General features: G+C 59.6%; 54 protein-coding genes, 1 tRNA gene and 1 pseudogene (1 of these 56 only partly in view). 21 read left to right on the top strand and 35 right to left on the bottom strand.

Features of this window, described 5'->3' with window-relative positions:
- A pseudogene (locus tag P3C29_RS26240) lies at positions 1-103 on the top strand (IS110 family transposase); the annotation flags it as partial.
- A 726-nt stretch (positions 104-829) separates the two neighbouring features.
- Here the strand turns inward: P3C29_RS26240 and nadA are convergent.
- From nadA to P3C29_RS26260, 4 genes are all read right to left on the bottom strand, one after another.
- Positions 830-1,888 (bottom strand): quinolinate synthase NadA, encoded by a 1,059-nt coding sequence (nadA, locus tag P3C29_RS26245; RefSeq protein ID WP_003209852.1) that lies wholly within the window; start codon positions 1,886-1,888, stop codon positions 830-832.
- Between the two features lie 219 nt (positions 1,889-2,107).
- Positions 2,108-3,679, bottom strand: coding sequence for a lactate dehydrogenase (locus tag P3C29_RS26250; RefSeq protein WP_275965826.1), 1,572 nt, complete (start codon positions 3,677-3,679; stop codon positions 2,108-2,110).
- A 128-nt stretch (positions 3,680-3,807) separates the two neighbouring features.
- Positions 3,808-5,094 (bottom strand): outer membrane protein transport protein, encoded by a 1,287-nt coding sequence (locus P3C29_RS26255; RefSeq protein ID WP_010169927.1) that lies wholly within the window; start codon positions 5,092-5,094, stop codon positions 3,808-3,810.
- A 240-nt stretch (positions 5,095-5,334) separates the two neighbouring features.
- A complete protein-coding gene (locus tag P3C29_RS26260; RefSeq protein ID WP_275965827.1) occupies positions 5,335-6,240 on the bottom strand; it encodes a LysR family transcriptional regulator in 906 nt (301 codons plus the stop codon).
- Between the two features lie 107 nt (positions 6,241-6,347).
- Here P3C29_RS26260 and lldD point away from each other — a divergent pair, with 107 nt between their 5' ends.
- The 5 genes from lldD (at position 6,348) to pstB (ending at position 11,386) form a co-directional block, all read left to right on the top strand.
- Positions 6,348-7,490 (top strand): FMN-dependent L-lactate dehydrogenase LldD, encoded by a 1,143-nt coding sequence (lldD, locus tag P3C29_RS26265; RefSeq protein ID WP_010169934.1) that lies wholly within the window; start codon positions 6,348-6,350, stop codon positions 7,488-7,490.
- 168 nt (positions 7,491-7,658) lie between these two features.
- Positions 7,659-8,675, top strand: a complete 1,017-nt coding sequence (gene pstS, locus P3C29_RS26270; RefSeq protein WP_201125184.1) for a phosphate ABC transporter substrate-binding protein PstS — start codon at positions 7,659-7,661, stop codon at positions 8,673-8,675.
- Positions 8,676-8,742: 67 nt separating this feature from the next.
- Positions 8,743-9,738: a phosphate ABC transporter permease subunit PstC gene (gene pstC / locus P3C29_RS26275; protein ID WP_169386120.1), complete on the top strand. Its 996-nt coding sequence runs from the start codon at positions 8,743-8,745 to the stop codon at positions 9,736-9,738.
- Complete coding sequence (gene pstA, locus P3C29_RS26280) at positions 9,735-10,607, top strand: phosphate ABC transporter permease PstA (protein WP_010169939.1); 873 nt, start codon at positions 9,735-9,737, stop codon at positions 10,605-10,607. The genes pstC and pstA overlap by 4 nt, the downstream gene beginning before the upstream one ends.
- Entirely contained in the window at positions 10,607-11,386 is a 780-nt protein-coding gene (gene pstB, locus P3C29_RS26285) for a phosphate ABC transporter ATP-binding protein PstB (RefSeq protein ID WP_010169941.1), read from the top strand. The genes pstA and pstB overlap by 1 nt, the downstream gene beginning before the upstream one ends.
- A gap of 117 nt (positions 11,387-11,503) precedes the next feature.
- On the opposite strand, the gene P3C29_RS26290 is transcribed toward pstB, so the two are convergent.
- The 18 genes from P3C29_RS26290 to P3C29_RS26375 form a co-directional block, all read right to left on the bottom strand.
- Positions 11,504-11,579 (bottom strand) — tRNA-Lys (locus P3C29_RS26290).
- A gap of 63 nt (positions 11,580-11,642) precedes the next feature.
- Positions 11,643-12,320: a 7-cyano-7-deazaguanine synthase QueC gene (gene queC / locus P3C29_RS26295; protein WP_275965828.1), complete on the bottom strand. Its 678-nt coding sequence runs from the start codon at positions 12,318-12,320 to the stop codon at positions 11,643-11,645.
- 1 nt (position 12,321) lies between these two features.
- Entirely contained in the window at positions 12,322-12,969 is a 648-nt protein-coding gene (gene queE / locus P3C29_RS26300) for a 7-carboxy-7-deazaguanine synthase QueE (RefSeq protein ID WP_010169945.1), read from the bottom strand.
- A 164-nt stretch (positions 12,970-13,133) separates the two neighbouring features.
- The gene (gene ybgF, locus P3C29_RS26305; RefSeq protein ID WP_275965829.1) at positions 13,134-13,970 is read right to left on the bottom strand and encodes a tol-pal system protein YbgF; all 837 of its coding nucleotides are present in this window, start codon (positions 13,968-13,970) and stop codon (positions 13,134-13,136) included.
- 6 nt (positions 13,971-13,976) lie between these two features.
- Positions 13,977-14,477: a peptidoglycan-associated lipoprotein Pal gene (gene pal / locus P3C29_RS26310; protein WP_003209827.1), complete on the bottom strand. Its 501-nt coding sequence runs from the start codon at positions 14,475-14,477 to the stop codon at positions 13,977-13,979.
- 55 nt (positions 14,478-14,532) lie between these two features.
- Positions 14,533-15,813 (bottom strand): Tol-Pal system beta propeller repeat protein TolB, encoded by a 1,281-nt coding sequence (gene tolB, locus P3C29_RS26315; RefSeq protein WP_032881902.1) that lies wholly within the window; start codon positions 15,811-15,813, stop codon positions 14,533-14,535.
- Positions 15,814-15,830: 17 nt separating this feature from the next.
- Positions 15,831-16,904, bottom strand: a complete 1,074-nt coding sequence (tolA, locus tag P3C29_RS26320; protein ID WP_010169949.1) for a cell envelope integrity protein TolA — start codon at positions 16,902-16,904, stop codon at positions 15,831-15,833.
- Positions 16,904-17,356 (bottom strand): protein TolR, encoded by a 453-nt coding sequence (tolR, locus tag P3C29_RS26325; protein WP_161635741.1) that lies wholly within the window; start codon positions 17,354-17,356, stop codon positions 16,904-16,906. The genes tolA and tolR overlap by 1 nt, the downstream gene beginning before the upstream one ends.
- A 23-nt stretch (positions 17,357-17,379) precedes the next feature.
- Positions 17,380-18,075, bottom strand: coding sequence for a protein TolQ (tolQ, locus tag P3C29_RS26330; RefSeq protein WP_003209819.1), 696 nt, complete (start codon positions 18,073-18,075; stop codon positions 17,380-17,382).
- 1 nt (position 18,076) lies between these two features.
- Complete coding sequence (ybgC, locus tag P3C29_RS26335) at positions 18,077-18,532, bottom strand: tol-pal system-associated acyl-CoA thioesterase (protein ID WP_010169950.1); 456 nt, start codon at positions 18,530-18,532, stop codon at positions 18,077-18,079.
- Positions 18,533-18,670: 138 nt separating this feature from the next.
- Positions 18,671-19,729 carry a Holliday junction branch migration DNA helicase RuvB gene (gene ruvB, locus P3C29_RS26340; RefSeq protein ID WP_010169951.1) on the bottom strand — a complete coding sequence of 353 codons (1,059 nt, stop codon included), beginning with the start codon at positions 19,727-19,729 and terminating at the stop codon, positions 18,671-18,673.
- Positions 19,730-20,341 (bottom strand): Holliday junction branch migration protein RuvA, encoded by a 612-nt coding sequence (gene ruvA, locus P3C29_RS26345; RefSeq protein ID WP_010169952.1) that lies wholly within the window; start codon positions 20,339-20,341, stop codon positions 19,730-19,732.
- Positions 20,342-20,456: 115 nt separating this feature from the next.
- Positions 20,457-20,981: a crossover junction endodeoxyribonuclease RuvC gene (ruvC, locus tag P3C29_RS26350; protein WP_003209812.1), complete on the bottom strand. Its 525-nt coding sequence runs from the start codon at positions 20,979-20,981 to the stop codon at positions 20,457-20,459.
- A gap of 180 nt (positions 20,982-21,161) precedes the next feature.
- Positions 21,162-21,908: a YebC/PmpR family DNA-binding transcriptional regulator gene (locus P3C29_RS26355; protein WP_010169954.1), complete on the bottom strand. Its 747-nt coding sequence runs from the start codon at positions 21,906-21,908 to the stop codon at positions 21,162-21,164.
- Positions 21,909-22,059: 151 nt separating this feature from the next.
- Positions 22,060-23,835, bottom strand: a complete 1,776-nt coding sequence (gene aspS / locus P3C29_RS26360; protein WP_169386125.1) for an aspartate--tRNA ligase — start codon at positions 23,833-23,835, stop codon at positions 22,060-22,062.
- A 108-nt stretch (positions 23,836-23,943) separates the two neighbouring features.
- A complete protein-coding gene (locus P3C29_RS26365; protein ID WP_003209804.1) occupies positions 23,944-24,165 on the bottom strand; it encodes a zinc ribbon domain-containing protein in 222 nt (73 codons plus the stop codon).
- Positions 24,166-24,383: 218 nt separating this feature from the next.
- Complete coding sequence (locus tag P3C29_RS26370) at positions 24,384-24,737, bottom strand: ribbon-helix-helix domain-containing protein (protein ID WP_201125185.1); 354 nt, start codon at positions 24,735-24,737, stop codon at positions 24,384-24,386.
- A 215-nt stretch (positions 24,738-24,952) separates the two neighbouring features.
- The gene (locus P3C29_RS26375) at positions 24,953-25,426 is read right to left on the bottom strand and encodes a Dps family protein (RefSeq protein ID WP_003209800.1); all 474 of its coding nucleotides are present in this window, start codon (positions 25,424-25,426) and stop codon (positions 24,953-24,955) included.
- A gap of 428 nt (positions 25,427-25,854) precedes the next feature.
- Between P3C29_RS26375 and P3C29_RS26380 the strand changes: the two genes are divergently transcribed.
- Positions 25,855-26,457: a cold-shock protein gene (locus P3C29_RS26380; RefSeq protein WP_010169957.1), complete on the top strand. Its 603-nt coding sequence runs from the start codon at positions 25,855-25,857 to the stop codon at positions 26,455-26,457.
- 80 nt (positions 26,458-26,537) lie between these two features.
- Here the strand turns inward: P3C29_RS26380 and P3C29_RS26385 are convergent, their stop codons facing one another.
- Together P3C29_RS26385 and P3C29_RS26390 are read right to left on the bottom strand one after the other, a co-directional pair.
- On the bottom strand, positions 26,538-26,744 hold the full coding sequence (locus P3C29_RS26385) for a SlyX family protein (protein WP_275965830.1): 207 nt from the start codon (positions 26,742-26,744) through the stop codon (positions 26,538-26,540).
- 3 nt (positions 26,745-26,747) lie between these two features.
- Positions 26,748-27,173 (bottom strand): HIT domain-containing protein, encoded by a 426-nt coding sequence (locus P3C29_RS26390; RefSeq protein ID WP_010169959.1) that lies wholly within the window; start codon positions 27,171-27,173, stop codon positions 26,748-26,750.
- A gap of 883 nt (positions 27,174-28,056) precedes the next feature.
- Between P3C29_RS26390 and P3C29_RS26395 the strand changes: the two genes are divergently transcribed.
- Positions 28,057-29,328 carry an OprD family porin gene (locus P3C29_RS26395; RefSeq protein ID WP_003209790.1) on the top strand — a complete coding sequence of 424 codons (1,272 nt, stop codon included), beginning with the start codon at positions 28,057-28,059 and terminating at the stop codon, positions 29,326-29,328.
- Between the two features lie 191 nt (positions 29,329-29,519).
- Here P3C29_RS26395 and P3C29_RS26400 read toward each other — a convergent pair whose 3' ends face one another.
- Complete coding sequence (locus P3C29_RS26400) at positions 29,520-30,362, bottom strand: mechanosensitive ion channel domain-containing protein (RefSeq protein ID WP_169386131.1); 843 nt, start codon at positions 30,360-30,362, stop codon at positions 29,520-29,522.
- Positions 30,363-30,497: 135 nt separating this feature from the next.
- A complete protein-coding gene (locus P3C29_RS26405) occupies positions 30,498-30,983 on the bottom strand; it encodes a YajQ family cyclic di-GMP-binding protein (protein WP_010169962.1) in 486 nt (161 codons plus the stop codon).
- A 125-nt stretch (positions 30,984-31,108) separates the two neighbouring features.
- Here P3C29_RS26405 and P3C29_RS26410 point away from each other — a divergent pair, with 125 nt between their 5' ends.
- The 3 genes from P3C29_RS26410 to P3C29_RS26420 are packed head-to-tail and all read left to right on the top strand — an operon-like array spanning position 31,109 to position 34,690.
- Complete coding sequence (locus P3C29_RS26410) at positions 31,109-32,026, top strand: putative 2-dehydropantoate 2-reductase (RefSeq protein ID WP_201125186.1); 918 nt, start codon at positions 31,109-31,111, stop codon at positions 32,024-32,026.
- A gap of 46 nt (positions 32,027-32,072) precedes the next feature.
- Positions 32,073-34,109, top strand: a complete 2,037-nt coding sequence (locus tag P3C29_RS26415) for an ATP-binding protein (RefSeq protein ID WP_169386133.1) — start codon at positions 32,073-32,075, stop codon at positions 34,107-34,109.
- 2 nt (positions 34,110-34,111) lie between these two features.
- Positions 34,112-34,690 (top strand): cob(I)yrinic acid a,c-diamide adenosyltransferase, encoded by a 579-nt coding sequence (locus P3C29_RS26420; protein WP_063027599.1) that lies wholly within the window; start codon positions 34,112-34,114, stop codon positions 34,688-34,690.
- Positions 34,691-34,763: 73 nt separating this feature from the next.
- Here the strand turns inward: P3C29_RS26420 and P3C29_RS26425 are convergent, their stop codons facing one another.
- The 3 genes from P3C29_RS26425 to secA all read right to left on the bottom strand — a co-directional run bounded on the left by P3C29_RS26425 (position 34,764) and on the right by secA (position 39,824).
- Positions 34,764-35,708: a Nudix family hydrolase gene (locus P3C29_RS26425; RefSeq protein ID WP_275965831.1), complete on the bottom strand. Its 945-nt coding sequence runs from the start codon at positions 35,706-35,708 to the stop codon at positions 34,764-34,766.
- A gap of 41 nt (positions 35,709-35,749) precedes the next feature.
- Entirely contained in the window at positions 35,750-36,967 is a 1,218-nt protein-coding gene (argJ, locus tag P3C29_RS26430; RefSeq protein WP_010169967.1) for a bifunctional glutamate N-acetyltransferase/amino-acid acetyltransferase ArgJ, read from the bottom strand.
- A 121-nt stretch (positions 36,968-37,088) separates the two neighbouring features.
- Positions 37,089-39,824, bottom strand: a complete 2,736-nt coding sequence (secA, locus tag P3C29_RS26435) for a preprotein translocase subunit SecA (protein ID WP_010169968.1) — start codon at positions 39,822-39,824, stop codon at positions 37,089-37,091.
- A 305-nt stretch (positions 39,825-40,129) separates the two neighbouring features.
- Between secA and P3C29_RS26440 the strand changes: the two genes are divergently transcribed.
- Positions 40,130-40,585 (top strand): DciA family protein, encoded by a 456-nt coding sequence (locus P3C29_RS26440; RefSeq protein ID WP_010169969.1) that lies wholly within the window; start codon positions 40,130-40,132, stop codon positions 40,583-40,585.
- Between the two features lie 20 nt (positions 40,586-40,605).
- Here the strand turns inward: P3C29_RS26440 and P3C29_RS26445 are convergent, their stop codons facing one another.
- Positions 40,606-42,084, bottom strand: a complete 1,479-nt coding sequence (locus P3C29_RS26445) for a helicase HerA-like domain-containing protein (RefSeq protein ID WP_010169970.1) — start codon at positions 42,082-42,084, stop codon at positions 40,606-40,608.
- Positions 42,085-42,281: 197 nt separating this feature from the next.
- Between P3C29_RS26445 and P3C29_RS26450 the strand changes: the two genes are divergently transcribed.
- Complete coding sequence (locus P3C29_RS26450) at positions 42,282-44,171, top strand: methyl-accepting chemotaxis protein (protein ID WP_275965832.1); 1,890 nt, start codon at positions 42,282-42,284, stop codon at positions 44,169-44,171.
- 10 nt (positions 44,172-44,181) lie between these two features.
- On the opposite strand, the gene P3C29_RS26455 is transcribed toward P3C29_RS26450, so the two are convergent.
- Both P3C29_RS26455 and purU read right to left on the bottom strand, forming a co-directional pair.
- Positions 44,182-44,382 carry a hypothetical protein gene (locus P3C29_RS26455; RefSeq protein ID WP_275965833.1) on the bottom strand — a complete coding sequence of 67 codons (201 nt, stop codon included), beginning with the start codon at positions 44,380-44,382 and terminating at the stop codon, positions 44,182-44,184.
- An 86-nt stretch (positions 44,383-44,468) separates the two neighbouring features.
- Entirely contained in the window at positions 44,469-45,317 is an 849-nt protein-coding gene (gene purU, locus P3C29_RS26460) for a formyltetrahydrofolate deformylase (protein ID WP_010169973.1), read from the bottom strand.
- 351 nt (positions 45,318-45,668) lie between these two features.
- On the opposite strand from purU, the gene mvaT reads away from it, so the two are divergent.
- Positions 45,669-46,043, top strand: coding sequence for a histone-like nucleoid-structuring protein MvaT (mvaT, locus tag P3C29_RS26465; protein ID WP_005790963.1), 375 nt, complete (start codon positions 45,669-45,671; stop codon positions 46,041-46,043).
- 75 nt (positions 46,044-46,118) lie between these two features.
- Here mvaT and sbcB read toward each other — a convergent pair whose 3' ends face one another.
- The gene (sbcB, locus tag P3C29_RS26470) at positions 46,119-47,561 is read right to left on the bottom strand and encodes an exodeoxyribonuclease I (protein WP_275965834.1); all 1,443 of its coding nucleotides are present in this window, start codon (positions 47,559-47,561) and stop codon (positions 46,119-46,121) included.
- A gap of 192 nt (positions 47,562-47,753) precedes the next feature.
- Here sbcB and P3C29_RS26475 point away from each other — a divergent pair, with 192 nt between their 5' ends.
- Genes P3C29_RS26475 through P3C29_RS26500 form a run of 6 tightly spaced genes read left to right on the top strand, consistent with a single transcriptional unit; the run spans position 47,754 to position 54,412 of the window.
- A complete protein-coding gene (locus tag P3C29_RS26475) occupies positions 47,754-48,446 on the top strand; it encodes an RDD family protein (RefSeq protein ID WP_275965835.1) in 693 nt (230 codons plus the stop codon).
- Entirely contained in the window at positions 48,443-49,423 is a 981-nt protein-coding gene (locus P3C29_RS26480) for a stage II sporulation protein M (protein WP_275965836.1), read from the top strand. The genes P3C29_RS26475 and P3C29_RS26480 overlap by 4 nt, the downstream gene beginning before the upstream one ends.
- Positions 49,410-50,939, top strand: coding sequence for a DUF4129 domain-containing protein (locus tag P3C29_RS26485; protein ID WP_275965837.1), 1,530 nt, complete (start codon positions 49,410-49,412; stop codon positions 50,937-50,939). The genes P3C29_RS26480 and P3C29_RS26485 overlap by 14 nt, the downstream gene beginning before the upstream one ends.
- Positions 50,936-52,096, top strand: coding sequence for a DUF4350 domain-containing protein (locus P3C29_RS26490; protein WP_275965838.1), 1,161 nt, complete (start codon positions 50,936-50,938; stop codon positions 52,094-52,096). The genes P3C29_RS26485 and P3C29_RS26490 overlap by 4 nt, the downstream gene beginning before the upstream one ends.
- On the top strand, positions 52,093-53,073 hold the full coding sequence (locus tag P3C29_RS26495) for a MoxR family ATPase (RefSeq protein WP_275965839.1): 981 nt from the start codon (positions 52,093-52,095) through the stop codon (positions 53,071-53,073). Before P3C29_RS26490 ends, P3C29_RS26495 begins: the two co-directional genes overlap by 4 nt.
- 7 nt (positions 53,074-53,080) lie before the next feature.
- Complete coding sequence (locus P3C29_RS26500; protein ID WP_275965840.1) at positions 53,081-54,412, top strand: DUF58 domain-containing protein; 1,332 nt, start codon at positions 53,081-53,083, stop codon at positions 54,410-54,412.
- A 40-nt stretch (positions 54,413-54,452) separates the two neighbouring features.
- Here P3C29_RS26500 and P3C29_RS26505 read toward each other — a convergent pair whose 3' ends face one another.
- Both P3C29_RS26505 and P3C29_RS26510 read right to left on the bottom strand, forming a co-directional pair.
- A complete protein-coding gene (locus P3C29_RS26505; protein ID WP_010169981.1) occupies positions 54,453-54,812 on the bottom strand; it encodes a PilZ domain-containing protein in 360 nt (119 codons plus the stop codon).
- A gap of 226 nt (positions 54,813-55,038) precedes the next feature.
- Positions 55,039-55,413 carry a hypothetical protein gene (locus tag P3C29_RS26510; RefSeq protein WP_003214151.1) on the bottom strand — a complete coding sequence of 125 codons (375 nt, stop codon included), beginning with the start codon at positions 55,411-55,413 and terminating at the stop codon, positions 55,039-55,041.
- Between the two features lie 176 nt (positions 55,414-55,589).
- Here P3C29_RS26510 and pyk point away from each other — a divergent pair, with 176 nt between their 5' ends.
- A protein-coding gene (pyk, locus tag P3C29_RS26515; RefSeq protein ID WP_010169982.1) for a pyruvate kinase crosses the window boundary here: on the top strand, positions 55,590-56,481 show its 5' portion. 560 nt of this gene lie beyond the right edge of the window; only the first 892 of its 1,452 coding nucleotides appear in the window; it begins with the start codon at positions 55,590-55,592; its stop codon lies beyond the right edge, outside the window.

Consider the following 56,481-nt stretch of genomic DNA (forward strand, 5'->3'; position numbering starts at 1 on the left):
AGGGAAGACGAAGAAAGTAGCGCTGGTGGCATGCATGAGAAAGTTGCTGACGATCCTGAATGCGATGGTGCGCGATCAAAAGCATTTCGCTGAAATGGCTTGAATTTCGACACGGTTGCTCACTCCGGCTTTGGACCGTGGGCCGCCGCGATGGGCCATCCTTGGCCCAGCGCGGCTAACCCGGCGTCCTGCCGGGTTACCCACGCTCCAAAGCCTGCGTTCGGCCAGCGTGGTTTAACGGGGCGCCTAAGATCAAGATCAAAAGCAGATCAAGGACACAGCGGCCTACAGGCCGGCTTGAGTGGTGTGAAGCAAAGGCAAAATCAAAAGCCAGAGCGGGCACAGTCAAATGTGGGAGCTGGCTTGCCTGCGATGCAGACAACTCGGTACATCAGACACACCGAGGTGATGCCATCGCAGGCAAGCCAGCTCCCACAGAAAAGCAGAGCTGCATAAGTTTCAGATTTGGTTTTCGCTTTGGCTTTCGCTTTTGATCTGGCTTCTACCACTCAAGCAGGCCTGTAGGCCGCTGTGCTCTTGCTTTTGATCTTGATCTGGCTCTGACTGCCCCAATAAGCCCGAGGCCGAACGCAGGGATTGAGGAGCGGGTAAACCGGCAGGACGCCGGTTTAGCCGCGACGGGGCAGGGACGCCCCGTCGCGGCGGCCCGCGGAGCAATGCCGGAGTGAGGGAACGCCGAGCCTAAGCGAGGCGCCGACAGGCGGGGCAGAGCGTTTTGGTTACTTTTGCGCTTTTCAAAAGTGACCCGCTGTAAGAGCGGAACCAATAGCCGCCGTTACCAAAGAAACGGATATGTACACAACCCAGATCAAGCGTTCCCAGCCAATCTCAACCGCGCAGCCTGAGTAAAATCCAGCATCCGCTTAAGCGGCCGAACAGCCTGCGGAATCACCGAAGGCTCAACAAAAATCTCATTACTCCCCTCACGCAAACACTGCAGCGTGCGCTCCAGGGTATTCATCGCCATCCACGGACAATGCGCACAACTACGGCACGCCGCCCCATTCCCAGCCGTCGGCGCCTCGACAAAAACCTTGTCCGGACACAACTGCTGCATCTTGTAGAAGATCCCGCGGTCGGTCGCCACGATAAAGGTCTTGTTCGGCAACCGCTGCGCCGCCGCAATCAACTGACTGGTAGACCCCACCGCATCCGCCAACTCAATCACCGACGTCGGCGACTCCGGGTGCACCAGGATCGCAGCGTCCGGGTACAGGGCCTTCATGTCCTCCAACTGCTTGGACTTGAACTCCTCGTGAACGATGCACGCACCGTCCCACAGCAGCATGTCCGCGCCGGTCTGACGCTGGATATAGGTGCCCAGATGCTTGTCCGGCCCCCAGATAATCGTCTCACCGTTATCCATCAGGCTTTCAACGATCTCCAGCGCACAACTGGAGGTCACCACCCAATCAGCCCGGGCTTTCACCGCCGCCGAGGTGTTGGCATACACCACCACCGTGCGCTCGGGATGCTGATCACAGAACGCCGAAAACTCATCCACCGGGCAACCAAGGTCCAGGGAGCACGTAGCTTCCAGAGTCGGCATCAGGATGCGTTTTTCAGGCGTGAGGATCTTCGCGGTCTCGCCCATGAAACGCACGCCAGCCACCAGCACAGTCTTGGCCGGATGCGCCGCGCCGAAGCGGGCCATTTCCAGGGAGTCGGAGACACAGCCACCGGTTTCTTCGGCCAAAGCCTGAATCACCGGGTCGCAGTAGAAGTGAGCCACCAGCACCGCGTCCTGAGCCTTGAGCTCGGCGGCGATGGCGGCACGGTAGCCCGCCTCTTCTTCGGCGCTCAGCACCTTGGGCTGCTTGGCGTCGAGGTGGGCTTGGACCAGAAGGCGTTCGGAAATTTGCGTCATGTTCGCAAGACCTGCAGGCGCAGTTGCGCGAAAGTCGAGTGTACCACCGGCTCTGGAGCCTTTCGGGCGCCGCCGGACGAAGTGATTGTGTTCATCAAGCACGGTGAAGCTGCGCAAGGCTACAGAATATCGAATGGATTCAAAAGCCTAATCTGGGATTCGGCGAGGCATAAAAAAGGGAAACCCACGCCGGGGTTTCCCTTTTTTACAGCGACCGGTTTAGCGCGGCAACGCGCCAGGATCGTCTTGCAGCAACACGCCCTGATGCATGTTCGCCAGCGCATCCTTCAGGATGGTTTCATCGGCGCCCTGGACTTTCTTGCCCTCTCGCGCCGCATATTCCAGCAATATCAGGTAGTCGCGATGGCTGCTGGCCTGGTTAGGCTCCAGAGTGTCCTTAACCAGATTAGCCATCTCGTAGCGCTGCGTGCGGGTGTTCTGGCTGGCACTTTGATCGACGGAGGCGTTGGTCAGGAAGCCATCCTTGTAGGTGATATTCGCCGCGCTGCTGGCCTTGTCGTCGACCTGCACATAGAGGTAATTCTGCGACTCGCGGTGGGTGTCGAAAGCCGGCGGCTTTCCGCCATTGAGGTCCCGATGGAAACTGGCTTTGAGGCTTGATTGCTGGACCTGATCAATCGTGCGATTCGAGATGTCACTGCCGCCCACGCGGGTTTTCTGGGACACCGTATAGGCAAACGTGTCGGTTTCCCCAAGGCGCGCCGGGTTGGGGGAGCTGGCCGTCTGGCTGATGGAGGCCTTGAAATCTGCCAAGCCCGTCAACAGGCCTTGATCCGCCGCATTCCGGGTCAGCGCCTGTGGCGCTTTGACGCCCTGCGGGTAGTTGCTGTTCATGGCGGTAAACGCATCCTTGAACATCGCCATCAGGTCAGCATCGGCTTTGCCACGCGCCTGGGCCTTGTCGAACTGGGCCAGGTAGCTTTTCAGTGCGATTGCCTGTTGCTTGGCGTTGCCGAGGATGCCGGCGTTTTTCAGGTCTACCGAGAGGTTCACCTCTCCCGCCGGGCTTTTCATGCGAGTGGTACGGCTCTCGCTGTCCGCATGAAACGCGAGGGTGATGTCGTCAACAGCCCCCGCTTTCAATTTGCCGCTGAGGTCTACCGAGGACAACACACTGGAATCAAACTGTGTCAGCTTGCTCAGATCGAGTTTCGGCGGCTGGGCAGCCAGGCCGTCGATGGCGCCCTGGAAGGCTTCGCCCAACTTGGCGATTTCCTTGAGCTCGGCGGCGCTGAGGGTGCCGCCGTCCACCTTGGCCTGCGCGGCCAGGCCACCGGGCTGGCTGGCCAGGCTGAAGGTGACGGTCTTGCCGCTGGCGGTCTTGACGGTAAGGCTGACCCGGTTATCTGCTTCGCTGTGCAGCAGGGCTTGCTGAACCTTGAGTTCGGCCGGGCTTTGGATCTTGGACGACGCGGTGCCGAGCGCCGACTGGGAAATGTCCGTACCGCTCTTGGCGAATTGCGCGATCAGGGTAGCGCCCAAGCCGCTGAACCCGGTGGCTCTGGGCGTTGAGACGATATTCGCGCCAATCGCCCGTGTAACGGCATCCTGGCTGTCATTTTCCCAGACCGTGATCGGTTCATGGACGGCCAATTGGCCGTTTCGGGAATAGGTCTGGGCCTGGACATCAACCGCCACGTTGCCGAGGCTGACCACCGAGGAGGGCCGCACGACCGTGGCGTCCGTTTCTGGCGTCAGCGTTGCTGGCGGCGTAATGGTCGGCCGATTGATAAGGGCAATGGCAGAGCTGATGGGCGAAAGCGTAGTCATGACGATCCCTGTCTTGAGCTGGATTGCTCCTAATTTAACCAAGACAGGGAGGGTTTGATAGCACGATTGATACAATTGCTAGCAAAGAGCCATGCCAGAAAAATGACTCTTTGCCCTCTTTCGGTGCATCAGAAGCGGTAAGTTACCGAACCGCCAAAGCCATTGGCGCTGTTTTCATACTTGGCGTCGTAGGTCAGTGCCAACTGCGGATTATTGTCGCGGACCTTGATCGGCTCTTCCTTCAGGTAGGAATAAGCGACGTCGAAGGTCAGGTTATCGACTGGCGTCCAGCCGGCACCCAGGCTGAATACCGTGCGATCGCCCGTAGGAATACGTACGGAACGGTCGGTGTTGTTGGTAGGCGTCTGATCCACCGAGAAGCCGGTACGCAGTACCAATTGCTTGTTCAACTGGTACGACAGGCCGATGGCGTGAGACCAGGTGTCATGCCAGTGCTGTTCTTCGGTAATGGAGTTCAGGCCGGCCAGCTCGGTGGCGAGGTCTGAGACGCCACTGTTGTTGATCGTGATCTTCTTCAACTGGCTCCAGCGGGTGTAGGTGCTGCCGACGTACAAGGTCCAGTCATCGTTGAGTTTATGGGTAACCGAGAAGTCCACGGACGACGGCGTGGTGACATCCAGCTTGGCGTCATACCGTTGCGGGCCGCCATCCAACAGGTTAGAGAGAACCCCTGATGCATTGGTGTTACCCGACAGGTGATACACAACCTGCGAGTGGTAGGTCACACCGATGCGCGTGCTTTCAATCGGCTGCACCAGGATACCGGCGTTGAAACCAGTGGCGGTGTCGTCGCCCTTGACCTTCACGTTTTCAGTGCCCAGGCCAAATGCCGGGACCTTGGAGTCCAGCTCGCCACTGATCCGGTTGAACGTTGGACCGAAGCCCACCGAAACCTTGTCGTTGAAGGCGTAGCTGACCGTCGGCTGGACCGTGATGACTTGAACCTTGCTTTTGTTACCAAAGCCATTGCCCTGGAAGCTGTGTTCATAGTCGGTCACCAGGCCGAACGGCGCGTAGATCCCCAGGCCGAACGCCCAGTGTTCATCAATCGGCGTCACCAGGTAGCCCATCGGTATGGCGATGCCGGGGACCATGTCGCCTTTGTTGGTGCCGGGGTTGTCCGCGCCACCTTGAGAGGAACTGGCGTCCTTGATGTTCGATTTGGCATCCAGGTAGGTCGCCCCGATGCTCACTTCATTGTGCTTGAGGCGAGACATGCCGGCCGGGTTGCCGAACACCGTACTGGCGTCGTCGGCAGAGGAGGAACGCCCGGCGTAACCGGTGCCCATTGAACTGATGCTTTGTTCATTGAGGGCGAAACCACCGGCAAACAGGGAAGTGGAGGCAAGCGAAACCGACAGCGCCAAAGCGCTCTTGAAGAGTTTTTTATTCATTATTAGAACTCGAGTTATTGGGCAGCACGTGGAAGCTACCAATCTTCGAGCGAGCGAATTATGAAGAGTTTTTCATGCTGAAAATTGTCCTACAATCCTTCTGATTTCAAAGACTTCGGCGGTTTTTACGGTACTTGTTCAGACCTTGAAACCAAAATGTGACTGATGGGTTTTAATGAAGGTGCAGCCTTGGCCGCACCCCGAAAACGGCCTGTCCGCCAACCAATTGCTCACGCTGGTTCACCCCGGCAGCTGGGCCTCGTCCGGCACATTGCCCATCTCCAGGGCCAGGTCCAGCCAGGCCCGTGCTGCCGGTGGCAAGTGCGCCTGTCGTCGCCAGGCCAGGGCGATGTGCCAATCGGTCTCGGGCTCGTCCAACTGAATCAGAGCAATGCCAGCGTGCAGGTGTTTGTAAGCCAGCATGCTCGGCAAAAACGCGACGCCCAGGCCTGCGGCAACCAGATCGACGATAAAGTCGATCTGGGCGCTGCGGGCGGTGATGCGCGGGACTACGCCTCTGCGCTCGCAGGCGGTGAGAATAATCCGGTTAAGCGCAAACCCGGCTTCGAACAGTATGAAGGGTGAGTCTGCGAGGTCGGAAAAGTCGACGCTTTTACACCCGGCCAATGGATGGTCGATCGGCATGACCACCATCAGTGGCTCGACGCGTACATCCTGATATTCAAATTCGCCGGCCACCGGCACCAGCAAGGCCGCCAGGTCCACCTCACCCGCCTCCAGGCATTCGCCCAGCTTCTTGCTGCCGTGCTCGATCAGCTCGATCTCGATCTCTGGATAACGCTGCCGGTACAGGGCGAACATCGCCGCAAACAACACGCCACTGCCTACCGGCGGCAAACCGATGCGCAATACACCGCGCTTGAGCCCCAGCAAGTCATTGATCTCGGCCACCAGGTCACTGCGCTCGGCCAGCAACACCAAGGCGCGACGGTAGGCAATTTCGCCGGCAGCCGTCAGTTCGCTCTTGTGGCCGATGCGATTGAACAGCGGCGTGCCCAATTCATCTTCCAGGGTCTTCACTGCCTTACTGACGGTAGACTGGGTGAGCGAAACAACCTCGGCCGCCTGTGAGAAGCTGCCCTGGCGTACCACTTCGACAAAAGCCAGCAACGTGCGAAGGTTCATGAGTATTCCATTTACGACTTGATTCAAGTTGGAAAAGTTGTTTTTACCATGAAAGGCCTTTGTCTATCCTCACCCCACCGTTTTCTTCACTCGGGGCATCACTGTTCATGATCATTTCGTCCGCATCGGATTACCGCGAAGCCGCCCGCCGCAAACTGCCGCGTTTCCTGTTCGACTACATCGACGGCGGTGCCTACGCCGAACACACCCTGCGCGCCAACAGCTCGGACCTGTCGGATATCAGCCTGCGCCAGCGCATCCTGCGCAACGTCGAAAGCCTGAGCCTTGAGACCACCCTGTTCGACCAGCCGCTGGCGATGCCGGTGGTCCTCAGCCCGGTGGGGCTGACCGGCATGTTTGCCCGGCGCGGTGAAGTCCAGGCGGCAAAGGCGGCAGCGAACAAGGGCATTCCGTTTTGCCTGTCGACCGTTTCTGTGTGCCCGATTGAAGAAGTGGCGTCCCAGAGCCCGCAGTCCATCTGGTTTCAACTGTATGTTTTGAAAGACCGCGGCTTCATGAAAAACGCCCTGGAGCGGGCCCAGGCCGCCGGGGTGAAGAACCTCGTGTTCACCGTCGACATGCCCACCCCCGGCGCGCGTTATCGCGACGCCCATTCGGGAATGTCAGGCGCCTACGGGCCGCAACGCCAAATCCTGCAGGCCATGACCAAACCGGCCTGGGCCTTCGATGTCGGCCTGATGGGCCGCCCCCACGACCTGGGCAACATCTCCAAATACCTGGGCAAGCCCACCCAGTTGAAGGACTACATCGGCTGGCTGGCCAACAACTTCGACCCTTCCATCAGCTGGAAAGACCTGGAGTGGATCCGCGAGTTCTGGAAAGGCCCGATGATCATCAAAGGCATCCTCGACCCGCAGGATGCCAAGGATGCGGTGAGCTTCGGAGCCGACGGCATCGTCGTCTCCAACCATGGCGGCCGGCAACTGGATGGTGTGCTGTCGACGGCCAAGGCGCTGGCACCTATCGCACAAGCCGTGGGCAGCGATCTGACGGTGTTGGTGGACTCCGGCGTACGCTCGGGGCTGGACGTGGTGCGCATGCTTGCCCTTGGGGCCAAAGGCGTGCTGCTGGGCCGTGCGCAGGCTTACGCGCTGGCCGCTGACGGGCAACGCGGGGTGGAGAACCTGCTGGATATCTTCGCCAAGGAAATGCGCGTGGCGATGACGCTGACCGGGGTGACGTCAATCGCGCAGATTGACGAATCGATCCTGGTGCGCAGCCACGGTTGATCAATAGGAGGCCTCAAAATCTCTCTTTTGAGGCCTTCTACAGATATTTCTAAATGTTTCTTCACAAAGCCAAACCGTCATCAAACAGAAACATCCCGGGAATTAAATCGTCACGTCTTAGACAGGTGGACCCTTCCACTTACCCCCTTACTTTGAGGTGTCGTCGTGATGTTGCTGACCAAAAAGAGTCTGTCAGTGTTGTTCACTGCCCTGTGCCTGAGTGGTGTCGCTCACGCCACTGACGTCACGGGCGCAGGCTCCAGTTTCGTCTACCCGGTACTGTCCAAGTGGTCCCAGGAATACAGCAAAAGCGCCAGTGACCGGATCAACTACCAGTCCATCGGTTCCGGCGGCGGTATCGCCCAGATCAAGGCGGCAACCGTAGACTTCGGCGCCTCCGACGCGCCGCTGTCGGCGGATGAACTGAAGGCCGGCGGCCTGGGTCAATTCCCAAGCGTGATCGGCGGCATCGTGCCGGTGATGAACGTCGAAGGCGTTGCGGCTGGCCAGTTGAAACTCGATGGCGATGTCCTGGCGAAAATCTTCCTGGGCGACATCAAGGCCTGGAACGACCCGGCGATTGCCGCACTCAACCCTGGCCTGAAGCTGCCGGGCGCAAACATCACCGTGGTTCACCGCTCGGACGGCTCGGGCACTTCGTACAACTTCACCAACTACCTCGCCAAAGTCAGTGACAGCTGGAAGACCAGGATCGGTTTCGGCACCACCGTGCCGTGGCCAGTCGGTGTGGGCGGCAAAGGCAATGAAGGTGTTTCGGCCTACGTGAAGCAGATCAAGAACTCCATCGGCTTTGTTGAATACGCCTACGCCCTGCAGAACAAAATGACTTACGCCCAGTTGAAGAACGCGTCGGGCAAGTTTGTCGAGCCCAACGCCAAGGCCTTCCAGGCGGCTGCGGATACCGCCGACTGGGCCGACGCCAAAGACTTCAACCTGATCATGACCAACGCCCCGGGCGAGAACGCGTGGCCGATCACGGCGACCACCTGGATCATCATGTACAAGCAGCCGAAAAACGCCGAGCAAAGCCAGGCCGCTTTCAACTTCTTCAAATGGTCGCTGGAAAAAGGTCAGCAGCAGGCTGCGGCATTGGACTACGTAGCGCTGCCTGATTCCCTCGTGACCCGGATCGAAGGTTACTGGAAGTCTGACTTCGCCCACTGATCCGCCCTCCCAAAGTCCCCTTGCCCGAGCCACTACGTGTTTGAGCAAGGGGATGAGCACATCTGATATGAACGAAACTGTCCAACCCCTGGCCATGACGACTCACGCGAGCGATGTATCGGGTGACAGCCGCGCCGCCCGCGATCAACGCAACGACCTGTGGTTCAAACGCTCAATGTTCGGCGCCGCCATGCTCGTCTTGCTGTTGCTGGCCAGCATTGCCGCCTCGACATTGTGGGGCGGTGGCCTGGCCTTCAAGACCTTCGGTTTCGGCTTTATCACCAGCACCGAGTGGGATGCGGTCAACAACCACTTTGGCGCCCTGGTGCCGATTTACGGCACGCTGGTCACCTCCTTCCTCGCGTTGCTGATTGCGGTGCCCGTGAGTTTTGGCATCGCGATTTTCCTGACCGAAGTGGCGCCGCCCTGGCTGAGAATGCCGGTGGCCTCTGCCGTTGAATTGCTCGCGGGCATCCCCTCGATCATCTATGGCATGTGGGGATTGTTTGTTTTCGGGCCCTTTATGGCCGAACACTTGTCGCCATGGATCAACGATTACCTGGGTGCACTGCCGTTTATTGGCTCGCTGTTCCAGGGGCCGCCGCTGGGCATCGGGATGCTGACCGCCGGCATCGTACTGGCGATCATGATTACGCCGTTCATTACCTCGGTAATGCATGAAGTTTTTCGCAGCGTGCCGACTCAGTTGAAAGAGTCGGCCTACGCATTGGGGAGTACGACGTGGGAAGTGGTGTGGGACATCGTCCTGCCCTACACCCGCTCTGCTGTAGTCGGCGGGGTGTTCCTCGGCCTCGGTCGCGCCCTGGGTGAAACCATGGCGGTCACGTTCGTACTGGGTAACGCCCAACAGTTCTCGGCCTCATTGCTGATGCCCAGCAGCTCCATCGCGTCGGTCATCGCCAACGAATTCAGCGAGGCCTATACCGACCTGCACCGTTCGGCGCTGATCGCACTGGGCTTCCTGCTGTTCATCGTGACATTTGTGGTGCTGGCACTGGCGCGGCTGATGCTGATGCGCCTGTCCCGCAAGGAGGGGCTATGAACAGCAACGAACGCCTGTACCGCAAGCGTGCCTTCAAGAACCGCGTGGCCATGCTGCTGAGCTGTGGCGCGACAGCATTTGGCCTGCTTTGGCTCGCCTGGATCCTGCTGACCACCATCATCAACGGCTTTCAGGCGCTCAACCTGCGCCTGTTTACCGAAATGACACCGCCCCCCGGAACAGACGGCGGGCTGGCCAACGCCTTTTATGGCAGCGCGCTGATGTCGGGGATTGCCCTGCTGATCGGCACACCCATCGGGCTGATGGCGGGCATCTGGCTGGCGGAATTCGCACGCCATTCGCGCCTGGGGACTACGGTTCGTTTCATCAACGACATTCTGTTGTCCGCACCTTCCATCGTGCTGGGGTTGTTCATCTACACCGGCGTGATCCTGCCACTGAACCTGCTGACCAATCACCAGGTGGGCTTTTCCGCGATTGCCGGTGCATTGGCATTGGCCCTGCTGGTGATTCCGGTGGTGGTGAGGACGACGGACGAAATGCTTCAGCTGCAACCTTCCACCATGCGCGAGGCCGCCCTGGCCCTGGGCGTACCGCAATGGAAGCTGACGTTGCAGATTGTATTGAGAGCGGCGAAGGCCGGGGTGGTGACCGGCATCCTGCTGGCGCTGGCCCGGATTACCGGGGAAACCGCCCCGCTGCTGTTCACCGCCTTCGGCAACCAGTTCTGGAGCAGCAACCTGCTCAAGCCGATTGCCAGCGTGCCGGTGGTAATTTTCCAGTACGCCATGAGCCCCTTCGATGACTGGCACTCCCTGGCCTGGGCGGGCGCGCTGGTACTGACGATGTTCGTACTGGTGCTGAGCTTGCTGTCTCGCCTGATTCTTTTGCGCAATAGGTCCCACTGATGCAATCGACCCGCCTTGATCCTGAAAAAACCAAAATCCGTGTCCGTGGGTTGGAGTTTTTCTACAACAACCAACGCTCACTGAAATCCATCGACATCGATATTCCGGAAAAACGCATCACCGCGATCATCGGCCCCTCGGGCTGCGGAAAGTCGACCTTGCTGCGTGTGTTCAACCGCATCTATTCGATGTACCCGAAGCAGGAAGCGCGCGGTGAAGTGCTGCTGAACGGCGAAAACATCCTCGCACCGGGCTACTCGATGAACCGCCTGCGCAGCCACGTCGGAATGGTCTTCCAAAAGCCCGTGCCTTTTCCGATGTCGATCTACGACAACATCGCCTATGCCGTACGCCACCATGAAAAACTGACACGCCGGGAAATGGATGACCGTGTCGAGCAGGCCCTGCGCGGTGGCGCCCTGTGGGACGAGGTGAAAGATAAACTCAAGCAAAGCGCCCAGAGCCTGTCAGGCGGGCAGCAACAGCGCCTGTGCATCGCACGCACCATTGCACTGCGGCCGCAGGTATTGCTGCTGGATGAGCCGACCTCGGCACTCGATCCGATTTCCACGGGGCGCATCGAGCAATTGATCACTGAGCTGAAAGAGCACTACACAGTGATCATCGTGACCCACAACATGCAGCAGGCCGCCCGCGTGTCTGACAGCACGGCGTTCATGTTCATGGGCGAACTGATTGAGCATGGCAAGACGGACCAGATCTTTACCACACCGAAAATGAAGCAGACCGAGGACTATATAACCGGGCGCTTTGGCTAGATTTAACAAAAAGGCCGATCACTCTCTGCCCGAGAGTGACCGGCCTTTCGCTGGGCAAAAAAAAACCCGGAAATCCTCACTTGCGTGGGCCTTCCGGATTTTCTAAACCGCCAAAAATGGTGGGTCGTGTGGGATTCGAACCTACGACCAATTGGTTAAAAGCCAACTGCTCTACCAACTGAGCTAACGACCCGCTGTGTGGTGGCGCGTATAATACTGATTTCTAAGGATTATTCAACACCTAATTTGAAATAAATCAGAAATAACGCGTTGGGTCAGCAATTCCGGCCGCCTGGAAGCCTTCAGCACGCAGTCGGCAGCTGTCGCATTTCCCACAAGCGCGGCCGTCATTGTCCGCCTGATAGCAGGAAACAGTCAGCGAGTAATCAACGCCAAGTCCTACGCCAGTCTTCACGATATCGGCCTTGCTGCGGTTCTGCAGCGGCGCCAGGATGCGAAAGCCCTGCCCCTCTACGCCGGCCCTGGTCGCCAGGTTGGCCATGCGCTCGAACGACTCGACGTACTCGGGACGGCAGTCCGGGTAACCGGCATAGTCCAGGGCATTGACGCCGATGAAGATGTCGCGGGCATTGAGCACTTCGGCCCAGCCGAGGGCCAGGGACAGGAACACGGTGTTGCGCGCCGGCACGTACGTCACCGGGATGCCTTCGCTGGGGCCTTGCGGTACATCAATGGAGCTGTCGGTCAACGCCGAGCCGCCAATGCCGTCGAGGTTCAGGCCAATCACCTTGTGCTCCACCACGCCCAGGTCACGGGCGACGCGGGCGGCGGCGTCGAGTTCGGCGCGGTGGCGCTGGCCATAGTCGAAGCTCATGGTGTAGCAGCTGTAGCCTTCGGCACGGGCCATGGCGACCACGGTGGCGGAGTCGAGGCCGCCGGACAGCAGGATGACCGCACGCTTTTGATCCGTCATGTCAGCGCCCCGGCTCGTCGTTCCACAAGTACTTGTGCAGTTGCAGCTGCAGGCGCACCGGCAGATTGTCCGCGACGACCCAGTCGGCCAGGTCGCGGGCGTTCAGGTCATGGTGGCTTGGGGAAAACAGCACCTCGCCGGCGCGTCGGTCCAGGCCATACTGGATCAGCTTGGAGGTCGCCCAGTCGTAGTCTTCACGGGAACAGATGACGAACTTGACCTGATCGTTGGGCGTCAGCAGTTCGATGTTCTCGTAGCGGTTGCGGTGTGCTTCCTTGGAACCCGGGGTCTTCAGGTCGACGACCCGGCTGACGCGAGGGTCGACCGCAGCAATATCCAGGGCGCCGCTGGTTTCCAGGGACACCTCATAACCGGCATCACACAACTGCTTGAGCAAGGGAATGGCGTTAGGTTGCGCCAGTGGCTCGCCACCGGTGACGCAGACATAACGCGGCCGGTAACCGGCTACTTGCTCGAGAATGTCTTCAAGGGTACGCACGGTGCCGCCGCTGAAGGCGTAGGCGCTGTCGCAGTACTGGCAACGCAGCGGGCAACCGGTGAGGCGCACAAATACAGTGGGCAGCCCGGCAGTGCGCGTTTCACCCTGCAACGAGTAAAAAACTTCGGTGATACGTAATGTGTCTTGCATAGTCGCCACGGGCGTAACAGCTAAACAGGCTGTCCGCCTCCGTCAGGCACTTCAAGGAATTCCGCCAACGCGTAAACCCCAAAAAGCGTGTTTCATAAAAGGGCGTGGATTCTAACGAAAAAACCCGCGCAGGGCGCGGGTTTCTTCTAAACGGGTTACAACGCTTACATGCGTTGCAGGTCCCGTTGGGCCAACTGCGCAGCGGAGGTACCCGGATACTGGGCCACTACCTGCTGCAGAATGCCTTTGACCTTGTCGGTATGACCCAGGCGGCGTTCTACGTCAGCGAGTTTGTACAGCGAATCCGGCACCTTGGCGTGCTTGGGGTACAGTTGGCTGACCTTGGCAAAGGCCTGACCTGCACCTTGCAGGTCGCCCTTGGCCAGGTTCACCTCACCCAACCAGTACTGGGCGTTGCCCGCGTACTGGCTGTTCGGGTATTTGCGCAGGAATGCGGTAAAAGCCTGGCTGGCTTTATCGAAATCCTTGGCTTTGATCAGGTCGAAGGCTGCGTCGTAATACAGCTTTTCCTTCGCCGGATCACCCGGTTCGCTGCTCGCGGCAGGGGCTTGGCTGGCAGCCGCGGCCCCTGCTGCTGCACCACCGGCGGCGGCACTGGGCGCGCCACCGGCAGGAGAATTATCAGGAGTGGCGGCAGGTGTAACGCCGGCTCCAATGCGTCGATCAAGATCCTGGTATCGCTCCAGGCCTTCTTGCTTCAGCTGGTTCACTTGATTCTGCAGAACTTCAATCGTGCCTTGTTGCTGCGACAATTGATCCTGCATGCGTTGCAGCTGATTGAACAGCTCGCCCTGTGCCGAAGGCGCGGCCGTAGCCGCGCCCCCGGCATAGGCGCCGTTCGTGCCATAACCCGCTGGCGGATAGCTGCTCCCGCTATTGTTATAGCCAGAGTTGCTATCTTCCACAGGAACCGCAGCCCACACCGCAAGCGGTGCCAGGCTGAGAGCCAATACAGTTAGAGCACGACGGCACGTTCGCATGACGAATTACTTACGCAGTTCGACGCGACGGTTTTGAGCCCAGGACTGCTCGTCGTGGCCAGTAGCAACTGGACGCTCTTTACCGTAGGAAACGAGTTCCAGTTGGCCTGGAGCAACACCTTGCAGTACCAGGTAGCGCTGAACGGCTTTCGCACGACGCTCGCCCAGTGCCATGTTGTACTCACGAGTACCACGTTCGTCGGTGTTACCTTCCAGAACAACGCGAGCGCCGTTAGCTTTCAGGTCCTTCGCGTGAACGTCCAGAGCGCGCATGGCTTCTGGCTTCAGGTCCGAACTGTCGTATTCGAAGTAGAAAGTGGTGATAGCGCGCAGAGCAGCTTCTTCGCTCAGGGAGCCGTCAACTGCACCAGTGTTAGCGCCGTAACCAGCGTTTGGATCAACAGCTGCGCCTTCACCGGCATTGTCGCCGCCTTTAGACGAGCAACCAACGGCTACGGACAGAGCCAGAGCCAGAGCAGCAAACTTACCAAACTTCAGCATTTCCATCGTGAAACTCCTAATGAACCCCAGTGTGTTAAGTACTTCTTTTTGTAGCGCCGCGTCAGTTCAGGTAAGGGGACCAGGACGGTTCTCTGACTTCGCCTTGTGCGGTAGGAAGCGGGAGCCTTACGCGTCCATTAATGGACACGAGCATCAAGACTCCCCGGCCCTGCTGGCGGGTGGCGTAGATTACCATGGTGCCGTTGGGCGCAACAGTGGCTGACTCATCAAGGTTGGTATCTGTAAGGATTTTTACGGTTCCGCGCTGCAAATCCTGGGCCGCAACCCGGAAATTAGTGAAACCATCCTGACGGTGAATCATCACCAACGTCTTTTCATCAGCTGAAAGCTTGGGTGCAGCGTTGTAGTTACCAATAAAGGTCACACGTTCGGCGCCGCCGCCGTTGACGCTGGTTTTGTAGACTTGCGGCTTGCCGCCACGGTCGGAGGTGAAGTAGATGGTCGAACCATCCTTACCCCAGAACGGTTCGGTGTTGATGCCCGGGCCGCTGGTAACACGGCTCAGTTGGCGCGAGGCCATGTTCATCACGTAGATGTCCGGGTTGCCGTCCTTGGACAGCACGAACGCCAGGCGCGAACCATCCGGCGACCAGGCTGGCGCACCGTTCAGGCCTTCAAAGTTGGTGATCTGCTCACGGCGACCGGTATCGATGTGCTGAACGAAGATCCGTGGACGCTTCTGTTCAAAGGACACGTAGGCGATACGCTTGCCATCCGGTGCAAAGCGAGGCGACAGGATCGGCTCACGGGATTGCAGCAGCGTCACTGCGCGAGCGCCGTCATAGTCGGAACGCTGCAAAGTGTAACGAGTGTTGTCTACCGAAAAACGCTCGGCCGTTACATACAGCAGGCGAGTCGAGAAGGCACCCTTGATCCCGGTCAGTTTTTCAAACGACTGGTCGGAGATGTAGTGCGCCATGTCCCGCAGTTGGTCTGTGGTGCCCGACACGCTGCCGGTCAGCACTTGCTGCTCGGTCGCGACGTTGAACAACGCGTACTGGATCTGCAGGCGACCGCCGGCCGGCGTGATGCTGCCCACCATCAGGTACTGGGCGTTCAACGCTTTCCAGTCACGGAAGATGACTTCGCTGGCCTGGGTCGGCTGGCTGATCATGTTGCCTTTGTCGATCGGTGCGTAGTAACCGGAGTTACGCAGGTCATCACTGATGATCTGCGCCATGTCGTCCGGCAGCACGCTGCCGCCCTGCCAGCCAAACGGCACAACGGCGATCGGGGTGGCCCGATCGCTACCGCTGGTGACCAGGATGTTCTTTTCATCCGCCGCCGCTATCCCTGCCATGCAGCAAATAACGACAAGCATTCCTCGAAGAAGGTTTCTCACAAGGCTAGATCCTCAGGTGTGAATGTCATCTTGAATGAACGGTAGGGAGCGAAGTCGCTTGGTTTCATTCCCTGCATCTCGGTCAACCGGCCAATGTTCTTGACCGCTGCTACCGCCGAACTGTCGAACGAGCCGTCGCCACTGGACTTGGCCACGCTGACCGAAGTCACCGTACCGTCCGGCAACATGCCGATCTGCAGCACTACTGTCATGCCTTTGCGTGCCGAAGGAGGACGGGTCCACCCTTCTGCTGCCCGTGAACGAATCAGGTCATCGAAACTGCCCGCGACTTCATCACCACGTTCATCGGCCAAGGCCTGCTGGCGCTGCGGCGTGTCGGAAAGCAAATCGGCCAAGGCCTGGGCCTTTTTGTCTTCGGTCGATTTACGTGCTGCTTCCTGGGCCTTTTTCTTGGAGGCATCGGCGGCAGCTTTCTTCTTCGCATCGTCGGCGACTTTCTTCTTCGCCTCGTCAGCTTCAGCTTTCTTCTTGGCGTCGTCCGCGGCTTTCTTCTTCGCGTCTTCGACAATCTTTTTCTTCGCGTCTTCAGCGGCCTTTTTCTTGGCCTCTTCTTCGGCGGCTTTCTTGGCTTCTTCTTCAGATTTCTTCTTGGCTATATCAGCCAATTGTTTCTCTTCGGCCTTTTTGGCTTCGGCAGCTTTATCGGCTTTCTTGGCTTCATCAGCCTTTTGCGCCTCTTCAGCTTTCTTCGCCTCGTCAGCCTTTTTCGATTCCTCGGCCTTTTGAGCCGCCTCTTCTTTCTTTTGTTCCGCAGCAGCCTTCACCGCTTCCTGCTCGACCTTCTTCTGTTCCATCTGCTCGACTTCAGTCTGGCGCGCAGCCGACTTCTGGGCCTCACCCGCAATCTTCTGATTGGTCTGGGTGGTGGCCTGGCTTTTCGATTTCAGCTGATACAGGGTCGCCTGCACGATCGGCTTGGCTGGCGGCAGGTCCGGGGTCATGGCAAAGCTGACGAACAGCATGCCAAACACCAGGACGTGCAGGGCAATTGCCCAGACGCTAGGCCAGAAGTAGCTTTCCGAGGCGGACGGCTCTCGCTGTTGGTGCATCAGGGCGCCTCGGTAATCAAGCCAACATTACCGACTCCGGCCTTCTGCAGCCCGCCCATGGCGCCCATGACGGAGCCGTAGTCGACGACCTTGTCGCCGCGAATGAACACCTGGGTGTGCTTGCCACCTTCGTTGCCGGCGCGAATGATCTTGGTCACGGCATCAGTCATCTGCGGCAAGGTCATGGCCTTGTCCTGCTGTTTCTGAGTGTCGACTTCGCTGCCAAGGTTCCAGTAATAGGTCTTGTCAGCCTTGATCGAAATGGTCAGGACCTGGGTGTTGTTGTCCTGCGGCAAGGCTTCGCTGGAAACCTTGGGCAGATCAACCTTCACGCCCTGATTGAGCATCGGCGCGGTCACCATGAAGATAACCAGCAGCACCAGCATCACGTCGATGTAAGGCACTACGTTCATCTCGGCGACCGGCTTGCGCTTTTTGCGAGCTCGAGCGATTAAAGCCATTGGGAATTACCTGCTTATTCTTCGCTGGTGTGCACTTTACGGTGCAGGATCGCCTGGAATTCATCGGCGAAGGTGTAGTAACGGCTGATCAAGGTTTCGCCGCGAGCAGCAAAACGGTTGTAGGCGATTACTGCGGGAATAGCTGCGAACAGGCCGATGGCGGTGGCGATCAGCGCTTCGGCGATACCCGGGGCCACGGTGGCCAGGGTCGCTTGCTGGGCCTGGGCCAGGCCGCGGAAGGAGTTCATGATGCCCCAAACGGTACCGAACAGGCCGATGTACGGGCTCACGGAGCCTACGGTGGCGAGGAACGGCAAGCTTTGCTCAAGCTTTTCTTCTTCGCGGGAAATCGCGACGCGCATGGCACGGGCCACGCCTTCCATGACCGCTTCCGGGTCAACGCCTGGCTGCTGGCGCAGACGGGAGAATTCCTTGAAGCCGGCGCGGAAGATTTGTTCTACGCCCGAATCCGGGTCCGGGTTGCTGCCGGCCTGGCGGTACAGTTTGGACAGGTCGATACCCGACCAGAAGCGCTCTTCGAAGCTCTCCAGGGCACGTCGACCGGCACGCAGCAGGTTGCTGCGCTGAAAAATCATGACCCAAGAGGTAACCGATGCGGCTACCAGGACCAGCATCACCAGTTGAACCACAACACTGGCATTGCTGACCAGGCTCCACATGGAGGAATGGTCGACGACGGTAGGTTCCACGCTAAATCTCCTGCTCTGAATGTTTACCCGCGCCGCTCACGCCGGCAAAGGCCGCGCGTAGAGTTTCGGGAATGGCCCGGGGTTTCAAACTATTGGTGCGAACACAGGCCACCAGGAACTGCCCCTCACAGAGCAGCGTTGCATCCGTAGCCCGCCTGACCTGCTGTTTAAAGCGCAGGCTGGCACGGTTCAATTCGGTTATTTCTGCGCTGACCAGCAGTTCGTCGTCCAGTCGCGCCGGCGCGTAGTAACGCGCCTCGCTGGAATGCACGACAAACAACAGGTCCTCCCCTGCCAGCTGGGATTGGGCAAAGCCCAGCTCCCGTAGCCGCTCGGTTCGAGCCCGCTCCATGAACTTTAGGTAATTGACGTAATAAACGATGCCGCCAGCATCGGTGTCCTCGTAATAAACGCGACAGCGATGTGCGAACGACTGATCCCCGTTTTGCGCGCGCATACTCTAGTGCTTACTCCTCAGGTTGCCAATCCGGCCAGGCAACTGTTTTTCATTCTGTGGCACATTTCTAACGAAAGAATGACGACGCCAGCCACTAGGACAGCACAAACGCCGAATAAATCGAATCGCCAAGCCTTTTTAATCGTCTACTGCATCGAGGAATTCGTCTACTACGGGCATCTCGCCCAATCGTGACGGAATGTTTAACCCAAAGTGCAGATAGGCATGCCGGGTGACCACCCGCCCCCTCGGCGTACGCATGATGTAGCCCTGCTGGATCAGGTAAGGCTCCAGTACATCCTCAATCGTGTGCCGCTCTTCGCTGATGGCCGCTGCGAGGCTGTCCACCCCCACCGGCCCACCGTCGAACTTCTCGATCATGGTCAACAGCAGGCGCCGGTCCTGGTGGTCAAAGCCATGCTCGTCCACATCCAGCAGGTTCAGCGCCAGGTCTGCCACCGGCTTGGTGATATGGCCCTTGGCACGCACTTCGGCGAAGTCCCGCACACGGCGCAGCAAACGGTTGGCGATCCGCGGTGTGCCACGGGCGCGGCGGGCGATTTCAAACGCGCCTTCCGGGTCCAGGGGCAAACCGAGGATATTCGCCGAACGGCTGACGATGGTGGCCAGATCCGCCGTGCTATAGAACTCTAGACGTTGAACAATCCCGAAACGGTCTCGCAGCGGGTTGGTCAGCATCCCCGCGCGGGTGGTGGCACCCACCAGCGTAAACGGTGGCAGGTCGAGCTTGATCGAACGCGCCGCCGGCCCCTCGCCGATCATGATGTCCAGCTGGAAGTCTTCCATGGCCGGGTACAGCACTTCCTCGACGATGGGCGAAAGCCGGTGAATCTCGTCGATAAACAGTACGTCGTGGGGTTCCAGGTTGGTCAGCAGCGCCGCCAGGTCGCCCGGGCGCTCCAGCACAGGGCCGGAGGTGGACTTGATCGACACGCCCATTTCCTGGGCGATGATGTTGGCCAGGGTGGTCTTGCCCAGCCCCGGCGGGCCGAAGATCAACGTGTGATCCAGTGATTCGCTACGCCCGCGCGCAGCCTGGATGAACAACTCCATCTGCTCGCGCACGGTGGGCTGGCCGATGTATTCGGCAAGGCTCAGGGGACGAATCGCCCGGTCCTGGATTTCTTCACGATCACGCGGGCCGGTGGCCGCGATCAGACGATCAGCTTCAATCACTTAAATCATTCCCTTCAGGGCGCGGCGGATCATGTCTTCGCTGCTCAGGTTCTTGTCCTTGATGGCCGACACGGCCTTGCTCGCCTCCTGCGGCTTGTAGCCCAGGGAGATCAGCGCGCTGACTGCATCGCTTTCGGCGCTGGCCACCGGTACACCCGGCGCGTCCGGCTGGTTAGGCACCAGGGCGAACATGCTCGGTACGACTTCCCAGGCCTTGAAGCGGTCCTTGAGTTCTACCAGCAAACGCTCGGCGGTTTTCTTGCCGACGCCCGGGACCTTGGTCAACGCCGACGTATCCTGCGCCGACACACACCGTACCAATTCATCGACCTCCAGGCTCGACATCAGCGCCAGCGCCAGCTTCGGCCCCACGCCATTGAGGCGGATCAGTTCGCGGAAGAAATCCCGGTCACGCTTGCCAATGAAACCATAGAGCAATTGTGCGTCTTCGCGCACCACCAGGTGGGTGTGCAGGGTCAGCGGCTCACCGACCGACGGTAGGCGGTAGAGGGTGGTCATGGGCACTTCCAACTCATAGCCCAGCCCGTTTACATCCAGAATCAGGTGGGGCGGCTGTTTCTCAGCCAGGGTGCCGCGCAAGCGTCCAATCACGTTCGAATCCTTAAGAGTCGGCTCAGATCAAGGCCTGACCGGTAATAACGCGGGCATGCCGGCCGACAGCACAGGCCGTTCACGCACCCCACGCAGAATGATTGCGCTGATGCTATCAGAGACGCAGCCGGCCGCCACGACTGCGTGCCGTACCCAAGCCGTGCGGCATCAGGCTGGAACGGGTATGGGCATGGCAAATGGCAATGGCCAGGGCGTCGGAGGCATCGATTTGCGGCTTCGCGGTGAGCTTGAGCATGTGCATGACCATCATCATCACTTGCTCCTTATTGGCCGCACCGGTCCCGACTACGGCTTGCTTGACCTGAGTCGCGGTGTACTCGGCAATCTCCATGCCCTCCTCGGCACCGGCAACGATGGCCGCACCGCGTGCCTGACCGAGCTTCAGGGCCGAGTCGGCGTTTTTTGCCATGAACACCTTTTCAATGCCCATGGTGACCGGGCCGTAGGTCTGGATCACTTCACGCACGCCGCGATAAACGATCTGCAAGCGCTCAGCCAACTCGCCGGCGCCGGTACGGATACAGCCCGACGCCACGTACACGCAGCCTCGCGGGGTCTGTTGCACCACGCCAAAGCCGGTGATTCGCGAACCGGGGTCGATACCTAGGATTAGAGTCATAACGCCTGCGAGATGGGTTTAAAGCGGATGCGCGAGGCACATGGTTTGTGTAACAGCATAGAATCCTGTGGGAGCTGGCTTGCCTGCGATGCAGGCACCTCGGAGCATCAGTCACACCGAGTTGATGCCATCGCAGCCTCGCCGGGGCTCGACAGCTCCCACATTGGATCTTCAGTGCCCTTATGTGAGCTGTTCGGCGACCGATTCCGGGATATCGGCGTTGGAATAGACGTTCTGCACGTCATCCAGGTCTTCAAGCATATCGAGCATCTTGAGCACCTTCTGCGCGCCGTCCAGGTCCAGTTCGGCACTGGTGGTCGGCAGCATCACGATTTCCGCATCGGTACCTTTGAAACCGGCCGCTTCCAGGGCGTTACGCACCGAGTAGAAGCCCGCGAACGAGGTAAACACGTCGATGGAGCCGTCTTCATTGGTCACCACGTCGTCGGCATCGGCCTCCATCGCCGCTTCGATCAGCGCATCTTCATCAACGCCCGGCGCGAAGGAAATCTGCCCCTTGCGCTCAAACAGGTAGGCCACCGAACCATCGGTGCCCAGGTTGCCGCCACATTTGCTGAACGCATGGCGCACGGCCGCCGCGGTACGGTTGCGGTTGTCGGTCATGCACTCGACCATCACCGCCACGCCACCCGGGCCGTAGCCTTCGTAGCTCAATTCGACCATGTCATCGGTATCGGCCGCACCGGCGCCACGGGCCACGGCACGGTCGATGATGTCGCGGCTCATGTTGGCGCCGAGTGCCTTGTCCAGGGCCAGGCGCAGACGCGGGTTGGAGCCCGGGTCACCGCCACCCTGGCGGGCAGCGACGGTCAGCTCGCGAATCCACTTGGTGAAGATCTTGCCTTTCTTGGCATCCTGACGCTCTTTGCGGTGCTTGATGTTCGCCCACTTGGAATGGCCAGCCATAACACAACTCCGAAATTCTGTAGAAACCTGTCGATCCCGCCCCAGGCGGGACTTCCCTCTTAAACGTACAGCCCTTGTAACGCAAAGGCGCATCCGAAGATGCGCCCTTAGCTGACAATGTAAAACCTTATCGCGCTTTCACGCTGCGGCCTTACTCAGCCTTTGGTGTCTCGCGCAGACGGATATGCAGCTCGCGCAGTGCCTTGGCATCCACCACACCCGGTGCCTGCGTCATGACGTCGGCAGCACTTTGGGTTTTCGGGAAGGCAATCACTTCACGGATCGACTGGGCACCGGTCATCAGCATCACCAGACGGTCCAGGCCGAAGGCCAGGCCGCCATGGGGTGGCGCGCCGTACTTCAGGGCGTCAAGCAGGAAGCCGAACTTCTCTTGCTGTTCGTCTTCGTCGATACCCAGCAGGCGGAAGACCGATTGCTGCATCTCCTTGCGGTGGATACGGATCGAACCGCCACCCAGTTCGGTGCCGTTCAGCACCATGTCGTAGGCACGGGACAGAGCGCCAGCCGGGTTGGCTTCCAGCTCTTGCGGCGTGCACTTCGGCGCGGTGAACGGGTGGTGCAGCGCGCTGAAGCTGCCGTCGTCGTTCTCTTCGAACATCGGGAAGTCGACCACCCACATCGGCGCCCACTTGCAGGTCAGCAGGTTCAGGTCGTTGCCGACCTTGATCCGCAGTGCACCCAGCGCTTCACTGACGATCTTGGACTTGTCGGCACCGAAGAACACGATGTCGCCGTCGACCGCGCCAACACGATCCAGGATCACGTTGAGGTTGGCCTCAGGGATGTTCTTGACGATTGGCGACTGCAGGCCTTCAACCCCCTTGGCGCGCTCGTTGACCTTGATGTACGCCAGGCCCTTGGCACCGTAGATGCCGACGAACTTGGTGTAATCGTCGATCTGCTTGCGCGGCATGCTCGCAGCGCCAGGCACACGCAGGGCGGCAATACGGCATTTCGGGTCGTTGGCCGGGCCGCTGAACACCTTGAAGTCGACGTCTTTGAGTTGGTCTTCAACGTCAACCAGTTCCAGCGGGTTACGCAGGTCTGGCTTGTCGGAACCGTAACGGCGCATGGCTTCTTCGAAGGTCATGTGCGGGAATTCGCCGAACTCCAGGTCCAGCACTTCCTTGAACAGGTTGCGGATCATTTGCTCGGTGATGCCCATGATCTCTTTTTCATCGAGGAAGCTGGTCTCGATGTCGATCTGGGTGAATTCCGGCTGGCGGTCGGCCCGCAGGTCTTCGTCACGGAAGCATTTGGCGATCTGGTAGTAACGGTCGAAGCCGGCAACCATCAGCAGCTGCTTGAACAGCTGTGGCGACTGCGGCAAGGCGAAGAAAGAACCGGCGTGGGTACGGCTCGGCACCAGGTAGTCGCGGGCGCCTTCCGGAGTAGCACGGGTCAGGATCGGCGTCTCGACGTCGAGGAAGCCGTTCTCGTCCAGGAAGCGGCGGATGCTGGTGGTCATGCGCGAACGCAGACGCAGCTTCTCGGCCATTTCCGGGCGACGCAGGTCGAGGAAGCGATAACGCAGGCGGGTTTCTTCGCCAACGTCCGAGAACTCGTTCAGCGGGAACGGCGGGGTTTCCGACTCGTTCAGCACTTCAAGCTCGTAGCCCAGCACTTCGATCATGCCCGACGCCATGTTGGCGTTGGTGGCACCGGCCGGACGCAGGCGAACCTTGCCGGTGATCTTCACGACATACTCGCTGCGCACGCGATCGGCGGCGGCGAAGCTCTCGGCGCGGTCCGGATCGAACACCACCTGGGCCAGACCATCACGATCACGGATATCGAGGAAGATCACCCCGCCGTGGTCGCGGCGACGGTGAACCCATCCGCAAAGGGTGATTTCCTGACCTTCCAGGGTCTCGTTCAGTTGGCCGCAATAGTGGCTGCGCATCATGATAGTGGTTTCGCTTCTCGTAATTCGAAATTCGGTGGAGGCCTGCCTCATCACCGTACAGCTAAGTCAGGTGACGGATAATGCAGGAGCCTGCGCGTAGAGTTCAACTCAGTCTGCTTTGTCGCCGCCGGCCAGATTCTTCTTCGAACCGGTCTTGAAGTCGGTCTCGTACCAGCCGTTGCCACTCAGGCGAAAGCCCGGCATGGACAACATCTTTTTAAGCTCCGGTGCCTGGCAGGCAGGGCAATCGACCAGCGGCGCGGCGCTGATCTTTTGAATGGCTTCCAACTGATGACCACAGGAAGCGCATTGATAGTCGTACATGGGCATGGAGATGTCTCGGCGATCAGATCATTACTGCGCCACGCCCTGCCCTGACTGTGTCCCGTGGGAAAGTCCCGGCATGCGCAGCAAAGCCCGGGATTATATCTGGTAAATCGAGGCTGTGCAGCCGTGGCGGCGTGCTGCTCTTTATATAGGTGGCTGCAACAGGCGTGTGCCAGGCGCCCGACCCGGGACAATCCCGGGGCTGGCGGCTGGCACAAGGATCACGCCTGGCCCGGAGGGACACTTGGCGCAGTGATGCGTCCTTTCAATAGATGAACCACGCACACCACCCTGACCAGACCGCTGAAGTTCTTTACACCGCCATAACGCAAGTGCACTTCGCGGTCCACGTAAGACAGCAGCGCACTGACCGAACAGGTATTGATCCTGGCTATCTCCGTGAGGATATTCCAATAGACTTCTTCAAGTCGCAAACACGTCGAAAAACCATTAAGCCGAACGGATCGGGACAATGGCCTGGCCAGGTTCATATCAAACCCCTTGGCAAAGGGATCTACCTTTATCTTGTGCAACCCGCACGTTTCCATCACTCCATTACCTGCTCCGCGTGACATACACTTGACACTCCATTGCCTGACGGCCACCCATCAATCGTTCTTGTTGGCCGTTGGGCCTATAAAACATCAAGAAGACAAGTGCAGCCAGAAGACAGGGAGCCGATCGCCGTAGGACAAGCCAACGCGCGTATCAGGAAGCTCGCAGGATGAAGGGAATCGCCGGGAAGCAGGCATGCGAGGGGCGTCGGTTCAACGCCCACCCGCAACCGGTGTTACTTGTTTTCGAGCAGGGAGCGCAACATCCACGCGGTCTTTTCATGAACTTGCATACGCTGGGTCAGCAAGTCCGCAGTTGGCTCGTCGCTGACTTTATCCAACAACGGGAAGATGCCCCGGGCGGTGCGGGTAACCGCTTCCTGGCCTTCGACCAACTGCTTGATCATGTCTTCAGCGCTCGGCACGCCCTCTTCTTCCTTGATTGAAGAAAGTCGCGCGTACACCGAGTAAGCACCCGGCGCCGGAAAGCCCAGGGCGCGAATCCGCTCGGCAATTGAATCCACCGCCAGCGCCAGCTCGTTGTACTGCTCTTCAAACATCAAGTGCAGTGTGCGAAACATGGGGCCCGTTACGTTCCAATGGAAGTTGTGGGTCTTCAGGTAAAGTACATAGGTATCGGAAAGCAGTCGCGAAAGTCCATCAACGATTGATTTACGATCTTCTTCACTGATACCAATATCGATTGCCATGTTTTTCCCCTTCAATTGATAAAAAATTCATTGATCAGGTGCAGGACCACTCTAGCAAGAGTACCGGCCTTGCGCAGCCCGGCTGACCCTCACGAGGTGCGGCAAATCGCCCCTTGCAGAGCGAATCTGCGCGACAGACGGGGCTTCGAGCCCTGCAAGAAAAATTACCCAACGCCTGCGAAAAAGCCTGCACCTGTCTAGGACAAGTGTTTGCCGCAGAAATGCCGTGCCCCTTGTAACAGCCTGAAATGCTTGATTTGAGTAGGCACAGGCTTTGCTGTTAAATAGGCAGCGTGTCGCCACCGTTATTTTTCGCGGTAGCGACATAGGCTGATACCCGCGCACGTGCCCAACGCCTCCCATTGTTCAGAAGCGAACCGTGCCAGTCAGCTCTTCCTCGTGATCCGTCTTAACGTGAGTTAATCAAAATGTTGAAAATCGTCCACCTGCTAACGGGCGCCGCAGCTTTGCTGCTGTCCTTTATCCCCAGCCTGCGATCAGAAACCCTGCCTTACCTGCAACAACCTGACGCTCTCTACTTGACCTTCTTTGGTCTTCTTAACCTGACACTGGCTCCAGTCATTCCTTACTGGAACAAAGGCCCGCGTCATCAACTGCAAAACCTGGTCAGCGCCCTGCTGGTCCTGGCTGTTGTCGTGCAAACCCTCACCCTGCTGGCGCCTATGCCTGAAGTCGGTGGCCACCCGGCCGTCCTGCTCAGCCTGGCAATAGCACTGGTCGCCATCGTTCTTCATCTGGCCATCAGTTTTTACCGTTCCTCCCCGGCCGCTGCGTCGCAAACCTACGACATGACCAACCGGGATACCGGTACCGTCAAGTGGTTCAACACCTCCAAGGGCTTCGGCTTTATTTCCCGGGATTCGGGCGACGATATCTTCGTCCACTTCCGGGCGATTCGCGGCGAAGGTCATCGCGTCCTGGTGGAAGGCCAGCGCGTGGAGTTCTCCGTGATGAACCGCGACAAGGGCCTGCAAGCTGAAGATGTGATCGCCGCGTTGCCGCGTCGCTGATTCCAGCACCCCGAAAAAAGAAACCGCGATGCAGCCTGGCTGCATCGCGGTTTTTTTATGCCCGGGCATTCGCCCCTGCATTAATAATGAGGCGGCGGCGCCTCTTCCTCGGACGACTCGAACTGGCCGCCCATCTCTTCCTGGCGCTTGAGCAGCGCAGTCATCTGCAACTGCAGGCGTTCGACCGCCCGCTGCTGGGTGACCAGGATGTCATTGAGGGTCTCAATGGTGTCGTCCTGAAAAGCCACGCGGCTTTCCAGGTCGGTCACGCGGTCTTGAAGATCCATGGCTCAAGCCTCCAGGAACGTGAAGTCAGCCGGCAGGATTTCGCGCAGACGCGCACGAATCGCCGCCACTTGCTCGTCGCTGTAAGGCTTCGCCGGATGCTTGCCCCAGACCGGCGCTGGCCACGCGGCGTCATCGCGCCTGCGCACGATCACATGCACGTGCAGTTGGCTGACCACGTTGCCCAGTGCACCAATATTCATCTTGTCAGCGCCAAACCCTTCATTAAGCAACTGCGCCAGCGCCGTGCTTTCCTGCCACACCCGCTGCTGGTCAGCGACATCCAGTTGAAACACTTCGCTGATACCGTCTATGCGCGGCACCAGGATGAACCAGGGGTAATTTGAGTCATTGGACAGCAGCAGCCGGCACAGGGGGAAATCCCCGATGGGCAAGGTGTCTTGTTGAAGACGTGGATCTAAGGCGAACACAGCAGTCACTCCCGTTCGGCGGGTCAGGTTTCAGGCGCCCAGCATACCTGCGAATGCCCGGCGCTTCACGGCGAATGCAGCGGACCAAATACGCGCCCAAACAGGACGCCATGAAAAAAAGCGCACCATTTCGAGACAGGTCAATATTTCGGCTACGCTAAATGACCAATACATCCTCACTTAGTCAAAGACGGGACGCGTGTCAGGCTTCAAGCACCTGATTCAGAGGGCTTTCCAGGCGCGAACAGCAGCCTGGAGCAAAAATACAGCAAGGGCAGCACTGCACCAAAATGACCCATTTGTGCCTCAAAGGGATCCGCCGACTACCCACCGAACGGGGTGAACCGGTAACGTTTTGCTCTGGTGCAGGTTATATGCACCACCGAACAGGAGTACAGCAGGCGCGTCAAGGCCAAACCAAACGGCGTAAAAAGCCCGTGCTTATGCGGTTTTTACAGGGCATTGACAATTTTCACGAAAAAATCACATTCAGTTACTCGTTTGTGCACGCTTGTTGCATTCACCCCCATATGGTCGACAACAGCACCGGCGGGAAGCAGGTGTTTCGCGACAGAAAACAACAGCGGGTCAATGCTTTTCAGGGAAGTGTTAAAACTTTCAAGGGTGACTTTTCCACCCTGAACTCAAGGTTTTAAAACAGTATTGAAGTTGTCAGTTCGGTTACATTCGAACTGTAAATTTGCGACATGGACATAGCAATTTACGACAGGCTCGTAAAGAAGCTGAAAGGATAGATGGGCAAGTATCGCCAATATTGTCAGCGTGATATAAGTTTGCGCCGACACAAAAAAGAAAGAGCCGCCCAGACAAAAATATAGGTGGGACGGCAGTACTCTTCCTAAAACCAAAGGAGCAAATCACGATGCGCGTGATGAAGTGGAGCATGATCGCCCTGGCTGTTTCAGCAGGCACCTCGCAGTTCGCAATGGCGTCCTCTCAGGACGACTCCAAGGGCTTTGTTGAAGACAGTACCTTCAGCATCAACACTCGCCTCCTGAACTTTAGCCGCGACTTCCGTAACAACGACACCGGTAAAAGCCGCGTCGACGAAACCGGCCTGGGCTTCAACGGCCTGTACCAGTCGGGCTTCACCCAAGGCACCATCGGTGTGGGTGTCGACGTGATCGGTCTGTTGGGCGTCAAACTGGACAGCGGCAAGGGTCGTTCCGGCACCGGCCTGTTTCCAACAGGCTCCGACGGTCGCGCTCAAGATGATTACTCCAAAGGCGGCGGCGCAGTTAAGTTCCGTATCTCCGATACGGTCCTGAAAATCGGCGACCAGTACACCACTGCACCTGTATTCGCATCCGATGACAGCCGTCTGCTGCCTGAATTGCCACAAGGTATCTCGCTGACCAGCAACGAGATCAAGGGCCTGAAACTTGAAGGCGGTCACTTCACTTCGAGCGTGGCGCAAGCCCAGACCTACCGCGACAGCCTGGGCCTGACAAAAACTGACTTCATCGGTGGCGTCTACGCCCTGACTCCAGAAGTCAGCGCCAGCCTCTACTACGCGAAGACCGAAGACTACTGGAAGAAAACCTACGCCAACCTGAACTGGACCCATGCGCTTAGCAATGAACAGTCCCTGGCGGTCGACTTCAACATCTACAGCACCAAAAGCGATGGCGCTGGCCTGCAACGGGCTGAGAAGGACGGCACCACCAAACTGGATAACCGTGCCTACAGCTTGCAAGGTGCGTACACCATCCAGGCTCACACCTTTACCCTGGCCTACCAGAAGGTTAGCGGTGACGGTGACTACGGCTACGGCGTAGACGGCGGCGGCACGATCTTCCTTGCCAACTCCATCGCTCGTTCCGACTTCAACGCTGAAGACGAGAAGTCCTTCCAGGCTCGCTACGACCTGAACATGGCGACTTTCGGCGTTCCAGGCCTGAGCTTCATGACTCGCTACGTTAAAGGTACCGGCGCCAACACCGCCGACACTTCGAACGGTAAAGAGTGGGAACGTGACATCGAAGCCAAGTACGTGATCCAGAGCGGCCCAGCCAAAGACCTGAGCCTGCGCGTACGTCAAGCCACTTATCGCTCCAGCGATGGTGTGTACTACGGTTCGGCGTCGATCGACGAACTGCGTCTGATCGCGCAATACCCGCTGAACATCTTGTAATTGGCAGTTTGATTACAACGATGACTTAGGGCCTCGGCCCTAACTAAAAAGCCGCTCACTTGTTTCCAAGTGAGCGGCTTTTTTATTGCAACGTAATCTCAATACCGGGATAACTAGCAAGCTAACTATCTAGTTTAACTACACGCATCAAACCTGACACATCGGACAAGTTTGACACGCAAGTCACACCCTCACTTCGCAGCAGTTTCCTGCATCACGCGAATAACCCGCTGCGGGAACGGAATATCGATCCCCGCACCTTTTAAACGGTCACGCGCCAGTTCATTGAACATGAACATCACGTCCCAGTAATCCGACGTCTTGGTCCAGACTCGCAGGGATACGGTGATTGAACTGTCGCCCAGGGTCGAAACCACGGCTGCCGGTGCAGGATCAGCCAGTACCCGTGGATCCTTGGCCAGTTCCAGCAATACCTCACGCGCTTTCTGCAGGTCGGCTTCATAGTCGACACCCACGTCAAACACCACCTTGCGGGTCGGCTGACGGTTGGTGTTGGTGATGAGGCCGTTGGACAGGCTGCCGTTTGGGATGATCACCGTCTTGTTGTCGCCGGTGCGCAACACGGTGTGAAAGATCTGGATGCTGTCGACGGTACCGGAAGTACCCTGGGCTTCGATCCAGTCACCAATGCGGAACGGACGGAACAACAGAATCAGCACGCCGCCGGCGAAGTTCGCCAGGCTGCCTTGCAATGCCAGACCGATGGCCAGGGTGGCGGCACCGATCGCGGCAACGAACGAGGTGGTTGCCACGCCGATCATCGAGGCCACGTTGACCACCAGCATGACTTTGAGCGCAATGTTCGCAAGGCTGGTAATGAAGTGTTGCAGTGCCAGGTCAGCATTACGCAGGGCCAGCAAACGCCCCACTCGATGGGTCAAGACGTTGATCAGCCACCAACCGATGGCCAGGGTGACCACCGCCAGCAAAAAGCGACTGCCATATTCCATGATCATCGGTAACCACGACTCCGAGGTCTTGATCAGGTGATCCACTTCAGCGTTCAAATCCATCTACATTCTCCTGTTTACCGGATGTGCGGCTTTATTTATGCCCACATAACAAATGAGCCCCGAAGGGCTCAATCGTTTCTGCAGGTTCTGGGCGTGGGACGTCAAAAACGCCCTCAGGTTCCCGACGGGGGGCACTCAGTCGCGGAAGTTATTGAACTGCAGCGGCATGTCGAAAGCCTTGGCACGCAAGGCAGCAATGGCCTCTTGCAAATCGTCACGCTTCTTGCCGGTGATGCGCACCTGCTCGCCCTGGATCGCGGCCTGGACCTTGAGCTTGGCGTCCTTGACGTGAGCGACGATTTTCTTCGCCAGCTCCTTGTCGATGCCCTCTTTGAACACGACTTCCTGCTTCATCAGCTTGCCGGAGGCATATGCGTCCTTGATTTCAAGGCACTGTGCATCGATCTTGCGCTTGACCAGGGACAGCTTGAGGATCTCAATCATCGCTTCAAGCTGGAAATCGGCTTCTGCGGTCAGGTTGACGGTGAGGTCTTTTTCCTTGAACTCGAAGCTGCCCTTGCCCTTCAAGTCATAACGACGATCCAACTCCTTGACGGCGTTCTCGACGGCGTTGGTGAGTTCGTGCTTGTCCAGTTCGGATACCACGTCGAACGACGGCATGTAATTTCTCCAATAAAAAGGGGCGCGGCTCAGTAGAGATGGAGCACGCCCGGGCTAAAATGCCCGGGCATTATAGCGGTTCTTTCGCCTCGTTCACTGCGGGCAGCCTTACGGAGTAAAAACTGATGTCGACCACCTGGCATGTCCTCGGCGCCGGCAGTCTCGGCACGCTGTGGGCCACACGCCTGGCCCGTGCCGGGCTGCCCGTGCGGCTGATCCTGCGGGACCACGCGCGGCTGGCGAGCTATCAGGCGGCCAGCGGCCTGACCCTGGTTGAGCAAGGCGTGGCCCACACCTACCCGGTCGTCGGCGAAACGTCCGACAGTCCGGGGCCAATTCATCGCCTGCTGGTGGCGTGCAAAGCCTACGACGCCCAAGACGCCGTCGCACAGCTTCAACACCGGCTGGCACCCGACGCCGAACTGATCCTGCTGCAAAATGGCCTGGGCAGCCAGGACGCGGTCGCCGCCCAACTTCCCCAAGCCCGCTGTATTTTTGCCTCCAGCACCGAAGGCGCGTTTCGTGAAAGCGACTGGCGGGTGGTGTTTGCCGGCCATGGCTATACCTGGCTGGGGGATGCGAGCCACCCTACCCCGCCGCTCTGGCTGGATGACCTGCAAGCCGCCGGCATTCCCCATGAGTGGAGCACCGACATCCTTACCCGCCTGTGGCGCAAACTGGCCCTGAACTGTGCGATCAACCCGCTGACCGTGCTGTACGAATGCCGCAATGGCGAGCTGCAGGCCCATCAGTGCGAAGTCGCCACCCTGTGCGCCGAACTCGCCGACCTGCTGGAATGCTGCGGACAACCCGCCGCCGCGCAGGATTTGCAGAGTGAAGTGGAACGCGTGATCCAGGCCACCGCGGCCAACTACTCGTCGATGTACCAGGACGTGATCAGTGCCCGGCGCACCGAAATCAGCTACTTGCTCGGCTACGCATGCCAGGCGGCGGCTCGCCATCAACTGACCTTGCCGCACCTGCAACAACTCCAGGTGCGATTGGTACAGCGACTGTCTGCACGCGGATTGCCCAGCGACTGAGGCACGCGCTACCCTGCCTGCTTGTTCCTTTGCAGCGAAAACCTCGATGCCACTGCGCCAGCGTCTCGAAAATCTACCGGTTGGGCAGAAACTGCTGGCGGCCCTGCTGGTTTTGTTGACCACCGTGTTGCTGGTGGCCAACCTGACCTTTATCAGCGCCGCCTACTGGATCTCCCAGGAAAGCATGGCCCCCCAGGCCTTGCAGGCCATCGGCCGGCTGGTGTCCAACCCGTCGCTGGCGGCCGAGGCGCTGGACTCACCGCTCAAGGCGCAAACCCTGCTGGATGAACTGACCAGCTACTCGCCGTTACGGGCCGCCGCCTTATATGACGGCGAAGGCACCCGCCTGGCCCAGTTGCAACACGCCAATCGCCTGCACCTGCCCGACAATTACCGCGAGATTGAAATCTGGCGCGCCACCGAGTTTCGCAGCAATCAAGTGATCACCATTCCCCGTGCCGGCCAACCGTCCGGGCATTTACTGCTGGTGGCCAGCAGCGAACTGCCGGTGGCCTTCTACACCGGGACGTTCACCGCCAGCCTGGGTATCCTGATTTTCAGTGTGCTGCTGTGGCTGGTGATTGCCCGGCAGATCAAGCGCCTGATTACCCGGCCGATCCATGAACTGGAAGAGTTGTCGCGCCAGGTCACCCGGGAAGAGAACTACGCCCTGCGCGCCGGTCGCGGCAACCACGACGAAATCGGCAGCCTCGCCGAAGCCTTCAACACCATGCTTTCGCGCATCGAAGCCCGCGAGCAGCAGCTCAAGCGCGCGCGGGACGATTCCCAGGCCGCCTACGATCAAGCCCAGGGCCTGGCGGAAGAAACCCGCCACACCAACCGCAAGCTGGAGCTGGAAGTCCAGGTGCGCAGCAAGATCGAGAAAAAGCTCACCGGGTTCCAGAATTACCTCAACAGCATCATCGACTCGATGCCCTCGGCGCTGATCGCCCTCGACGAGCAGCTCTACGTCACCCAATGGAACCAGGAGGCCAGCGCACTTTCCGGCACCCGTCTGGATGAGGCGCTGAACCAGCCGATCTTCCTCGCCTTCCAGCCGCTCAAGCCCTTCCTGCCGCAGATCAAGGCCACGGTGGAGCAACACACCGTGGAGCGGATCGAGCGGGTGACCTGGGTCAAGGATGACGAGCCCAAGCACTACGCCCTGACGTTCTACCCGCTGATGGGTGGTGCCGGGCGCGGTGTGGTCATCCGGATCGACGACATCACCCAGCGCCTGTCCCTGGAAGAAATGATGGTGCAGTCGGAGAAGATGCTCTCGGTCGGCGGCCTGGCCGCCGGCATGGCCCACGAAATCAACAACCCGCTCGGGGCGATCCTGCATAACGTGCAGAACATCCGCCGCCGGCTGTCGCCGGAGCTGCCAAAAAACCTCGAGCATGCCGAACAGGTGGGCATCGAGCTGGAAACAGTGAACCGCTACCTGCAAAGCCGCGAAGTGCCGCAGTTGCTCGACGGCATCCAGCAAGCCGGCGCCCGGGCGGCGAAAATCGTCACCCACATGCTCAGCTTCAGCCGCCGCAGCAATCGCCAGATGGCACCCTGCGATCTACCGGCGCTGATTGACCAGGCGGTGGAAATTGCAGGCAACGATTTCGACCTCACCGTCGGCTTCGACTTCAAGGGCCAGGCGATCATCCGCCAGTTCGACCCGCAGTTGGGCCCGGTGCCCGGCACCGCCAACGAACTGGAACAGGTACTGCTCAACCTGCTGAAAAACGCCGCCCAGGCGATTCATCAGCGCGAAGATGACAGCGAGCCCGGGCGTATCATCCTGCGTACCCGGCTGAACCCGCCGTGGGCGGAAATCCAGGTGGAAGACAACGGCATCGGCATGAGCGAGAACGTGCGCAAGCGCACCTTCGAACCGTTTTTCACCACCAAGGAGATCGGCCAGGGCACCGGGCTCGGGTTGTCGGTGTCGTATTTCATCATCACCAACAACCACAAGGGGCAGATGGAAGTCCATTCCACCCTCGGCCAGGGCACCTGCTTCACCTTGCGCCTGCCCCTGGCCGGCAGCCAATTGCCACCTAACGAACTCACTCAACTGGAGCGCTAACCATGGGCTTTCGCCTGTCGAAAATTTACACCCGTACCGGCGACAAGGGCGAAACCGGCCTGGGCGACGGCCGCCGCGTACCCAAGGACCATCCACGGGTGGAGGCGATTGGCGAAGTGGATGCGTTGAACAGCCAGCTTGGTTTGTTGTTGGCAGGCCTGGAGGAACAGAGCGGGCAGCACCCGGCGCTGAAGGATGTGATCGAGGTGCTTACGCCCTGCCAGCATCGACTGTTCGACCTGGGCGGTGAGTTGGCCATGCCGGTGTACAAAGCGCTGAATGCGGCAGAAGTCGACCGTTTGGAAGCCGCGATTGATCGCTGGAATGAAGAGGTCGGGCCGCTGGAAAACTTCATTTTGCCGGGTGGTTCGGCGCTGATTGCCCAGGCTCATGTGTGCCGTAGCCTGGCCCGCAGCGCGGAGCGGCGGTGTCAGCACCTGAATGCGGTGGAACCGTTGGAAGGCGTAGGGTTGGCGTATATCAACCGGCTGTCGGACTTGCTGTTTGTGGCAGCACGAGTGATTGCCAAGCGTCAGGGTGTTGCGGAGATTTTGTGGCAAGCGGCCGCGAAGCCGCACTGATGCTTACTGACTGATTGAGACTTGTGGCGAGGGAGCTTGCTCCCTCGCCACAACAAGCGCCCCGGCCTGGTCCTTAAACCTCAGACCAGAACGCCCGAATCCCTGCCACACCTTGAGCACCGGCTTCCCACGCCTTTTCCAGCTCGGCAGGCCCAACCCCACCGAGCAGGAACACCGGCTTGCTGAAGCCGCTGATCAACTGCTGCGCCTGCTCCCAACCCAACGGCTGGGCATCCGGATGCGTCTGGGTCGGCTGCACCGGCGACAACGTCACGAAATCCACGTCCATCAATTCCGCCAACGCCAATTCCTCAGCATTGTGGCAAGACGCCGCCAACCAGCGGTCCTTGGGCAAAGGTCGCCCCTTGCTGGCGTACTTGCGCAGTTGCGCCGAGGTCATGTGCCAGCCAGCTGCGGGAAAATCCCCCAGCCATTCAAACGGCCCTTTCAGCATCAATTGCGCCTTGCCCGCACACAGGCCTACGGCGTCCACCGCCAGGTCGCGGTACTTGGGGTCGTAACCGTTGGGGGCACGCAACTGAACCAGCTTGATGCCGCCAGCGATGGCTTTTTGAATGCCGCGCAACAGCACGGGGGTTTCCAGCTCACCCGGGGTGATCAGGTAGTGCGCCGGCAAACGCGCCGCCGCAACGATCGGCGCATTGGCCGCCGGAAACTCGTAGTTCGGCAGGTCCCGCGGGGCGACCCATTCAAGCGGCTGCCCTTCGGCACCGTGGGGTTCGCCGGTAAAGGCCGAGACTTCCCAGACATCCAGCAACACCTGTTTGTCCGGGTAATCGTGCTGCACCTGGATCAACGGACGAGCCGTTGTGACCTGGATACCCAGCTCTTCCTGCAACTCACGGGACAGCGCGGTAGCGACCGACTCATCGGCCTCCACCTTGCCACCGGGAAACTCCCAGAGGCCGCCCTGATGCTGGGTATCGGCGCGGCGCGCCAGCAGAATCCTGCCGTCGACACCCCGGATGACCGCTGCTGCTACATGAACTCGTTTCACCGCACTATTTCCTCTGAATCGGTTTGAAGACCAGCCTGGTGTCAGGTGCGGTATTCCGCGTTGATCTTCACGTACTCGTGGGACAGGTCAGTGGTCCAGATGGTTTCGCTGCACTCACCGCGACCCAATTCGATACGGATAGTGATTTCTTCCTGCTGCATCACCGCAGAACCCTGGGCTTCGGTGTACGTCTCGGCACGGGCGCCACGGCTGGCGATGCACACCTCGCCGAGGAACACGTCGATCTTGCTCACGTCCAGGTTCGGCACACCGGCACGGCCAACAGCGGCCAGGATACGGCCCCAGTTCGGGTCGGAGGCAAACAGCGCAGTCTTGATCAATGGCGAGTGAGCCACGGTGTAGCCCACATCCAGGCATTCCTGGTGATTGCCGCCACCGTTGACTTCAACCGTCACAAACTTGGTGGCGCCTTCGCCGTCGCGCACGATGGCCTGGGCCACGTCCATGCACACTTCGAATACGGCCTGCTTCAACGCCGCGAAATACGCGCCGTTGGACGAGGTGATTTCCGGCAGGTCGGCCTTGCCGGTAGCGATCAACATGCAGCAGTCGTTGGTCGACGTGTCGCCGTCGATGGTGATGCGGTTGAACGACTTGTTGGCGCCGTCGAGCATCAGGTTTTGCAGCACGTCACGGGATACTTTGGCGTCAGTGGCGATGTAGCCAAGCATGGTCGCCATGTTCGGGCGAATCATGCCGGCGCCTTTGCTGATGCCGGTCACGGTGATGGTCACGCCTTCGTGCACAAACTGGCGGCTCGCGCCTTTGGGCAGAGTGTCGGTGGTCATGATGCCGGTGGCCGCAGCCGCCCAGTTATCCACCGACAGGTCATCCAGTGCCGCTTGCAGCGCGCCTTCGATTTTCTCTACCGGCAGCGGCTCACCGATCACGCCGGTGGAATACGGCAGCACCTGGCTGGCATCAACGCCAGTCAGTTCGGCCAGCTTGGCGCAGGTGCGGGCAGCGGCGGCCAGCCCAGGCTCGCCGGTGCCGGCGTTGGCATTGCCGGTGTTGGTCAGCAGGTAACGCACCGGGCCTTCAACCCGCTGCTTGGCCAAAATCACCGGTGCCGCGCAAAACGCGTTCAGGGTGAACACACCCGCGACGGTCGAGCCTTCGGCACAGCGCATCACCACCACATCCTTGCGCCCCGGGCGTTTGATGCCGGCCGAAGCAATACCGAGTTCAAAACCGGCAACCGGGTGCAACGTGGGCAAAGGACCAAGACCAACAGCCATGAATGCGCTCCTAAAAATAGTGGATGTGTGACCCGTCGCTATCGACGGTGACAAAATGGCAAAACGCCGCGACGGCTGATGCCGGTCGCGGCGCGGGGTGTTGCAGCGTCAGGCGAAAATCTTAGTTGATTTCGCCGTGGCAGTGTTTGAACTTCTTGCCCGAACCGCACCAGCACAGCTCGTTGCGGCCCAGCTTCTGCTCGTTGCGCACCGGGGCCTGGGCCAGGGCCACATCGACCTCTTCACCCAATACTTCCGGAGCCTCAAGACCAGGCGCTTCGTCATGCTGGAACTGCATGCGCGCAGCCAGTGCCTCGGCTTCCTGACGCAGGCGAGCTTCTTCCTCGATCGGGTCTTCGCGACGCACCTGAACGTGGGACAGCACACGAATCGAATCGCGCTTGATCGAATCCAGCAGCTCGGAGAACAGCGTGAACGACTCGCGCTTGTACTCCTGCTTCGGGTTCTTCTGAGCGTAGCCACGCAGGTGGATGCCGTGACGCAGGTGGTCCATGGTCGACAGGTGGTCTTTCCACAGGTCGTCCAGCACGCGCAGTACGATTTGCTTCTCGAAGGTGCGCAGTGCTTCGGCACTCGCCTGCTCTTCTTTTTCGTTGTAGGCGGCCAGCAGCTCGGTCATGAGCTTCTCGCGCAGGGTTTCTTCGTACAGGTGGTCGTCTTCGTCGAGCCATTGCTGGACCGGCAAGTCGACACCGAAGTCGCTCTTCAACGCCGCTTCCAGACCCGCAACATCCCACTGCTCAGGCAGCGACTGTGGAGGAATGTGTGCGCTGACCGTGGCGTTGAGCACGTCCTGGCGGAAATCGGCAATGGTCTCGCCGATGTTGGTGGCGGCCAACAAACTGTTACGCATGTGATAAATCACTTTACGCTGTTCGTTGTTGACGTCATCGAACTCGAGCAATTGCTTACGAATGTCGAAGTTGCGGCCTTCTACCTTGCGCTGGGCCTTCTCGATGGCGTTGGTCACCATGCGGTGTTCAATCGCTTCACCGGACTGCATGCCCAGGGCTTTCATGAAGTTCTTCACCCGGTCAGAGGCGAAGATGCGCATCAGGCTGTCTTCCAGGGACAGGTAGAAGCGGCTGGAACCGGCGTCACCCTGACGACCGGCACGACCACGCAGCTGGTTGTCGATACGGCGCGATTCGTGACGCTCGGAAGCAATCACCTGCAAGCCACCGGACTCCAGCACTTGCTGGTGACGCTTCTGCCAGTCGGCCTTGATCTGCGCGATCTGCTCAGGCGTCGGGTCTTCCAGGGACGCGACTTCCACTTCCCAGTTACCGCCCAACAGGATGTCGGTACCACGACCGGCCATGTTGGTGGCGATGGTCAGTGCTCCTGGGCGACCGGCCTGGGCGATGATTTCCGCTTCTTTTTCGTGGAACTTGGCGTTGAGAACCTTGTGCTCGATGCCTTCCTTGTTCAGCAAGCCCGACATGTGCTCGGAAGTTTCGATGGTGGCCGTACCCACCAGCACAGGACGGCCCTGGGCCATGCATTCCTTGATGTCGGCGACGATTGCAGCGTATTTCTCGTCGGCGGTCAGGAACACCAGGTCGTTGAAGTCTTTACGCGCCAGCGGTTTGTTCGGCGGGATAACCATCACCGACAGACCGTAGATCTGGTGGAATTCGAACGCTTCGGTGTCGGCTGTACCGGTCATGCCGGACAGTTTGTTGTACAGACGGAAGTAGTTCTGGAAGGTGGTCGAGGCCAGGGTCTGGCTTTCAGCCTGGATGTTCAGGACTTCCTTGGCTTCGATCGCCTGGTGCAGGCCTTCCGACAAACGGCGACCCGGCATGGTACGACCGGTGTGTTCGTCGACCAGTACGACCTGGCCGTCCTGCACGATGTATTCGACGTTGCGATGGAACAGCTTGTGCGCGCGCAGGCCGGCATACACGTGGGTCAACAGGCCCAGGTTGTGCGCCGAGTACAGGCTCTCGCCTTCAGCCAGCAGGCCGATCTGGGTCAGCATGTCTTCGACGAACTGGTGACCGGCTTCGTTGAGCTCGACCTGACGGGTCTTCTCGTCGATGGTGAAGTGACCTTCTTTGGTCACCACGCCTTCCACTTCCTCGATATGTTGCTCGAGGCGCGGGATCAGCTTGTTGATCTCGGTGTACAGGCGCGAGCTGTCCTCCGCCTGACCAGAGATGATCAGCGGGGTACGGGCTTCGTCGATCAGGATGGAGTCGACTTCGTCGATCACGGCAAAATTGAGTTCGCGCTGGAATTTTTCTTCCATGCTGAACGCCATGTTGTCGCGTAGGTAGTCGAAACCGAATTCGTTGTTGGTACCGTAGGTGATGTCGGCAGCGTAGGCGGCGCGCTTCTCTTCCGGCGGCTGGAACGGCGTGACAACGCCGACGGTCAGGCCGAGGAATTCATACAGCGGGCGCATCCAGTTGGCATCCCGGCGAGCCAGGTAGTCGTTCACCGTCACAACGTGCACGCCCTTGCCGGACAGTGCATTGAGGTAAACGCCCAGGGTTGCCACCAGGGTCTTGCCTTCACCGGTACGCATTTCGGCAATCATGCCTTCATGCAAGGTCATGCCGCCGATCAACTGAACGTCGAAGTGGCGCATGCCCATGACACGCTTGCCGGCTTCACGGGCGACCGCAAAGGCTTCGGGAAGCAGCTTGTCGAGGGTTTCACCTTTGGCTATGCGGGCCTTGAACTCTTCGGTCTTGGCGCGCAATTGCTCGTCCGAAAGGGCAACCATCTGCTCTTCGAAGGCATTGACCAGCTGCACCGTCTTGAGCATGCGTTTGACTTCGCGCTCATTCTTGCTTCCAAAAAGTTTCTTTAACAAAGGCGCAAACATATCGGCAGGTTCTTCCACACATAGGGATGGAGGGCGCCCCGTGAGTCGCCCGAGCAGCCCTCACGGCCGCATGCGAACGAGCATTCTACCCGGAAACGTGGGTGAGGAAAGTGGCGTTATTCCACGATGCTGGCACGGCGCTCTTGGAGGGCTTGTTTAAAATAAGGGCTTTTTGCTGAACTTCAACCCATTCGGGTAATAAGTTACTCGTTGATTTAATGGATAAACTGCCGGTAATGCAATGGCCGCGGCGTCGCAGACGCTTTCTGCTACCATGGCCTCTCTGTTACTTAAGGTGTCTAGTCATGGCATTTCGCCCTCTTACGGCCCGTGCTCCCGCCGTGTTGCTTCGCGAAGCCAAGCCTTTAAAAGCCATCTTTGGCCATGCGCAACGCCTTGGTCATTTGCAACGCCTGGTAGAAAGCCAACTGCAACCCGCCGCCCGCGAACACTGCCATGTGGCTTCGTGGCGCGAAGGCAATCTGCTGCTGATCGTCACCGACGGCCATTGGGCGACGCGCCTGCGCTATCAGCAAAAACGCTTGCAGCGCCAATTGATGGCCTTCGACGAATTCGCCAGCCTGACGCGCATCCAGTTCAAGGTGCAGCCGCCGACCGTGCAGCAAGGTGCAGCGGGTCATACCATGGACTTGTCGGAGATTGCGGCCGAAACCATTCAGGCCACGGCAGACGGGATTACCGATCCGAACTTGCGCGCTGCGCTGGAGCGCCTGGCCGCTCACGCCAAACCGAAGGCGTGAGGGCGAGCGACTCCCCTGCTTTACTTACGCTTGCTGCCACCCAACAACGAGCCCAGTAACCCTCGCACCAACTGCCGGCCCATCTGATTGGCCGCCTGCTGCATCGCGGATTTCAGCGCCTTGCCGGCCGTGGTGCCAAGGAACGCACCGGCCTTGTCGGTGAAACTCGGTTCTTCAGCGGCGGGCGCCGCCTCCTCTTGCGGCCCCAAGTCCTTGCGCGCCATCAACACTTCGTACGCCGACTCCCGATCAATCGGTTTGTCATAACGCCCCAACAACGGCGAACTGGCAATCAATGCCGCCCGCTCGGCTTCGCTCAACGGCCCGATCCGCGATTGCGGCGGTGCCACGAGTACGCGCTGGACTACTTCAGGCGTCCCCTTTTCCTGCAAGGTTCCCACCAACGCCTCACCGGTACCCAGCTCGGTCAGCACCGCCAACGCATCAAACGCCGGATTCGGACGGAAACCATCGGCCACTGCCCGCAGGGACTTCTGCTCTTTGGTGGTAAACGCCCGCAACCCGTGCTGGATACGCAAGCCCAGTTGTGCCAGCACGGTGTCCGGCAGGTCACCCGGAGACTGGGTGACGAAATACACGCCGACACCTTTCGAACGAATCAACCGCACCACCTGTTCCAGGCGATCCTGCAGAGCCTTGGGGGTGTCGGCGAACAACAAATGCGCCTCATCGAAAAACAGCGCCAGCAGTGGCTTGTCGGCATCGCCGCGTTCCGGCAGTTGCTCGAACAATTCGGCCAACAGCCAGAGCAGGAAGGTCGCGTACACCTTCGGCGCGTCATGCACCAGGCGGCTGGCGTCCAGCAGATGAATGCGCCCGCGGCCGTCACTGGCCGGTTGCAGGATATCTTCCAGTTGCAGGGCCGGCTCGCCGAACAACGCTTCGGCACCCTGCTGCTCCAGCACCGCCAAACGCCGCAACAGGGCCTGGCTTGAGCCCGTGGTCATCAAGGCCGCATCTTCCCCCAGCAACTCCGGGTGGTAGCGCAGATGATTCAGCAGGGCCTTCAGGTCCTTGAGGTCCAGCAACAACAGCCCCTCGCGGTCGGCCACCTTAAAGGTGGCGTAGAGGGCCGATTGCTGGCTGTCAGTAAGTTCCAGCAGGCTGCCGAGCAACAGCGGGCCCATTTCACTGATGGTGGTGCGTAATGGATGACCGGACTGGCCGTGAATATCCCACAACGTCACCGGATAAGCCTTGGGCGCGTAATTAAGGAAAGGCATGCCGGCAATCCGCTCGGCGACCTTGCCCTGAGGGTTGGCTGCGGCGCCCAGGCCACACAGGTCGCCCTTGATGTCGGCGGCGAATACCGCGACGCCGGCATCGCTGAAGGCTTCTGCCAGGCGCTGCAAGGTGACGGTCTTGCCCGTACCGGTGGCGCCCGCGATCAGGCCATGGCGGTTGGCCAGGCGCATCGACTGGGCGATCGGCTGGCCTTTGAGATCTGCACCAATAATGAGTTGCGAGGAGTCAGGCATTTTGTCACCCATGGTTAATCTTTAGCACTGCATGGTCGATACAGTTAACGCGAGAGACCCAAAAAGTCTTAGAAAAAATGGGCCGGATAATTCCTGCAGGAGCAGATGGAAATATCACACTTTTTTTGACGCAGCCATTTTGTACGCCCCAAAAGGACGTGCATCGGATATTAAGACCATAGCGGACCCCACAAGCCATGAATAAAAATCTGCGTTTCAGCCATAAAATCCTGCTTGCCGCCGCTCTTGTCGTCATTGCCGCCTTTGCGTTGTTTACCCTCTACAACGACTACTTGCAGCGTAATGCGATTCGCGACGATCTGAACAACTACCTGCATGAAATGGGCGATGTCACCGCCAGCAATATCCAGACCTGGCTCGCCGGGCGCATTGTGCTGATAGAAAGCGCCGCGCAGAACATCGCCATCAACCCTGATTCAAGCACCGTCGCCAGCCTGCTGGAACAGAAAGCCCTGACGTCTTCATTCATGGCGACTTACCTGGGCGACAGCAAAGGCGGCTTCGTGATCCGCCCCGACACCAAGATGCCCGACGGCTTCGACCCGCGTGTGCGCCCCTGGTACACGGGGGCCCAGAGCAGCAACGGCTCGACCCTGACCGAACCCTATATTGATGCAGCCACCGGCCAGTTGATCATTTCCATTGCCACCCCCAGCAGCAAAGCGGGCCAGAGTGTCGGCGTAGTGGGTGGCGACCTGAGCCTGCAAACCCTGGTGGACAATATCGGCGCCCTGAACTTCGGCGGCATGGGTTATGCCTTCCTGGTCAGCGCCGACGGTAAAGTACTGGTACACCCCGACAAGAGCCTGGTGATGAAGACCCTGGCCGACGTCTATCCAAACACTACCCCCAAGATCAGCAGCGACTTCAGCGAAGTCGAGGTTAACGGCAAGTCCCGCATCGTCACCTTTACCCCGATCAAGGGCCTGCCATCGGTGAACTGGTACCTCGGCCTGTCGGTGGATAAAGACAAATCCTTCGCCATGCTCAGCGAATTCCGCACCTCGGCGATCATTGCCACGATTATCGCGGTGGTTATCATCATCGCCCTGCTGGGCATGCTGATCCGCATCCTGCTGCAGCCACTGCACGTCATGACCCGCGCCATGGAGGACATTGCCGACGGCGAAGGCGACCTGACTCGCCGCCTGACCATCCAGAACCATGACGAGTTCGGTGTGCTGGGCAGCGCGTTCAATCGCTTTGTGGAACGGATTCACACCTCGATTCGCGAAGTGTCCTCGGCCACCGAGCAGGTCAATGAAGTGGCCCTGCGGGTGGTCAGCGCCTCCAACTCCTCAATGGTCAACTTCGACGAGCAGGCCAATCGCACCAACAGCGTCGCCGCTGCCATCAACGAACTGGGGGCCGCCGCCCAGGAAATCGCCCGCAACGCCGCGCAAGCCTCCAGCCAGGCCAGCGATGCCCGGCACCTGGCAGAAGACGGTCAGCAGGTGGTGGAGCGCAATATCAAGGCGATGAACCAGCTGTCGCAGATGATCAGCGCTTCCAGCACCAATATCGAAGCGCTTAACAGCAAGACGGTGAACATCGGGCAAATCCTGGAAGTGATCACCAGCATTTCCCAGCAAACCAACCTGCTGGCTCTCAACGCGGCGATTGAAGCCGCACGAGCCGGGGAAGCCGGGCGCGGGTTCGCGGTAGTGGCCGATGAAGTGCGCAACCTGGCACATCGCACCCAGGAGTCGGCGCAACAGGTGCAAAAGATGATCGAGGAGTTGCAGGTGGGCGCCCGGGATTCGGTCAGTACCATGAGCGAGAGCCAGCGTCACAGCCAGGACAGCGTGGAAATCGCCAACCTCGCGGGCGAGCGCCTGAACAGCGTGACCCTGCGCATCGGTGAAATTGACGGCATGAACCAGTCGGTCGCCACCGCCACCGAGGAACAGACCTCCGTGGTGGAGTCGATCAACATGGACATAACCGAGATCAACACCCTCAATCAGGAAGGCGTGGAAAACCTGCATTCAACGTTACGGGCCTGCTCCGACCTGGAACAGCAGGCGGCACGCTTGAAACAATTGGTGGGCAGTTTCCGGATCTGATCCAGCAGGCTCAGTTGCTGCCTTGCGCAGCGGCTGACGCCTTTTCTTCCGGCGATTCAGATGTGTCCTGCAGCCGTTCCCACAACTCGACGGCGCCAGGAAACTCGGTGCCGTCCTCGCTGCTCAGGTCATCCGGGTCATATCGACTCAAACAGCCCTCTCCCAGCGTCGCGGGGGCTTTGGACGTGGCTTTATCCAATGGATCGCTCATTCTCCACTCCTCACCTGTTGCCAAAGAAAAAGGGCCTGTAGCGATTTAACGCCCAGGCCCTTCATTCTTCAATCAAAACGCTTCAATCAGAACACGACGGTCTTGTTGCCGTGCACCAATACCCGGTCTTCCAGGTGATAGCGCAGGCCACGGGCCAGCACCATCTTCTCGACGTCACGGCCAAAACGCACCATGTCTTCGATGCTGTCGCTATGGCTGACGCGCACTACGTCCTGCTCGATGATCGGACCGGCGTCCAACTCTTCGGTGACGTAATGGCACGTTGCGCCGATCAGCTTCACACCTCGCAGGGATGCCTGGTGATACGGCTTGGCGCCCACAAACGACGGGAGGAAGCTGTGGTGAATGTTGATCACCTTGCCAGCGTACTCACTGCACAGTTCCGGCGGCAGGATCTGCATGTAGCGCGCCAGTACCACGACGTCCGCGTCGTGCTGCTTGACCAGGCGCGAGACCTCGTTGAATGCCGGCTCCTTGTCCTGCGGGTTGACCGGGACGTGGTAATACGGGATGCCGTGCCACTCGACCATGCTGCGCAGGTCGTCATGGTTGGAAATCACGCAGGAGATCTCGCAGTCCAGCTCGTCGCTGTGCCAGCGGTGCAGCAAGTCAGCCAGGCAGTGGGACTCACGGCTGGCCATCAGGACCACGCGTTTTTTCTGTTCCGTGTCGGTGATGCGCCAGGTCATCGAGAACTCTTCAGCGATCGGCGCAAATGCCTCGCGAAATGCCTCCAGGCCAAAGGGCAGCGTATCGGCACGGATTTCGTGACGCATGAAAAACCAGCCGCTGAGATTGTCCGAGTGATGGCTTGCTTCGGTGATCCAGCCGTTGTGGGAAGCCAGAAAGTTACTGACCTTGGCAACGATGCCAACCCGGTCCGGGCAAGCAATCACCAGCCGAAAAGTGCGCATTAGGGGGAAACTCCAGAACTTCGCAAAGGTCGCCATTCTAGCGATTGCGCAGAAAAACTGCAGTATTCCTCAACGCTTATTCTGATAGCGAGCGTCAGCCCTGCCCCTTAATAGCGTAAGGTTTTACCCACTATATGTGTGCAAACGCGTGGACTCCGGCAGTAAGCCAAGACTTAACGAGAGTATCTTTAGGGCTTAACCCTTACTAATTAACTCAATTCCACGCTTTTGCCACAAACAACCAAAGTAAATTACATAAATGCGGTCTTAAATGTTTACTTGGACAAACCGTCTGACTATTATTGGGCCACTATCCCCTTTCACCCCAGCGCCCTACATAAGGTAGTCCCCATGTCCCTGATCAACGAATACCGCGCCACCGAAGAAGCTATCAAAGAGCTGCAAGCCCGTTTGAAGAACCTGTCCCAAGACGACAAACTGCAAACCGAGCTGGAATTCGAAGGCAAATTGCGCACCCTGATGGGCGAATACTCCAAATCCCTGCGTGACATCATCGCGCTGCTGGATCCAGAGTCGAAAGTTAAGGCTCCACGTGGCGCCGTAAAAACTACCGGCACCAAGCGTGCTCGCAAGGTTAAACAATACAAAAACCCGCATAACGGCGAAGTGATTGAAACCAAAGGTGGCAACCACAAGACTCTGAAAGAGTGGAAAGCCAAGTGGGGCGGCGACGTGGTTGAAGGCTGGGCTACCCTGCTGGGCTAAGCCTCGTCAGGACGCTGCGTGATTCGCAACGCAATAAAAAACGCCAGCTTGCTGGCGTTTTTTATTGTCCGCGTTTTACTCGGGAGCCGACGACAGGCTCATCCGAGTCGCTAAAGAGTCAACATATTCCTGCCACTCATCAAGCACCTGCCGCTGAAACGGTGTAGCACTAACAGCCAACTCAAGACGCGCCTGTTTGAAATCCTCGAGGGTGTTTGGAGCTCCCCATTGCGGGTCTGACAAACGTTGCTGACAGAAAACTCTCCAGCGTTGTTGCTCCTCACTATTCAAGGTTTCGGGAAAGTTACGGGCGCGATAGCGAAATAATAATTCAGGCAAACGTTCATCATCGAACGGCCACTGCTGCCGTGCTAGTTGCTCAGGCTCGGCGACTCTCACTTGTTCACATAAACGTCGATCCCGATCACCGATAAAACCATCGTATAGCTGCTGCTCCGGATCGGCGCTCGACGCAAAATCTTCCTCAGCGTAAATCGCCGCTAATTTATCGCGCCATAGTTCTTGTGCGTCGCTTAGCCGCAGGGCACGGGCAGCGTACTCATCCATATCCAGTTGCAGACGCTCACGGTCTTGCGCCCGAAGCACACTTAACGGCGCGACCACCGGGCAACGATTGATGTGCAACAACTTGAGCGGCACCGGCAACTGACCTTCGGCAAGGTCGTCACGGCGGGTGTATAGACGCTGGCGCAAGGTATCGGCGTCCTCGTCCAGCAACTCCTGGGGATCAAGCCCCAGGTCGCAGACAATCAACGCATTGCGATTGCGTGGATGCCAGGCCAACGGCAGCACCACACCCAGGTAATGACGCTCGGCAGAAAAACGACCGGAAATGTGCACCATCGGCTGCAACAAGCGCACCTGGTCCATGACCCGCTGCTTGCTGCGCAATTGAAACAACCAGTCGTAAAGCTTGGGCTGCTTCTCGCGGACCAACCGGGCCAGGGCGATGGTGGCACGTACATCGGACAAGGCATCGTGGGCCTGCCCGTGATCGATGCCATTGGCGGCGGTCAATCGCTCAAGCTTGAGGGTGACGCGCCCGTCCTGTTCCGGCCAGACGATCCCGTCCGGGCGCAGGGCGTAGGCGGTGCGTACCACGTCGATCAGGTCCCAGCGGCTGTTACCGCCTTGCCATTCCCGGGCATAAGGATCAAAAAAGTTGCGGTACAAACTGTAGCGCGTCATCTCATCGTCAAAACGCAAGGTGTTATAGCCGGCCCCGCAGGTGCCGGGCGCCGCCAGCTCTGCGTGCACCCGGGTCATGAAGTCGGCTTCGGCCAGGCCCTTCTCCGCCAGTACGCCGGGGGTGATGCCGGTAATCGCGCACGCCGCCGGGTGCGGCAGGATATCGTCGCTGGGCTGGCAGTAGAGGTTGACGGGCGGCCCGACCTCGTTGAGCTCAAGGTCGGTGCGAATGCCGGCTACCTGCAGCGGGCGGTCGGTACGCGGGTTGATGCCGGTGGTTTCATAGTCGTACCAGAAAATGGTGGTCACGGGCTATTCCTGTGCTGAAGACCGCCAAAGTCTAGGCGCTTGAAGGTACCGGGGGCCAGCGCTGTGTTCACTGTACAAACATTCAGTAAATCGTTGAGTGGTTGCTTCCACCGTCGACACTGCTAGCATCCGTGTTTCCAACCCCGCCGCTGCCGCCGCCCAGGCGCCAGCGCTGCACTGCCAAGGACCGCGATGCCACCTGCGCCACTGGATACCCGCTACCAGATCGAGACCCCGGAGGGCATCGACCTGCCCCTGCGCCCCGCCGGGCTGCTGGTACGCTCGCTGGCGTTTGCCTTCGACCTGGGGTTGCGCGGCCTGATTCTCGGCATCCTGTTCATCGCGCTGGCCTTTCTCGGCAACCTGGGCATTGGCCTGGGTTCGCTGCTGCTGTTCCTCGTCAGTTGGTGGTACATGGTGCTGTTCGAAGTGCTCAACCAGGGCTGCTCGCCCGGCAAGCAGATCATGGGCCTGCGGGTGGTGCAGGACGATGGCACGCCCATCGGCTGGTCCGCCTCGCTGGTCCGCAACCTGCTGCGCTTTGTCGACATGCTGCCCTTCGGCTACTTCCTCGGCGCCWTCAGTTGCCTGCAACACCCCCACTTCAAGCGCCTGGGCGACCTCGCAGCCGGGACCCTGGTGATCTACCGCGAACAAGCGCTTTCCCGTCCGCAAGTACCGCAAGCCCCGGCACTGCGCCTGCCGTTCGCCCTTGAACTGAGCGAGCAACGGGCCATTCTCGGCTTCGCCGAACGCCAGGGCGAACTGTCCACGGAACGGGTCAGCGAACTGGCTGCGATCCTGGCCACGCCCCTGCAAGTCTCCCCTGCCCGCGCCGTGGCGGAACTCAATGGCGTGGCCCGCGGATTGTTGGGGCCAGCATGAAGCAGAGTCTTTTCGAAAGCCGCCACCAGCCACAATGGCAAGCCTTTGCCACACAGCTGACACAGCTGGAAAAAGGCCAAGCCAGGCACACCGATTTCGCCGACTTCCCTCATCAATACCGGCAGCTGTGCCAGCACCTGGCCCTGGCACAGGAGCGCGGCTACAGCAGCTACCTGGTTGACCCGCTGCAGCAACTGGCCTTGCGTGGCCATCAACAGTTGTATCGACATCGCAGCCAACTGGGAGCAAACGTGCTGGGCTTCCTGCTGGCCGACTTCCCCAGGCTGGTTCGCGCGCAATGGCCATTTGTGCTGGCCGCCAGCCTGCTGTTCTTTGGCAGCCTGATCGGCATCGCCTTGCTGGTGTACCTGTTTCCGGACCTGATCTACAGCATCGTCAGCCCGCAACAAGTGGCCGAGATGCAGGGCATGTACGATCCCGATGCCAGCCGGTTGGGCCGGGCAGCCGAACGCGCCTCAAGCGAAGACTGGATGATGTTCGGCTACTACGTCATGCACAACATCGGTATCGCCTTCCAGACCTTTGCCGCCGGGCTGCTGTTCGGCCTGGGCAGCGTATTTTTCCTGTTCTTCAACGGCCTGATAATCGGTGCCGTTGCCGGGCACCTGACACAAATCGGCTATGGCCAGACCTTCTGGTCGTTTGTGATTGGCCATGGTGCCTTCGAACTCAGCGCCATTGCCCTGGCCGGCGCAGCAGGCCTGCAACTGGGCTGGGCATTGATTGCACCGAGGCAACTGACAAGAGGCGAATCCCTGCGACTGGCTGCGCGCAAAAGCGTGCAAATGATTTGTGGGGTGATGGTGTTTCTGCTGATCGCCGCGTTTATCGAAGCGTATTGGTCCTCAACCACTGCCGTGGCACCGTGGATCAAGTACCTGGTGGGCGCCGCGCTGTGGTTGCTGATGGCTGCCTACCTGCTGTTTGCCGGACGGAATCGCCATGCGCCTGAGTGACGCCAGCGTCGTGATCCGCCCGCGTACCTCGTGGGAAGCCATGGACCTCGGCATCCTGCTGGCCCGCGAACACCGACTGCTGCTGATGAGCAGTTGGGCCATCGTGACCTTGCCGGTCTTCGCCCTGTTCAGCGTGCTGCTGTGGAACCACCCCTCCACCGCGCTGTTGCTGTTCTGGTGGTTGAAACCCGCCTTCGACCGCCTGCCACTGTATATCCTGTCCAAGGCCCTGTTCGGCGAAACACCCAGCCTGAAGCAGGCTCTGCGCCAATGGCCGCGCCTGCTCAAGGGCCAATTGCTGGCCAGCCTGACCTGGCGGCGCTTCAGCCTGAGCCGCAGCTTCGAGATGCCGGTGGTCCAGCTCGAAGGCCTGCACGGCCAGGCGCGCCAACAACGTCTTGGAGTGCTGCAACAACGCAACGCGGGGGCCGCGCGCTGGTTGACCCTGATCGGGGTGCACCTGGAAATCGCCCTGTGGTTCGGGTTGATGGCCGCGTTCTATTTCTTCCTGCCGCAAGAGGTCGAGCGGGACTGGGATTGGCAACAGCTGGTGCTCACTGCGGGACACGACTGGCGGTGGCTGGAACACCTGACCAATGCCTTCTATGCCTTGATCCTGGTGTTCTGGGAACCCATCTATGTCGCCTGTGGCTTCAGCCTGTACCTGAACCGCCGCACCGTACTGGAAGCCTGGGATCTGGAACTGGTGTTCCGCCGATTGCGCCAGCGCCTGAGTGGTGTGGCGCCGGTTCTGTTGCTGATGATCGGGCTGATGCTGGTCCCGACGGCGCCACCGGTATGGGCGGTTGAGCCGGTCCCCCAAAAGCCCCTGAGTACGCAATCGGCCAATCAGTCGATCAAGGCGCTGCTGGAACAGCCACCGTTCAAAAACCCGGAAACCGTCACCCGCTATCGCTTCGGCGAGGATAAAGCCACAGACAAAAACAAAGCGGCAGGTGACGCCAAGCTGCCGGCCTGGCTGGAAGCATTCCTGAAAAACCTCAACAGCGATTCGTTCAAGCACATCGCGAAAGGGCTTGAGGTACTGCTCTGGGGATTGCTGGTGGGTGGGCTGGCCCTGGTGATCTGGCGTTATCGCGACTGGCTGCATGCGTTTGTCAGCCGTCGCAGACCGCACAAGCCCAAGGCTGCCAACCCAGCTCCCCCGCAATTGTTCGGCCTCGAACTGGGGGCCGACACGCTGCCGGAAGACATCGCCGGCACCGCCGAACAGCTCTGGGCAACCCAGCCCCGGGAAGCCCTCGGTTTGCTTTACCGTGGCTTGCTCAGCCGCCTGTTGCACGACTTCAACCTGCCGCTGAAAAGCGCCGACACCGAAGGTCAGGTCCTGGAGCGTATCCGCCAACTGCAACAACCGCAGTTGCTGGCATTCAGTGATGAGCTGACCCGCTACTGGCAAAACCTTGCCTATGGCCACCGCCTGCCGCCCGCACTGGCGCAACAACAGCTGTGCAGCAACTGGCGAGCCCTGTTCGGCTCCGGAGCGGCGCAATGAACCGGCCATTGCTGTGGGTGGGGCTGCTTGTGGCATGTCTGTTGGCCGCAGGCGGCTTATATGCCTGGCACAAGGCGATTCCCTACCAGGAGGTGGTCGATCGCGGCCCTTCGCCTGAAGCCCTCGCCAACCCCTACCTTGCGGCGGAACACTTTCTGCGCCAGCAAGGCCTGGTGGTGGAGCAGACCAACAGCCTGGAGCGGCTGCTGGCCAGCCTTTCGCCCGAAGGCAACAGCCTGTTGTTGCTGGGCGAACGCAGCAACATGAGCCCGCCGCAGGTGGATCAACTCCTGCAATGGACCCGGGCTGGCGGCCACCTTCTACTGGTAGCCGAAGCGTTGTGGGATGAGGACACCGGCAAAAGTGGTGACTTGCTGCTGGATCGCGTGCAGATACATCAATCCTTCAGTGAAGAATTCGACGCTCCAGCGCCCGCGCGTAAAAAGAAAGCGCCGGACCTGACCAAACTCTATGTGGACAACGAAACGGCGCCGGCCTATTTCAGCTTCGACACCGACTTCAATCTCACCGATCCCAGGCACCTGGCGCAATTCTCGGCGAACAGCGCCCGGTCGACGCACCTGATGCAGGTCAACCTCGGGCAAGGCCGCGTCACCGTGGTCACCGACAGCGACCTGTGGAAAAGCCCGGCCATTGGCCAACACGATAACGCCTGGCTGCTCTGGTACCTGAGCCAGGGCACTCAGGTTACGCTGCTGTTCAACACCGACGTCGAGGATCTGTTCAGCCTGTTGCTGCGCTACTTCCCCCAGGCCCTGGTGGCACTTGCCGCACTGATCGCCCTGGGGTTATGGCACGCCGGCATGCGCCAGGGCCCGATCCGGCCACCGGCCCCCAAGGCACGCCGGCAACTGCAGGAACACTTGAAAGCCAGTGCCGACTTCCTGCTGCGCCGCAGTGGGCAAAACAGCCTGTTACTTGCCTTGCAGCGCGACATCCAGCGCACAGCCCGGCGCCGTCATCCCGGGTTCGAACACCTCGACACCGCCGAACAATTGCAGGTCCTTGAACGCCTGACCCACCAACCCGCCCTCATCATCAGCCAGGCCCTCGGCCCACTCCCGGCGAAACGGCTTTCCAGCGCCGACTTCAGCCGCCAGGTGGCCTGCCTGCAAACCCTCAGGAATGCCCTATGAGCGAATTTCCAGCCGCTGACCCTATTCAGCGCGCCAGCCAACTGGCCCAGGCCTTGCGCGTCGAATTGCGCAAGGCAGTCATCGGCCAGGACCCGGTGATCGATGACGTGCTCACTGCGTTGATCGCAGGCGGCCATGTCCTGCTTGAGGGGGTGCCCGGGCTGGGCAAGACCTTGCTGGTACGTGCCCTGGCTCGTTGCTTTGGTGGCGAGTTCGCGCGCATCCAGTTCACACCGGACCTGATGCCCAGCGACGTGACCGGCCATGCCGTGTACGACCTGCATACCGAACAGTTCAAGCTGCGCAAGGGTCCGTTGTTTACCAATCTGCTATTGGCCGACGAGATCAACCGCGCCCCGGCAAAAACCCAGGCGGCGCTGCTGGAAGCCATGCAGGAACGCCAGGTGACCCTCGAAGGCGAGGCGCTGCCCATCGGCCAGCCGTTCATGGTGCTGGCCACCCAAAACCCCATCGAGCAGGAAGGCACTTATCCGTTGCCCGAAGCCGAGCTGGATCGCTTCATGCTCAAGGTGCGCATGGACTACCCCGAGGCGCAGCAGGAACTGGACATGGTGCGCGAAGTCACCCGCTCGTCCCGGGCCGACATGCTCGACGTCCAACCACTGCGCACGGTGCTGCACGCTGAAGACGTGCTGCTGTTGCAACAGATTGCCAGCGAACTGCCGCTGGATGAGCAGGTACTCGACTACGCCGTACGCCTGGCCCGTACCACCCGCAGTTGGCCAGGCCTGACCATCGGCGCCGGTCCCCGGGCCTCCATCGCCCTGGTGCGTGGCGCTCGGGCCCGGGCCCTGCTGCGCGGGGGCGACTTCGTGACCCCGGACGACATCAAGGGCTGCGCCCTGGCGGTGTTGCGCCACCGCGTGCGGATCGCGCCGGAGCTGGATATCGACGGGTTGGAAGTCGACCAGGTGCTCCGGCAACTGCTGGACCAAGTCCCGGCGCCACGGCAATGACACGCCCATGAGACCCGCCCGCCTGCTATTGATCTGGCTCAGTGTGCTGCTGGGCCTGGGCATCGTGCTCGGCGCCTTGGTGGCGCTGCAGTTCAAGGTACCCGGCACCCTGCACTCAGTGACCTGGGGCTTGCTGCTCGCCCTGTTGCTGCTGGCCTTGCTGGACGCCAGCCGCTTGCGCCGCCGGCCCTCCCCGCGCGTACGACGGCAGATGCCCGGCAGCCTCGCTTTGGGTCGCTGGGGAGATGTGCGGGTGACACTGGAACACGACTATCCACAGCCGCTGGTAGCCCGCGTATTCGATCATGTGCCTGACGGCTTGGCGGTGGAGAACCTTCCACAGTCCATCGAACTGCGACCCGGTGAGCGGAGTGAATTGGGTTACCGCCTGCGGCCACTGCGGCGCGGGCATTTCAGTTTTACCCGGTGTGAAATCCATCTTCCCAGCCCATTGGGGCTGTGGTCGGCACGGCGCCTGATAGATGTCAGCGATGCCACCCGCGTCTACCCGGACTTCGCGCGCCTGTACGGGGCTCAGTTGCTGGCGGTGGACAACTGGCTCAACCAGCTTGGCGTACGCCAGCGGCAACGACGCGGGCTGGGCCTGGAGTTTCATCAACTGCGCGAGTTTCGCGAGGGCGACAGCCTGCGCCAGATCGACTGGAAAGCCACCGCCCGGCAACGCACGCCGATCGCCCGGGAGTACCAGGATGAGCGCGACCAGCAAATCATGTTCATGCTCGATTGTGGCCGGCGCATGCGCAGCCAGGACGCCGAACTGTCGCACTTCGACCACGCCCTCAACGCCTGCCTGTTACTCAGCTATGTCGCCTTGCGCCAGGGGGATGCCGTAGGGCTTTGCACGTTTGCCAGCGACCAGCCGCGCTACCTCGCCCCGGTCAAGGGCAGTGGTCAGCTCAACCTGTTGCTGAATACGGTGTATGACCTCGACACTTCACGGCGTACGGCCGATTACCAGGCGGCCGCCAGCCAACTGCTGGCCCGGCAGAAACGCCGCTCGCTGGTGATCATCGTGACCAATCTGCGGGATGAGGAGGATGAAGAGTTGCTGGCCGCCGTCAAACGCATCAGCCGCCAGCACCGGGTGCTGGTCGCAAGCCTGCGGGAGGAGGTCCTTGACCAGTTGCGCCAGGCCCCCGTGCAAACCCTGTCCGAAGCCCTGGCCTATTGCGGCAACGTCGACTATCTCAATACCCGGGACGAACTCCACGACCGCTTGACCGCCCACGGCCTGTCGGTCCTGGACGCGCCGCCTTCGGAATTGGGAGCCGCTTTGGTGACCCGCTACCTGGGCTGGAAAAAAGCCGGAGCGTTATAACGACTGGCGCGCCGCCCAGCGAGCAGCACGCCGACAGAATCTAGGCAGAGGCCTGCAAAGGATCGAAGCTGAAGTAATTCAACAGTGCGCTGATCACCTCGCCATATTCGGCAGGCGCCCGGGACACACTGAACCCGGAGTCGTAATGCTGAGGGTTGATATCCTCATGGCACCACAGGCAGGTAGCCGTGAGGTCTACCGCATGCACCTCGCCCTCGGGGCCGGGAATCTTCAAGCGCAGTTCGAATTCCACGTCGATCATCATGGGCAATTGGCTGATCAGCATCAGCCCCTGCTCGGACACATTGCCCAGATAACCAATGGGCTTGTCCGTCAGGCGATTGAACACTTGCAGGAAGCAGGGTAACTGATGCCGCTCGATCCGTCGGTGAGTAAACATGATGAGGTCGCCATCCAATGGCCATGAATTTGGCCGCTCCAGTGATTCGGAACGAGCCCGACAGGCCCGCTCTCCCCGGATATCGGTGCGACAACAGCCAGTGCCTTGTCACTTTACAGCTGCCAAATCCGGGCATTCCATCCGTTCGAATAGAAACCTATACAAACCGACATTCAAAGATTAGCCCAAGACTGGCAACGAGCCAGCTATAGCATGACAAATATCATCACAATGACGCCGGACGCGGCTGGGCAACGCTCGCGCCGGGGTAATGCCCCAGTTGTTGCAGGGTATCCAAACGGGCACGCGCGCGGAATGCGTACTCGCTCGCCGGGTACTGGCTGATGATGAACTGATAGGTTTGCGCCGCATCGACGAACAGTTTCTCGCGCTCCAGGCACTGCCCGCGCAGCATCGAGACCTCCGGTTGCACGTAGCGCCGGGAACGGCTTTCACGGTCGACCTGGGACAACTCAAGGGTGACCCGCTGGCAATCGCCTACGCCGTAAGCGCGGTACGCATTGTTCAAATGATGGTCCATCGACCAACGGGTGCAGCCGACAACACTGACGGCCAGGGCAGCAATGATCACGATTCGCATGGGGGGTTCTCCTGTCTTGTGCAGTGTATCGACCCTTCATCGAAAATCTTCAAGGTTGTTCATCTGTTCATGCAGAGTGAAAACAAGCGAATCATCGATAAGTAGTGCAAACGAACAATGACTACAACCAAAGAGCATAGTAGCCTTCCCCAGCGCTTGAACTCAGGAGTCCGTGCATGTCCGTCCGTCGTACCAAAATCGTCGCCACCCTTGGCCCGGCCAGTAACTCGCCGGAAGTCCTCGAACAGCTGATTCTGGCTGGCCTGGACGTTGCCCGTCTGAACTTCTCCCACGGCACCCCGGACGAGCACAAGGCTCGCGCCAAGCTGGTGCGTGACCTGGCCGCCAAGCATGGCCGCTTCGTTGCACTGTTGGGTGACCTGCAAGGCCCGAAAATTCGTATCGCCAAATTCGCCAACAAGCGGATCGAGCTGAAGATCGGTGACAAGTTCACCTTCTCCACCAGCCACCCGCTGACCGAAGGCACCCAGGACGTAGTGGGTATCGACTACCCGGACCTGGTGAAAGACTGCGGCGTCGGCGACGAACTGCTGCTGGACGACGGTCGCGTGGTCATGCGCGTCGACACCGCAACGCCAACTGAACTGAACTGCACCGTGATCATCGGCGGCCCGCTGTCCGATCACAAAGGCATCAACCGTCGCGGCGGTGGCCTCACAGCTCCAGCCCTGACTGAAAAAGACAAGGCCGACATCAAGCTCGCCGCCGAAATGGAAGTGGATTACCTCGCGGTATCCTTCCCGCGCGACGCTGCCGACATGGAATACGCCCGTAAACTGCGCGACGAAGCCGGCGGTACCGCCTGGCTGGTGGCGAAGATCGAACGCGCCGAAGCCGTGGCCGATGACGAAACCCTCGACGGCCTGATCAAGGCTTCCGACGCCGTCATGGTTGCCCGCGGTGACCTGGGCGTGGAAATCGGCGACGCCGAGCTGATCGGCATCCAGAAGAAAATCATCCTGCACGCACGTCGCCACAACAAAGCGGTGATCGTTGCGACCCAGATGATGGAGTCGATGATCCAGAACCCGATGCCGACCCGTGCCG

Source organism: Pseudomonas sp. 1912-s, from assembly GCF_029269205.1.
GTDB lineage: Bacteria > Pseudomonadota > Gammaproteobacteria > Pseudomonadales > Pseudomonadaceae > Aquipseudomonas.

What these genes read in the sequence shown, in the direction of transcription:
- P3C29_RS26415 (WP_169386133.1), top strand. Translation starts at nt 32,073, where the DNA reads ATGCCACTGCGCCAGCGTCTCGAAAATCTACCGGTTGGGCAGAAACTG.
- P3C29_RS26420 (WP_063027599.1), top strand. Translation starts at nt 34,112, where the DNA reads ATGGGCTTTCGCCTGTCGAAAATTTACACCCGTACCGGCGACAAGGGC.
- tolB (WP_032881902.1), bottom strand. Translation starts at nt 15,813, where the DNA reads ATGCTTGTCGTTATTTGCTGCATGGCAGGGATAGCGGCGGCGGATGAA.
- argJ (WP_010169967.1), bottom strand. Translation starts at nt 36,967, where the DNA reads ATGGCTGTTGGTCTTGGTCCTTTGCCCACGTTGCACCCGGTTGCCGGT.
- P3C29_RS26440 (WP_010169969.1), top strand. Translation starts at nt 40,130, where the DNA reads ATGGCATTTCGCCCTCTTACGGCCCGTGCTCCCGCCGTGTTGCTTCGC.
- P3C29_RS26510 (WP_003214151.1), bottom strand. Translation starts at nt 55,413, where the DNA reads ATGCGAATCGTGATCATTGCTGCCCTGGCCGTCAGTGTTGTCGGCTGC.
- P3C29_RS26355 (WP_010169954.1), bottom strand. Translation starts at nt 21,908, where the DNA reads ATGGCTGGCCATTCCAAGTGGGCGAACATCAAGCACCGCAAAGAGCGT.
- P3C29_RS26450 (WP_275965832.1), top strand. Translation starts at nt 42,282, where the DNA reads ATGAATAAAAATCTGCGTTTCAGCCATAAAATCCTGCTTGCCGCCGCT.
- P3C29_RS26485 (WP_275965837.1), top strand. Translation starts at nt 49,410, where the DNA reads ATGCGCCTGAGTGACGCCAGCGTCGTGATCCGCCCGCGTACCTCGTGG.
- P3C29_RS26400 (WP_169386131.1), bottom strand. Translation starts at nt 30,362, where the DNA reads ATGGATTTGAACGCTGAAGTGGATCACCTGATCAAGACCTCGGAGTCG.
- P3C29_RS26395 (WP_003209790.1), top strand. Translation starts at nt 28,057, where the DNA reads ATGCGCGTGATGAAGTGGAGCATGATCGCCCTGGCTGTTTCAGCAGGC.
- P3C29_RS26365 (WP_003209804.1), bottom strand. Translation starts at nt 24,165, where the DNA reads ATGCCCATGTACGACTATCAATGCGCTTCCTGTGGTCATCAGTTGGAA.
- lldD (WP_010169934.1), top strand. Translation starts at nt 6,348, where the DNA reads ATGATCATTTCGTCCGCATCGGATTACCGCGAAGCCGCCCGCCGCAAA.
- P3C29_RS26250 (WP_275965826.1), bottom strand. Translation starts at nt 3,679, where the DNA reads ATGACTACGCTTTCGCCCATCAGCTCTGCCATTGCCCTTATCAATCGG.
- queC (WP_275965828.1), bottom strand. Translation starts at nt 12,320, where the DNA reads ATGACGGATCAAAAGCGTGCGGTCATCCTGCTGTCCGGCGGCCTCGAC.
- P3C29_RS26385 (WP_275965830.1), bottom strand. Translation starts at nt 26,744, where the DNA reads ATGGATCTTCAAGACCGCGTGACCGACCTGGAAAGCCGCGTGGCTTTT.
- pstC (WP_169386120.1), top strand. Translation starts at nt 8,743, where the DNA reads ATGAACGAAACTGTCCAACCCCTGGCCATGACGACTCACGCGAGCGAT.
- P3C29_RS26505 (WP_010169981.1), bottom strand. Translation starts at nt 54,812, where the DNA reads ATGTTTACTCACCGACGGATCGAGCGGCATCAGTTACCCTGCTTCCTG.
- aspS (WP_169386125.1), bottom strand. Translation starts at nt 23,835, where the DNA reads ATGATGCGCAGCCACTATTGCGGCCAACTGAACGAGACCCTGGAAGGT.
- P3C29_RS26405 (WP_010169962.1), bottom strand. Translation starts at nt 30,983, where the DNA reads ATGCCGTCGTTCGACGTGGTATCCGAACTGGACAAGCACGAACTCACC.
- P3C29_RS26480 (WP_275965836.1), top strand. Translation starts at nt 48,443, where the DNA reads ATGAAGCAGAGTCTTTTCGAAAGCCGCCACCAGCCACAATGGCAAGCC.
- P3C29_RS26375 (WP_003209800.1), bottom strand. Translation starts at nt 25,426, where the DNA reads ATGGCAATCGATATTGGTATCAGTGAAGAAGATCGTAAATCAATCGTT.
- P3C29_RS26260 (WP_275965827.1), bottom strand. Translation starts at nt 6,240, where the DNA reads ATGAACCTTCGCACGTTGCTGGCTTTTGTCGAAGTGGTACGCCAGGGC.
- pstS (WP_201125184.1), top strand. Translation starts at nt 7,659, where the DNA reads ATGTTGCTGACCAAAAAGAGTCTGTCAGTGTTGTTCACTGCCCTGTGC.
- P3C29_RS26455 (WP_275965833.1), bottom strand. Translation starts at nt 44,382, where the DNA reads ATGAGCGATCCATTGGATAAAGCCACGTCCAAAGCCCCCGCGACGCTG.
- nadA (WP_003209852.1), bottom strand. Translation starts at nt 1,888, where the DNA reads ATGACGCAAATTTCCGAACGCCTTCTGGTCCAAGCCCACCTCGACGCC.
- purU (WP_010169973.1), bottom strand. Translation starts at nt 45,317, where the DNA reads ATGCGCACTTTTCGGCTGGTGATTGCTTGCCCGGACCGGGTTGGCATC.
- P3C29_RS26500 (WP_275965840.1), top strand. Translation starts at nt 53,081, where the DNA reads ATGAGACCCGCCCGCCTGCTATTGATCTGGCTCAGTGTGCTGCTGGGC.
- P3C29_RS26255 (WP_010169927.1), bottom strand. Translation starts at nt 5,094, where the DNA reads ATGAATAAAAAACTCTTCAAGAGCGCTTTGGCGCTGTCGGTTTCGCTT.
- ybgF (WP_275965829.1), bottom strand. Translation starts at nt 13,970, where the DNA reads ATGCGAACGTGCCGTCGTGCTCTAACTGTATTGGCTCTCAGCCTGGCA.
- P3C29_RS26410 (WP_201125186.1), top strand. Translation starts at nt 31,109, where the DNA reads ATGTCGACCACCTGGCATGTCCTCGGCGCCGGCAGTCTCGGCACGCTG.
- pstB (WP_010169941.1), top strand. Translation starts at nt 10,607, where the DNA reads ATGCAATCGACCCGCCTTGATCCTGAAAAAACCAAAATCCGTGTCCGT.
- ybgC (WP_010169950.1), bottom strand. Translation starts at nt 18,532, where the DNA reads ATGCGCGCGCAAAACGGGGATCAGTCGTTCGCACATCGCTGTCGCGTT.
- P3C29_RS26380 (WP_010169957.1), top strand. Translation starts at nt 25,855, where the DNA reads ATGTTGAAAATCGTCCACCTGCTAACGGGCGCCGCAGCTTTGCTGCTG.
- tolA (WP_010169949.1), bottom strand. Translation starts at nt 16,904, where the DNA reads ATGCACCAACAGCGAGAGCCGTCCGCCTCGGAAAGCTACTTCTGGCCT.
- P3C29_RS26490 (WP_275965838.1), top strand. Translation starts at nt 50,936, where the DNA reads ATGAACCGGCCATTGCTGTGGGTGGGGCTGCTTGTGGCATGTCTGTTG.
- P3C29_RS26445 (WP_010169970.1), bottom strand. Translation starts at nt 42,084, where the DNA reads ATGCCTGACTCCTCGCAACTCATTATTGGTGCAGATCTCAAAGGCCAG.
- pal (WP_003209827.1), bottom strand. Translation starts at nt 14,477, where the DNA reads ATGGAAATGCTGAAGTTTGGTAAGTTTGCTGCTCTGGCTCTGGCTCTG.
- queE (WP_010169945.1), bottom strand. Translation starts at nt 12,969, where the DNA reads ATGCAAGACACATTACGTATCACCGAAGTTTTTTACTCGTTGCAGGGT.
- secA (WP_010169968.1), bottom strand. Translation starts at nt 39,824, where the DNA reads ATGTTTGCGCCTTTGTTAAAGAAACTTTTTGGAAGCAAGAATGAGCGC.
- P3C29_RS26495 (WP_275965839.1), top strand. Translation starts at nt 52,093, where the DNA reads ATGAGCGAATTTCCAGCCGCTGACCCTATTCAGCGCGCCAGCCAACTG.
- ruvC (WP_003209812.1), bottom strand. Translation starts at nt 20,981, where the DNA reads ATGACTCTAATCCTAGGTATCGACCCCGGTTCGCGAATCACCGGCTTT.
- P3C29_RS26370 (WP_201125185.1), bottom strand. Translation starts at nt 24,737, where the DNA reads ATGTCACGCGGAGCAGGTAATGGAGTGATGGAAACGTGCGGGTTGCAC.
- pstA (WP_010169939.1), top strand. Translation starts at nt 9,735, where the DNA reads ATGAACAGCAACGAACGCCTGTACCGCAAGCGTGCCTTCAAGAACCGC.
- mvaT (WP_005790963.1), top strand. Translation starts at nt 45,669, where the DNA reads ATGTCCCTGATCAACGAATACCGCGCCACCGAAGAAGCTATCAAAGAG.